This is a genomic window from Brevibacillus ruminantium, assembly GCF_023746555.1.
Lineage (GTDB): Bacteria > Bacillota > Bacilli > Brevibacillales > Brevibacillaceae > Brevibacillus > Brevibacillus ruminantium.
In genome coordinates this window covers 3,537,843-3,591,600 of record NZ_CP098755.1, presented here as the reverse complement: position 1 = coordinate 3,591,600, position 53,758 = coordinate 3,537,843, and the positions used below count along the sequence as shown (strand labels likewise).

The window sequence follows — 53,758 nt, the reverse complement described above, 5'->3', positions numbered from 1 at the left end:
GTCTACATGGTGAAACGAGGAGGGGAATAACGCTTGGTACTTCTGAGAAAGGCAATCATCCACAAGTTGGAACATGATTTCAAGGTTCATCAGATCGGGGGGAGGCCGCTGTCGGAAGTTTCGACCACCGAATTGCATGATCTATTGGGACGGTTGGAACTTGAAAGACAGACGGGACGCTCCGCATAAACCGAGCTAAAGCCAAGGAAAGCGGGAGGGAGTAGAGGGTTATGAATCGATTCAAGAGTCAAGTCAACGCAGACGATCAGCAGCCAAAGCGTTCCAAGTACAAGAATAAAAAGACGGTTGTTGACGGAATCACGTTTGATTCCAAGGCCGAGTCGGAATACTACCTTGTCCTGAAAGAAATGCTGGCTGCTGGAGAAATCAAAGACATGCGGCTGCAACCTGTGTATGTTCTCCAAGAAAAATGCGTCCGAAACGGCAAAAAACTGCAAGCCATTACCTATAAAGCCGACTTTGAAGTCCTCCATCTGAACGGGACGCTGGAAGTTATCGACATCAAGGGAGAAGAGACGGAAGCCTTTAAGATCAAGGCAAAGATGTTCCAGTACAAATACCCAAACATGAAGCTGACCTTGCTGAAAAAGGTTATGAAGTACGGCGGCTGGATCACCACGGATGAATGGAAAGAGAAAAAACGTGCCGAGAAAAAAGCAATTTAACAAGGGAGAGTGTGAAAGATGAGCTACATGGAATTCAAACCACTGGTGAAGAAAGTGAACATGAAACCAAAAGGTATCGTAGAAATCGTTTTGGAGACAAGCATCAGTGATCTGCAAGGAAAAATCGAACCACTGAGCAGTATGATCGACCGAAGGGCCGAAGCATCGCTGGACTCTCTCGTCGTAAATTACAACGTGACGATCAACACGAAAACTAATAAACCCGTAATCGAATACAAGGTGGATGACACCGGAATCGTTCAAGAAGTGAAATCCGAAGGAGAGCAGCTTGAGGCGGAGCTTGGATTGCCGAAAGAGAAGATTCCGACCAAAGAAGAGCAGGTAGAGGCCGATCGTTCCGTGATTGACGACTTTATTCGAGAAGGGTTCGCGCCCGAATTTTATGATACGCCTTATGACATCCGGAACATCATTCAACGAAAACTTGACGGAGAAACCTACATGAAGATTGCATCCGAGTTGGGTCTGTCAAGCGGAAGGATCGTTGAACTTGTAGATCGCTATTACACCCGAATCGCTCCTTTGGCAATGAAATGGGATGAATGGAGAAAAAGCAAGGCTGAGCTCAAAAAGACAGAAGAATCCAAGCCTGTTGACCAAAACGACGATGCAACCGAAGAACACGCCGAAAATCAAGATTCCGCAGAAGACGATAAGGCAGAGGGCTGCGATGATTCTGATGAGCAGGAAGCTTCCGCAGCTCCTACGGAACAGCCCGAAGAAGACCCGAAGGAAGGAACCGATGGTGGAGAAACACAAGATGTTGCTGCCGCAGCAATCGATAAAGAAAAGCTGGAAGCCTTTATTCTGAGCGGACAAGCTCCAGCGTTCGAGGGCATTACCTTTGACTTCCCTGATCTGCTGCGGCGGAAAAAGGACGGGGAGACGTGGATCGAGCTGGCGAAAGGCCTCGGGGTATCTTCCGGTAAGCTCCAGACGGAGTGGAGGGAATACAAAAAGCTGGTGACCGAACATCTGTCACAACTCAATAGCGATGGAGAACAGGGAGCGGCGTAAAGCTGCTCCTCTCCTAAAAGGTGGGTTCGTATGACAGCGATAAAGCCAAGATCAGACCATCCGTGGAGACAAGCCTTCCTGATCAGGAGGGAAGTGAACGAACATATCAAAAAATCTGGCATCAACCCTTCAATCAATAACTACAAGGTCGGCGGCGGGCGGCCAACCTGGAACGGACGAAAATAGCCTACTCTGGATACCGCTTTCCATGGCCTCCAAATAATTCTCGTACAGCATTGTAATCTCTTACATGCATGTCACTGAACACAATCGCTACCTCGCCTGGGGCCAACTCCAAGCGATCGGAAGGCTGCTCAATCCAGAACGGTAATTCCATTATGATCAAGGCTTCTCTCAAATAGCTTATGTCTCCCCAAGGGACAGGAAAATAAAAAGATTTCTGCACAAGAATCACTCCTTGTCTACATAGTAGCGCGGGAGTGAGGTGGGTACAAATTCTCAATTATGTTAAGTGGGGGATGAGGATATGAACTTACAACTGTCTATCACCAAGGGCGACACCAGCGCATCATTGATGCTGGAAAACACGAGTAGCGAATATGCAACGTCTGCTATAAACAAGATTTTCGGATTCTTCAGCAGCGGCCCTTTGGAAGTACCAAATATTGTGTCTAACGTGTCTGAAGACAAGCATAAGGGAATCCAGACGGCTGAAAAACCCATCTCTAAGACAATCGAGAAAATCAACAGCGAGCGGACGCTTATGCAACCGTTGGCAGAGAAGTTGTCAGCAGCGTTGGGCATTACAGCTCCGGATGATGCACCCAAAGAACAACCAGCAGAAGGAGTTGTGGAGAGCAGCAAAGAGGACATTAACGAGGCAGTTGAAGGTCGTTGGCCATACTCAAAGTATCGGGACGGGAAAGAATACTTCAAATGCCGTTACTACTGCCGGTGCGGACACAAGGCTAATCACTACATTGAGGAAGATAGAAAAACGGTGTCTTGCTTTGATTGCAAAACAACGCTGGCCGTTCGGGAAGCGAATGAGTATGAGCAGCAGAAACTCCAAACAAGGTTCATGGCAACGGAATTAGTCGAGCAGGTGGAACCGAGCGACGAGCCAGAACAACAGCAAAGCACTGAGGAACAGGCAAGTGATTGGAAACTCCGGAGGTGCCTGTCTGTAAAAACGTGCCGAGATTGTGGCGAAACGATAGCCCAAGGGGAGCGGTTTGATAGCTACTACCAGAAAGGGAAAAGCAGAATAATTGTCTGCCCCGAATGCTATGAGAATAACCATCCATCAAAAGAGCAATCTGCTTAACAAACGAAAAAATTATGTTAAGCAAGGGGGAGAAAAGCGTGGGGATCGGAAGAACGTGGACGTCAGAAGATATTGCTTACCTTGAAGATAGCTGGGGGACGGTGAGCATCCGACATATTGTAAAGAAGCTCGGTCGCAGCGTAAGCGCAGTCAAACAGAAAGCCCAACGAATTGGCCTAGGAGACCCAACCTTGCACTATGAAGGAATAACCATAAGCCAGCTTATGAAGGCGCTGGACAAGTCCTACAACACGGTCTACGTGTGGATACGCAAGTACGGAATGCCCGTTAAAGAAAAGCTATTCGTCCAGGAAATGAGGGTAAAAGTCATATCCTACGATGACTTCTGGAAGTGGGCAGAACAGCACAAGGAGCTTCTAAACTTCGCAAAAATGGAGCCGGGTATGCTTGGGGCTGAACCAGAATGGGTGAAAGTAAAGCGGTCAGCTGATCAACTACGATCACAGAAAACGTGGCAGTCCGTAGCCTGGTCAGCAGCGGAGGATCAGCAACTCCGACAGATGGTAAAGCTATCCGGAATGACGTATCCAAAGCTCGCAGCACACTTCAACCGGTCGGAGGCATCGATAAAGCGGCGTTTGTACGATCTGAACATTAAGTTCAGGCCAGAACGACTGAACAACCATATCAAGTACACTCCGGAAGAAATAAAACAGCTTGTAAAGATGGCTTGCCAGGGATACTCATATGAAACTATCGCTCAGAAGCTCGGGAAAAGCGCTCTTGGAGTGCGAGGTAAATTGGAACGAATGGGGTTTGACTTCAAAAAGCGTAAGTTTCCTGACGATCAGGCGGTTTAACTTAATGCTCAATTTGATAAACGAGGAGGAACGAGCATGGATGAAATCAAGACTCTAATGACAAACTGGCAGCGCCTTACATCTGAATGCCCTGAAATACACGAGGCGATAAAAGACGGGTACGAGGTGGGTGCTTACGACGAGGAGACGGGGTACATTATCTCCATGGAAAAAGTGGGCGACGAGCTGAAGGTGCGTGTAGTCATGGATGCGCACTTCATTCCGAAGAAATAAGAGCACTTACCACAATGTGTAGGGAAGAAAGGAGTTGAAAACATGGGATGCACCAACTGCGCAAACTATCATGAAGAATCAGAGTATGGTGACTATGGAACTTGTTACGGTACATGGTATGAATGTACTGCAAAACCGAACATGGGGAATTTAAAAGCGTTCCCCTTCAAAACAGTGCCGAAATCATGCCGTGGGGTTTTTAAAGTGGATAGGGAAAAGCTTACTGGCGGGCGCGGCTGGGAGGTTATGGCTGAACTTTGCGACTCCATATGCGGCCGATCAGAGGACCACGATTTGAAATACGACAAGGTAAATGGTTGCTCTTTAGGAACGTGCGAAGCGTTCAGGTATATCGAGGGGCGAACTGATTTGTGGGAACGGGATAATCCACTCGGCTACATGCATGTGACAGAGGAAAGAATCAGGGACGCTCTGAAGGGCAAGAAGCTTTTCTTTAGAGATCGCAAGGGAAGAAAGCATGAATTTAAGGTTGCGATTCGGGAAACATGCCCAGATTGCAAAGGAGATAGCTACAAGCTCGAAAGAGGAATTGCATCCTGGTTATGCCCAACCTGCAATGGCAGCAGCGTTGTTCTAACAGCGATAGCAAGCCCGTGATTTTACTAAATAGTTAGGGAAGAAAGGAGCAGCGACTATGTTTGAGTGGCAATTGGCAATCAAGGGGGAAGATACCTGGGGACGCCGGACGGTTGTAGCTGAGACAGCTGGCAAAGCAAAGTACGAGCATTTCCGGTACATGAGTGAGTTCTGGGATATTGAGTTTCGGGATTTTTTGAAGCATGTTAGCTGCCACAAGGTCGGTCCTGCATCAGCAAAGAGCTTCTTTGGTAACAAGGAACAATTTGAACGGAATTGCGAGTATCGAAACATACCATTCGCATATCAAGGGATGCGGATAGAAGTAGCCGGGAAGATGGGAACAATCGTAGGAAGCAACAGAAGTTGCAACCTGGACGTTGTATTCGATGGCAGATGGTATGCAGAGAACTGCCATCCTTGGTGGGAAACGCGGTACTTTGATGAAGCAGGCAACGTGATAAAGGATTATAGGGAGCAAAAAGTTGATAAGGTTCGGATGGAGCAAGAACAGGCTCGGCAAAACGTAGCGAGTTTTGTTGCTGAGCGAGAATACACTTACACAGTCGATCAGGTAGTTGATAACTATCTGAAATACTACAAAAACGGAAGCTATATCAGTCATTCGATGAAAGATTGTGTGAAGCATCTGGAAGCTGAACTTGAGGTATTAACACAACGGTAAGGGAGGGAAGACATGTCCAAAACGTGCAAATGCGGCAGGGTACTGTGCGATCTGTGCGGCAAAAACAGCGCTGCCGTACAGATGCGGAATAAGCTAAACGGCAACACATTGAAATGCTGCCGGGAATGTTACCAAGAAATCTGGGGAGGAAAAAACGATGAATAAACAAGCGGTTCTTGATGTACTGAACAGTCTGGAAGTGATCGAAATAAACGGGGGCGATAGCCCATACATCCTTGTCGAGAACAGCGTGGAGAACCGAAAGAAACTTAATGCTGTAGGAATTACGGATGAGGTAATTTACAGCTATGGCGACGATGAAACATTTTGCATCTTGGCGTTGGCTTACAACGAAGGATACGCAGACGAATGGAGGGACGGAAAACTGGTGCTGTGGGGGCCAATTGATGATGAGTTGCGCACAAGGGTTGTGAACGGTGAAGGCACGCCAGCGGACGCTGAACGATTGTTGCGAGAATTGGAACCTGAGTTATTCGCTTAACACACCGGTAGGGAGGAAAGGCATGGCGAGTAAAACAAATATTCGAGCGGACGAAATCAAACGAGCGCTGGCAAAACGCCATACCGACGATCTTTTCCTCACCGAGGTAAAGACCGGGCAGACATGGGGAAACAAGGAGTTGCTAAAGTTTGATGCGTTTGCGATCAAGAGGAGTTGGGCGAAACCACGCTTTACCGGATATGAGGTCAAAGTCAGCCGCGCCGATTTCCTTAACGATCAGAAGTGGCCGGGGTATTTGCCACATTGTCATTGCTTCAGTTTTGTTTGCCCGAAGGGGTTAATCCAGCCGGAAGAGTTGACCGATGAAGTCGGGTTGATTTGGTATTACCCTGACTCCGGCGCGTTGGTAACGAAGAGACCGGCCAAATATCGGTTAATAGAAGTGCCTGCTGACCTGCTATATTACATCCTGCTTTCCAGGATAGAATCAGACCGCCATCCATTTTTCAGCGATCGACGGGAGATGATTGAATCATACCTTTCGAATAAAGAAGCGCGTTTGCGTATCGGCCAGGAATTTAAAGGACGATTATTCGATGAAATCAGCGGGCTGAGGAAAAAGGTTAAGGAGCTGGAAGATGAGCTGAGATACGGCGGCAACAAGGAAGAACAACTGGCCATGATTAAGGATGCTGCCGAGAAGGCAGGCATTAATGTCCGGTATCGCTGGTGGACAAACGAAGTGGTGAAGATGTTAGAGAACAGCATCCACCCGGACATATTGCACGCGGTCGAGCGAATCAAAAGAGAGGCCGATGAGATACAGAAACTCGCGAAAGTAAGCGCAAATCAGGAGCAGCCAACCATGCTCCTTGATACACAACGGTAATTCTGGATATAGGGAGGGACGGAAATGTTTCAGAGTAGCAAGCAAAGGCAAAACGCCAACGAACAACATCTTTGCGCCACATGTAAAAAGTCCGGTGATTGTAACGTAAAGCCGTCTGTTGCCGAATGGAGATATGTTCTCCAGTACTGCCAGAGGTATGAGGGGTCAACAAAACACACGATGTGATAAATGGGGTGAGAGAGATGTTGGACAGACTCCATCGACTGGTTTGGAGGGCGATGGTTTGGGTGAGTCAAAAGAAAAAATCCCTGGCCCAAAAGATTGAGGATATCGACCGGGCTGAACGGATCGAAAGGATTAAGGACGATTACCAAGGGTCTTAAACAAAACAATCGATTTGTAAAGGTGGGAAGTCAAATGGGCAAATACCGCAAAAAGCCAGTTGTAGTTGACGCTATAAGATGGGATGGCAGTAACTATCACGAAGTGTGTGATTTCGTAGAAAAGCCATTGGCGATGGAGTATTCGAGTTTTCCGCCTTCTGAACGAATTCTCGTCATTGAGACACTGGAAGGTACGGTACGTGCAAGTGCGGGGGACATTATTATCCGCGGAGTAAAAGGGGAGTTTTACCCTTGTAAACCAGACATCTTTGAGGAGACGTATGAGCCTGTTGATTGATTCAACAAACCATTACGTGTGTACCCAGTGGAGGTGCAACATGACCCATAAAGACATCGAATGTTGGAAAAAATACAGCAATCCGAAAGGTCAGACGAGGATAGTCATTGGCATGAATCAGGATGAACGGGACTCAGAAATCCTTTATAGGGACCAAGACTATAGAGTGCGGGTGTGCCTCGGCTCAACATTTATTAGATGGTTGAAAGGGTGAATTGGATGAAAAAGCGCCAACGAAACAAGATTCTGAAGATCGTTGCTCGCCAGATTAACAGCGGTGATTTTACGAAGTTGAAGCCGGTTCACTTCCGGTGCGTTGACAAAACGTTTGGGGACTATATTGCAAAGAAATACATCACCGAGTTTCAGCCATGGTGGTACGACCAAATCAACAACTGGGGCAGCATGAGTCTCAGCGAGGAATATAAAAAGTTCTACGATAAATCGATCCAAGACCTGCAAGAATGGACAGGCATCGACATGGATAAATATCACCAATATTTTAAACTAAACCACAAAGACAAGCCAAAGAAGCGCGGAAATCGAAAACCAAGAAAGGAAAAAGAGCAGCCAATTAGGAGATTGAGAAATCCTCGTGAGTACAAAATCCATGTCAGGCTTGGTGACGGTACAACGGAATGGCAAACCATCATCGGTGAGCCTGCCTTCCAATATCGTGGATACGAGTTTTTCATTGCTCACTACTATGGGGCATGGGTAGTGTCTGACGTTGCTGCAGGTCGACGTATTGCAACTCATGATCGATACAAGATGGCAATAAAAATCGCCAAAGAACGGATCGAAAAGCACTTTGATTCATACGTTGCCCGAGTTAGTAAGTTTCGACAGGAGGAATCGGCATGATCAACGAAGCCCGCATTAAGCTTCAGAACGACAACACCCTGATCCGCACGGAGGAAGGTATTTACTTCCTCCAGGTCGGCGAAGCACCGGCTCTATTGTTAGATCCACACGAAGCTGCTGATGCCCTGTTGAAATTGGTTCAGAGCGACCTGGCGCGAATTGTTGCCAGAAACTTGGTTGCCTGGGATACATCGAAGGACAAGCGTGAGGGACTGCTGCCGGAGGTGTACCTGTCAAATAGAGTTTGGTACGAGAGATTAACAGGCGAAGAGTATTACCAGCACAAGGCAATCAAAAAATTCGGGATTGAATGACGTTAAGGGAGGGGAACGGGATGCAAGCAAGAGGTGAGATTAAGTTTCGGGCGTGGGACGGAAAAAAGCTAATTAGCACTGTGTATCCAAAAAGTAACCACAAATTCGAAGTCGACTGGGACGGGAAATTTAAGCTGCATACCTTCAGTGAACGCCAGGAGATCACGGATGAACACGGAGAGAGCTGGAAACAGCCAGTTTGGGAAGTTGTAGAGAATGCTGTAATCATGCAATTCACTGGCCTCCGGGACAAGCACGGCAAGGAGATTTATGAATCAGACATACTGCTTGAAAGTTTATCATTTGACGAGAAATACGCTCATGTAGTCGTATGGAGTCAAGATGATTGTGCGTGGATGTTTGAGTACGATGGCGACTTATTCACGGCATCAGAAATGAACTTTGAACAGTGTGAAATCGTCGGTAACGTTTACGAAAAACCTGAGCTGCTGGAGGCGGGCAAGTAATGGAGGCAGGACGTGAGTTGGATGCGAAAGTTGCGGAAGCGTTGGGGTGGGACATTACACCGACTGCGGCTAAATTCAACCCGGAAAATGACATTGAAGTTGATTATGTCATAGACGATGCTCCAGCAGAATGCCCAGAGGGATTGAAGTCGGTTACAGGACAAATTATCGTCCGGCGATTACCAGACTTTTCTACCACTTGGGAAGGCATGGGCGTTCTGGTTGAGGAGGCAAGGAAGCAGGGGATCTATATCGACATTTTGCCACGGGCAAACGGTTATCACATCGTTTGGGGTAAACGGTGGGCAGATAATTTGGTAATCTCAGATGCTCCGTATGGCGTGTGCATTGGCCTCCTTAAGGCAAAAGCTGTTGCAGCAGTTTAACAAAAGAGAAATTGTGATGAGGAGGAAGCGAGGATGAAAAGATATTTTAAAGTCCAACCAGGTACTCGTGAATGGGAGTTGTTCAATAAGTTGTGGACCTATCAAGATAAGTGGCTAAAACTCAAGCCCACAATGGACAAACTACTTGGCTGTGACGTAGACAAAAATTTAGCTACCAATAGCCGCGAACTATATATGGCGAGTCCTCCGAAGCACTTGCAGGATCAATTTACAAAAAATCCTGACAAGGAAGGGTTTTACAGAGCAAAAAGCAATTCAAACATACAAAAGCAGTGGAAGGAGTTCGTTAAAATATACGAACTTGAAGATTACAACATTACTATGTTGATTTGGGATCTAGGCATTTCGATAAGTGATATGAACGCTATTAAGGCAGCTTACCCTCTGATGAACGACGACTACTATTTTGAATTACGTGAAAAAAACCAATGGGAAGGATACACTTGGGCGATTGAAGTAGATGAACCTACATTTCTTCGGGTTAGAGCAGATTGGCTGGAGAGCCAACATAAGCATTCTGCTTAACATAATATTTCGGGAGTATATGGGAGGGCGAGATATGCAAGACCAGGTAACGAGTATGGCATACAGGCAGTCGATCATTGACCGTCTGGATCGGCAAACCGAAAAGGGTATAAAAAAATACGGCGAGACGATCGACAAATCAGGTCATCTTACAAATGTGGATCAAGCCTTTGAGTACCTTGCGGAAGAATTGACAGACGGACTCGTGTATAACGAGCACCTAAGACAGATGTTTCGGGAACGCGAACTTAAGTTGATCGAGGCACTACGGTGGTACGCAAACTACAGTCAATATGAGCGGCAGCGCGTCGAAGTCCACATTGATGTATTTAGGGATATGCTACCTGTCATTTGGGATGGTGGCCAACGCGCCCGAGATACCCTGAAAGAGTTAGGAGCCTTATAGAAAAAAGAAAAGCCCCCTTGCCGGGAGCGAATGGATGTTTGGCAACTCCATTATACCGCAAAGGCGAGGGGGAACGAAAGATGAGCACAAGAACTATAGAGAAAAGCAAGCTGATCGAAACCGTTTGCGAAAAGTGTCCCGCAACTTGCTGGGGTGACAAGGCAGTTTGTAGTGTGCATAACCTCCATGTCGGTAAAGTCGAAACCTGCCCAGAGTGGGACAAGCATACAATCAGTCAGCAAGGATTAAAGGATCACGATGGGCAGCTCTCTTTTGTAGACATGGAACCGGCCATGGAGTGGCTGCACCGCACCGAAGAGGAACTCAGGGATTATCACTTCATGCTGCGCGAAATAGACCGACTGCAGGGCTACCTGGAGGATGCAGGAGAGGGCACAGTAGGCGCATACGGGATTGATGCATCACAGCCAAAAGGAAAGGGCAAGAACGGCGATAAAACACACGCCGAGGTGGTCAGAAGGGAAAGAAAGTGGAAGCGTCTGGCGAAGCTGCAGGAGGCTGTGGAACGTATTGACCGGGCTGCGGAACGCATCTCAGACGAAAAGGAAAAAACGGTCCTAGATGCGATCATGGACGGAGAGAAAAACAACTTTATCGCTCGCCAGATCGGAGTCAGTCGCCAGCGCTATTACGAAATCAAACGATCTGTCATTATCAAGATGGCGTGGCTGATGTACGGTAACAATGAGGCAGCGTGAAAGGTTGACACTTTAGACAAAATGGACACTTTGGACAGATTTACCAGGCTGCGTAAGAGGCATGGTACAATCAAGACAGGGATCGGGGGTAGCCCGGTCGGCGGAGGTACCGCGAAGGTGTTGGCCTCTCGCTCAATCAGCAGCCACTCGGAAAACCGGGTGGCTTTTTGCATGGGGTGAAACCATGGGAATGAAACTCGTAAAGATCACGATGCCAACGACTGAAGACGGCAAGCTCGTGGACTGGGAAGAATGCGTGATTGCGCACCGCGAGAAAGAAAAGCGCAAGTGGCAGCGCAAATTGGAGGCGCAGCGCACGGGGATTAGCGCGAGGTTGAAGGCTGCAGGTCATTGAGCCTGGCCACTTCGCTCCCCGTTCGGTGTTTCTCATATTCGATTACGCCAATCCTGCCCCAAGTGTGCAGATCAGCGTACCATTGGCGACAAGCAGGGGCAAATGCTTGTCGGACTGCACTACCTCCTAATTACCGTGACCACAGCGGTTAAGGATTTGGATCGTGGCGGAGGCCCCTGCCGGAGGAAGTGGGGAAAATAGTAAAATAGTTACAGGAAACGACTTCCTTTTGCCGAATGATGTAGGAAGAAGGGAGGTGGTAATATGTCAACGTTCAAGGATGAAATTCTAGCTAGAATTAAAGACCACAAAGAGAAAAGAGTGCAATATACAACGGCATTAAATGGGCTATTGCAAGAATTAAAAGTTTCTCCTGACGCGATTGATGCTCATGTTCAGTTGGTTGACGATATTCAACTTGTTTGGAAAATTAAAATCCACGACGTCACGATTGAACTTAGTGCCAAAGATATTGATGAACAATTGCAATTCGAGCAAGCACATGCAGAAATGTCTGGAGAAGAGCCTAAGTCACTGAAAGAGGTTCTACAAGAGTTAATTGTTCATAGTTTCAAATATTATTAATCAACGAGCCTTCGGGCTCCTTTTTATTCCCAATTCAACCCAATGGGCTGGTGAGGTGGTGAGCATGTAGTGCGTCAATTCGTTGACCCGGACACGGGAGAGGTATTCTATGAAGAGCAAATCCTCCGGCGCCCTGACGAGATCGTCAAAGTGTTCCGGCCTGCCGGTCGCAGTGCAAAATTCGTGAAGATCAAAGCCAGCCAGAAGGCGAAGAGACGGCTCAGAAAGCTGACACTCGCCGAGGCTGGTTTTTTGTTGAAGATCGCGCCGTATGCCAGTGAGGGAACCAATCTCCTGCAGGGAGACAATGAGCGCGGACAGAAAGGAGTGCCGCTCACGATCAAGGATCTGGCCCGGATTGCTGACTGCTCATATTCGCAGGCGAGGAAGATCGTCAGGACGTTCATCGAGCAGCGAATTCTCCGGTGGACCGAAGTTGGAAATAGGGCGGCGTTGGCGATCAACCCGCTGTATTCGCTAAACGGAAAGGCCGCGGATACCAGCCTGCTGCAGTTGTTCAAACAGGAGACCACAGAAGCCGGCGAAGACCCGAATTCCGAATAGGGGGGGTGCCAGATGCCAACAGGTCAAGAAACCTTGTGGCTCTAGGGCTCAACCCCGTTTTTGGTAGCGATACGAAACGTATACTTTTTGGGGGAAAAAGTGATACGCTCGAAGCGCTCAAAAAATGGCCTTCAAGCCTTGCAGGGCAAGGGATTCAGCCGTTTTGGGTCTGGCAATATTCTTTATTCTTACATCTATCGCCACGGAGGGGAGGAAACAGCGTGGACATACGAAAAATCCCCGTTTCGATGATCAACCCGGCGCCGTACAATCCACGGATTGACCTTCAGCCGGGAGATCCCGATTACGAAAAGCTGAAACGCTCCATCGAAGACTTCGGGTATGTGGAGCCGATCGTTTGGAATGAGCGAACCGGGCACCTGGTGGGTGGTCATCAGCGGTTCAAAATCCTTGTCAACGAGCAGGGAGCTACCGAGGTTGAAGTTTCTGTCGTCGATCTGGACGAGACCAAGGAGAAGGTGCTCAATCTGGCTCTGAACAAAATCAGGGGGGATTGGGATGAGGAAAAGCTTGCTCACATCCTGGAAGAGCTACAGGGAGAGCTGGACATTGCACTGACTGGCTTTGACGCGGAGGAAGCAAACAAATTGATTGAGCAATTTACTTTCAAGAGCGATGCTGACGCGGAGTTCACCAATAAGGAGTTGGATTTGGCCGACTTCGCAGAGGATAAATTCGAATGTCAGTGCCCGCGGTGCGGCTTCGTCTTCAACCCCAAAGATCCAATTCCCCTTGAGGAAGGGCATGCGGAAGATGAAGCGTGAATGGGATTGGAGCTTGGCAGATTTGGCGCACGTTCCAAAGAACGGGCGAAAAGTGTTTTCATGTTTTTCATGCGGTGGAGGATCGACAATGGGGTACAAACTGGCGGGCTATGAAGTGCTAGGAAACGTAGAAATCGACCCTCAGATGATGGCTCTTTACAAGCGGAATCAAAATCCCCGTTTCTCATTTCAGATGCCGATTCAGCAGTTCAAAGAGATTCCTGATGATCAGCTGCCGGCGGAACTATTTGACCTGGATATTCTGGATGGCTCCCCGCCCTGTAGCGTTTTCTCGACAGCGGGTAAACGTGAGAAGAAATGGGGAAAAGAACATCATTTCAGGGAAGGGCAGGCAAAGCAAAAGCTGGATGATCTGTTCTTTGATTTTTTGGATGTCGTGGAGAAGCTTCGCCCGCGGGTAGTGGTAGCCGAAAACGTCAGGGGAATGATCATTGGGCTGGCAAAAGGATATGTCGCTTTGGTAAAGCGGAGATTCGAGCAGCTGGGCTATCGCGTTCAGCTTTTTTTGTTGAACTCAGCGACGATGGGCGTCCCTCAGAAGCGAGAACGTATTTTTTTCATTGCTCATCGAAAGGATCTCCAGCTGCCAAAGCTTGTTCTACAATTTCATGAACGGCCCGTGCTGTATAAAGAGGTTCGATCCGGAAGAGGGCGACCACTTGATCCAAACACCTTGACATACAAAAGGTGGTTAAATCGAAGACCTCGGGACGACAGTTTCGGGGATATTACGGAACGAATCAACGGTAAGGTCAGTAATTTCAACTCCATTTTGGTAAAGGATGACCGAGTACCAAACACGATTGCGAGCAATTCTTGCTTTATCAGATATGATGAACCTTATTACATCAGCGATATGGACATTATTCGCATTCAGACATTCCCACGTGACTACGATTTCATGGGTGCGGATGTTCAATATGTTTGCGGTATGTCTGTCCCTCCGTTGATGATGAAAGGGATTGCGTCTGCAATCTATGATCAGTGGCTTCCCATAGCATAATAGAAAAGGGAGGACGCTCCAACGCCCTCCCGTAGACCCCGGGACACCCCCGGCTGAGATAGCGAAACCCTGCGGCCGCAGATTCCTCTACTCGCTATCTCGTTTTCCATTTTACAGGAAAGCTGAGGGTGTCTCAATGAAAAATACAAACGAGTGTTCTCATTCTGTTTCTAATGACCTGTTGCTACAGCATGAGGTCGAAGTCGTCCAAGGTATCTTGGAATCCAAGGAGCAGTATAGGAAAGTCGTGAAAGCCGCAATCGGTAAGTGGATCAAAGACTTCCAATCCGGGCACATCGAAATTAAAACGGTGGATGATCTGAAGAAGCTGATTGAACTTGATATTGAGCTACAAAAGTGTGAGCTCTGATAGATACGAGAATGAACAAAAGAGAGAGCCGAGTTGGCCTCTTCTTTTTTTGAAAAACAACCCCATGGAGTGGTGAGGTGGTGGTCATGTAGATGGCGCGAAACCCGGAAAAACAAAGATGCAAAGCACGAAGTAAGCAACGGGGCGAGCAATGCAAAAACTGGGCAAAGTCAGGATGGGATGTGTGCCGTTTCCACGGTGCTGGCGGCGGTGCTCCCCAACGCAATACCAACGCGGTCAAAACGGGCGAATACCAGTCCATCTGGATGGACGCTCTGACTCCAGAACAAGCCGAGGTGCTTGATAGGATCAGTCTTGATCCAGTTCAACAGGCGGAAGAAGAAATTCGCTTGTTTTCGTGGCGTGAGCGTGAAATGATGCTCCGCATTCGTGACTTGAAGGAAGGATTGACGGAAAAGCAGCGCCGGGTCCTTCAGGAGAGGGTCACCATAAAGGAACCAGTGCAGGTTCACGACGACAAGACAGGCCAAACAAAAACGGTCGTCTTATCAAGAAATGAACTGGCCACAACCGAAATTGAAGAAACTGAGTTTCGGGCGATCGAAGATATTCTTGCGCTGGAGGAAGCTCTGACCAGAGTCCAGGATAAAAAGCTGAAGGCTATCCAGCTCAAAGCGCAGTTGTTGAGCAATGGTGGTGGCCCTCAACAGGATATCGTGGTGCGGAGGTGGTCGCGTGACAAACCTAGCTCTCGAACTTGATCCTTTCGATGGATGGACCCCGCACGATAAACAGATTGAGGTTATGGAGTGCGACGCTCGAAATGTCGTCATGAACTGCGGCCGCCGGGGCGGGAAGACGAATGTTGGTGCGCGGAAATTCTTCGATAACATCCTGGCCGATATTGAGGCGGGGAAAGGGTTGCCATATAAGCCCCCTCTCAATTTGAAGAAGGTAAAGAAGCCAAAGCCACGGCTGGAATACTGGTGTGTAGCCCCCGACTACAACATGTCCGAGATTCAACAGGAAGAGCTTTCACAGGTCATCCCGGAAGATATGATCGATACCTGGAACGCGTCCGGAAATTTTGTCTGGTTGAAGGGGTACGTCCTGATCCGATTCAAGTCCGCCGAGAATCCCAAGAAACTCGTAGGTCGTGGCCTCAATGGTGTTTGGCTCGATGAGGCATCGAAGATGAAGCCAGAGACATGGTCTGGTTACCTTGCCTATGCTCTGGCAGATAAGGGTGGGTGGTCAATTTGGACAACAACGCCCGAGGGAATCAACTGGTTTGCAGAGGAGATAGTGCTGCGCGGCCAGTTCATTGATGCTGGCTTGGAAGAGGATCGCTATCAGAATGACCCCGACTGGCGAAACTTCTACTGGACGTCGAAGGACAATCCCATCCCTGAATTGCAAAAGAACATCCAGAGGATGATCGAGACGTACCCTGAACGATACGTGAAGCGTGAAATTTATGCGAAGTTCAACGTCTTCCACGGCCAGGTTTATGAGGAGTTTGACCGGAGCATCCACTGTGTCGATATCCAACCGATCGATCTGGCACGCCGTTTGTTTCGTGTGACCTTCCCACGTGGAGAGGAAAGGGAAGTGACTTTTAAGCGGTACATCGGTGGGATGGACCATGGCTGGAATGACCCGGCTGTGCTTCTTGTCGTTGGATGTACTGACGAAGACTACTTTCTCATTGAGGAAAGCTACTGCCACCAGACGAACGTTTTGGTGGTTGACGATAAAGGGAACTTGGAGGATTGCTTGGTAAGGCGGTACTTGGAATTGAATAAGAAGTACCCCATGGAGGTAATTTGGGCGGATCCATCCGAGCCCGGGGATATTTCTACTTACCGCCGCTATAAATTGCCGGTGAAGCCAGCCGAGAATGCGATCGGCCCAGGGATTCGTCGAGTCTCCAGTTTGTACAAGGTGAAAGAGTCTTCCGGACGCCCCAACCTCTACGTTGCACGGTCACTCGTTCATACGATCAAGGAGACTGGCAACTACAAGTACAAGGAGCAAAAAGGGGTAACTCTTGAAGAGCCAGTTGACAAGGACAACCACACTCAGGACGCAAAACGATACGCTTTGTACAACGATTGGCTTATGGTGCAGCTTAGCCAGAAGAGGGAAGAGAGACGACAAAAGGCGAGAGGAGGATGGATATAATGAGTGACTTGGCAGCCGAGAGTGCAGGAAGCCGTGCACAATGGATACCCATTGGCAAAGCGGAAGAGGCACCAGCGAGTCAGCAGTTGCCCGCGGACAAGTTCAAAGGCGACTACGAGCAGCACGGCCTAATCGTACCGGAGGTCACCCCGGCAGCACTTTTTGCTGTTGTAAAGCAAAGCAGCATTATTCCCCAGTGCATCGAGGCGTACAAGACCAACGTAACCGGGTACGGCTGTGCTCTTGAATATATGCCGAACGAGAGCGATAAAACTGCTAAGGCTGAATGGGATATCGCGGAGCGGTTCCTTCAAACGGCTAACCTTGAAAAATCAATTGAGCAGTTGCTTGCCGAGCTGGTCGATGACTTGGAATCCTGTGGCGACGCCTATATAGAGGTTGCCCGCGGCGGCGGCCTGCCGGCACTTTACCGAATACCACCACAAAATATGCGGTGTACTGCGGAGCAGACGAAGGTAACCATGAAGTACAAGCGGCTGGTTCAAGGGAAAGTCGAAGAGTTCACTCAGGAGAAGTGGGTCCGACGTTATGCTCAAAAGCGCGGGAACAACATCGTTTGGTTCCGCGAGTTCGGCTCACCAGGGACTGAGAACGAAGTCATTCACCTGAAACTTGGGAACGGAGTATACGGCGAGCCTCGTTGGGCTGGAAACACTCCTGGTATCCTCGGCAGCCGTCGGGCAGAAGAATTGAATCTGAATTACTTTGAAGATGGCCGTATGCTTTCCATGTTGCTGTCGGTTATTAACGGTCAACTCACACCTCAATCAATTGAAGCAATACGAAATGCCAGAGGACAAAAATCTCAAGGCGGTATTCTGTATTTGGAAGTTGAGGGGTTTGAGAAGGGACTCACCGGCGACGAGAAGGAGAAAACCGAAGTAAAGCTGGACAAGCTCAACGACCTTCTTCAGCAAGATGCGCTGTTCAGTGAATACAACAAGGACAAACGTATAGAGATACGCTCTGCTTTCCGGCTGCCGCCGATCCTTACAGGGGAATCTGAAGATTACAACCGCGCAACGAGTGATAACGCGCGGCGAATCGCAGAGGAGCAGGTATTCATTCCTTACCGGGTCTGGCTCATGAATGAAATTTTCAACAAAAGGCTGTTTCCTTCCATCGGTGTCTACCGGGTAAAAGCTGTGCTTCGCGGGCCGAAGATTTCCGACCCAGATGAGCGAAAGGCGATGTTGGATTACCTGGCCGACAGGGGCATCTTGGTTGTTCGTGACCTGATCCCGATTGCAGAAGAAGTACTGGGAACAGTCCTTGACGAGGCTCGTTTCCCAGCTGGCTATCTGGATACGCCGATTGCTCAATTGACATCATCATTCACACCGTTTGCAACAGAAGAAGATCCGGAAGAACAACTGGCCACAATCGCAAAGCGCCTGCTCCGCGAAACGAGGGAGAAGCATCATGTGTGATCAATGCTTGCATCTTATCGCAAAGGCTGATGACGATGAGTTTTTGGACAGCCTGGACCTGAATCACGCCGAGCGAGCACTGCTGGAGAAGCTGTACAAGGACGGAGAGGAATCGATTGCTGATCTGCTGGAGTTGCAGGGAAAGGCACTCGACGAATCCATTCAGGAGTTAAGTGACGAACTGGTCGTCCACGCCGATGAGCTCTGGAAAGTGATTATGCAGGTTCAGTCAGGCGACTTTTTTCAGGAGAAGTTTGAGGAGGCTGTTTACAACGCCTTCATGCCGCTCTTTCAGCTTGCAGGAGAATCAGAAGCAGCCGGGATTAATACGGATGCCAAATGGGAGCAGGAAAACAAAGCTGCGGCCAAGTTTGCCAAAAGACTGAAAAAACTGGTTCCGGCCATGAATGGGACAACAGCCGATCACATGATCCGTTCTTTCAAGCGTGCTATCGAGACAGGAAAGACTCCTGCTGAGCGGGCTGTATTGGTTAAAGAGGTAAGCAAGCAGGCAGCCAGCGGGGAAGAAGGGCCGTTCAGCATGACGAGAGCCGTAACCGTCTCACGCACACTTTCTACGGCTGCGGCTAATGGCGGTAAGCTGGAAGGTTGGAAACAGTCCGGTCTCGTCAAGAAAAAGCGCTGGCGCTCCGCGAACAACAAGCGGACAAGAAAAGATCATCGAGAGGCAAACGGTCAGACTGTCGATATTGACAAGCCTTTTAAAGTGGGAGGTGAAAAGCTGATGTATCCAGGGGACCCGGCAGGAAGCGCGAAACAAATTGTGAAATGTCGCTGCACAATGCAGGCAGTTTTTTGATAGAAAGGGGGTGAAAAAAATGCCAAAGTATGCTTTGAAAGACGCAAAGATAACACACATCTCATTGGTTGATAAGGGGGCAAACGGACGGCCATTTGCGATTATCAAGGAAGAGGGCAAAGAGCCGGTGCAGAAGAGTATCACGATAGCCAAAGCTGACAAAGCGAAGCAGATCGTGTACGGTGTGGTTTATGAGCCGGAAGTCGTGGACGCACATGGCGACTTTATGACGGCCGAGGAAATCGAGAAAGCAGCCCACGCCTTCATGGAAAGCCAGCATACTCACAATATCGACAAGCAGCACGACCTTGATGCTGACAAGGGTTATGTTGTGGAGTCGTATATTGCTCCCATTAACATGGAACTTGGCGATCAGGAGATCAAAAAGGGGTCTTGGGTGGCTGGGGTGAAGGTAACGGATTCAGATACTTGGCAACAAATTGAAAAAGGCGAAATCACGGGTTTCTCCATGTGGGGAATCGGTAAGCGCGAGAAAGTGGAGGAAGCTCCTTCTGGTACCGAAGAGGAAACGGTAGAGAAGGGGCTTTTGCATGCAATCAAAAAGGCGTTGCAGGAAATGTTGCCGGGAATGAAACCCTCCCCGATTGCTAAAGCGGTGCAATCGTTTAAAAGTCGGATCGCGGCTAGGGATATCCAAGACAAGTGGTACGATTCGCAATGGGCCTTTACAGATACCATGCGTGAGATTTTAAACGATCCTGAAATCACAGATAAAGCTGAGGCCATCGGGAAGACCATTGACGAGTATAAGATAGTGGCTGTTGCCCTAGCAGCTCAGTGGCCGACTGACAGTGAGATTGTAAAGTCAGATGACTTCCCAGAGCGCTTGGAAGCTGTGAAAAAAGCTGGCAAGGTACTGTCTTCTGCCAATTTACAAGCAGTCGAGGAAGCAATTGCCGCACTCTCAACCCTACGTGAAAAAGCCCAACCAAAAGGAGAGGAAGAAGAAGTGAAACAAGAAGACATCGAAAAAGCGGTGACGGCGGCATTGGCCCCGATCACCAAGCAACTGCAGGATCTGCAAACCGAGGTTTCTGAGTTGAAGAAAGAGGAGGGAGGAGAGACGACTGCTACGGCCAATCTCGTGGATGACGCGCTCACGCAAGCCATTCAAAAGGCTCTGGAACCAATCACAAAACAGGTAGAGACTCTGTCTGCTGACCTGCAGCTTGTAAAAAATAGCCGCGGTGCAAGCGGCCAACCGCCAGCAGCTGGAGAGACGGTTGAAAAGAGTGAGGTACCCAGCTACATCCGACTCATGAATGGAGGTCAATAAGATGCCAACAAACAACCAACTGATTTCGAAAGAGCAGCAGCTCGCGACAATTCGCAAGTCGATCGATCTGCCCATGCCGAAAAAAGAAGCGGAAGCTTTCCTTGTGGACACCTTGAAAAAGGCGACCACGCTACCAAAACTGAATACCAAATTCACGGACACGCCTGCAGGTAAGCTGCAAAGATTGAAAGTGAAGTCCCGCCAGATTCGGGAGCATACCGGAACTGAGGAACCAACGGGTACTGGTAGCATCTCCACTCCAGAAGTACCGTACGCCGTGAAAAAGGTATTCTGGGATGAATGGTTGAAAGACGATGACGTATGGTACAACGACACTGCCCGCGGGGATGATGTCGAAACAAAGACGATCGATCTGGTACAAGGACAGTTCGGCGTTGACATGCAAGACCTACTCTTCAATGGTGATACAACGGCAAAATCGGCAGACGGGACTACCCCTGATCCGTTTTTGTCTGTTTTGGATGGCTTCGTGAAGAAGATGAAAGCGTCCACCCTGAAAACGGACCTGGGCACGAACGAACCAACGATTGATGATTTCGTCAACCACGTCCTCTTGTTGGATGAAAAGTATCTGAACATGACCGACCTGACATGGATCATGCCGCGCCGGACGTATCAAAAGCTGGTAGCGCTCATTCAAAAACGCCAAACCGCACTCGGTGACGTCACGCTGGTAAACGGCAAATTGACAGAGATAGCTGGCTACCCAATCGAAGTAGTGCAATCATTGCAAACTGGGTTCGTTGCCTTGACGCCATTGAGCAACCTAGTGCCGGTATTCACCCGGGACCTTCGCTATAAACGTACAGCAGACGGAGCCACGGCAGCCATTAAAGATGCGACTTATCATATTCTGTTCGGCTATGCTGATGCAGCGGTCTTGGAGCCGGAAGCAGTCGCTTGGATGACTGGATCAAAGCTGTAAGAGAGGGGTTATGAGCGGTGGCCAAAATAATCAAATACAAGCATGAAAAAGGCGCTTTGCATATCGGTGGCGGGCGCTTTTTCTATGCCGGTGAAACGTACGAGGTCCCTGAAGAAGAGGCAAAACAACTGACTACAGCTTATGACGACCTCGAAACCGTAGAGGAGAAGAAGGCCGGGCGGGGAGGCGGTAAACATGCTGACACCGGAGAAGGTAAAGCAGCAGAGTAGCACGAGGGCCGTTGAGGACATGACACCTGAGCGGCTTTCCTATCTCATCGACGAAGCTAAGGTCCGTATCGAATTGTTTACCACCCGACCTTTCGTAGACAACGACAGTCGCCTTGAGGTAGCTCATTTTCGTCTGGTTGAGGCCATGGCCCTGACAGACAATGACGAAACGCTGGGCGCGGAAGCCCGCGGAATCACAGCGGAGAGCGATCAGGGATATTCTTGGTCGATTGAAAGAGCTGCCGTCACCACGGGGAGCCCGCTGGTCGATTCTCTACTCCGGCAATGGATGTGTTTTACTGCGGAGCAAAGCCAAGGCGGCAACGTTACGGCGATGATACTATGAACCATCGAATGAATGATCTGATCGTTCTAAAACGAACGGAAACAGGGCGGGATGAGCGCAACAGGGTTACCTCGGTGGAATTGCCACCCCGTTCCATAATGGGCTGTATACGGGCCGTAGAGTCGTCTTGGCAACGTCCAGCAAACGCCGACCCAGTGGAATGGGAATACAAGGCGACTCTCGGGTTTCTTTTAGGCGAGGATGTTCGCAAGGATGATGTCCTGGAACTGTCCGGTCGTGGCGACTTTGTGGTGGTTGACGTGGTTCCCGGCCGTCGCTTTCTGGCTGTAGTGGCCCTACAGGAAAAGCGAGGTGCCGAATAGTGGACTTCCGAGAATTTCAAAAACGAATAGAGAAGCTGAATCGCAATGTCCCCCAAGCTCTTGAAAGAATTATGTACCAGCTTGGAGAAGAACTGCTGAATCACGTTGTTGACGAAATTCAACGTCAGGACCTGATCGATACTGGCGGGTTGTGGCAGTCTTTTACGCAGGGTGGCGAAGGGAACGTCTGGGAGTTTGATGCTGACAGAAACACACTTACCTTGGAAGTTGGCTCCAATCTGCCATACTCGGAATATCTGAACGATGGATATACGATCGATAAAAGCTATTTCGTGCCTGGCTACTGGAACGGAGTGGGCAAGTTCATCTATGATCCAGATGCAAAAGGCGGGTTTATGGTACGCCCGCGTTCGTTCATCGGGCGGAAGTATTTTGACATCGCTCTGAAAGACTTCCAGGGTGGCATGCAGGCACTACTGCAAAAACTGATACAAGCAGAACTAGAAAGGATGGTGAAGTGATGGAGAACCGTGAATTGTCTTGCATAATCGACCTGATCAATGAGGCGTATCCTGATCTGGCCATCCTGGACAGCTTGGACGTGTGGCTTTCAGCCAAATTCCAACCGCCGATCGCGTTCATTCAGACTCAGGAAGTAACGGAACGAGGCAACACTCTGACGTCGTACAAAATCATCTCCGACGCTGGGATCGTGTTGCATCATCGAAAGAAGAAGATCGGCGGACAAGAAGTATACGAGCCGATTTCCACCGAGCCTTTGCGTCAACTTTTTCGCAGGGAACGGTACAGCTACCGTGGCAAAACGGACGGCCTGTTTATTAACATTGACAATACAACTTTCCGGGTCCGGTCCGATAAGAAAGATCGAACGGAGATAACCTTCCGATTCGAGTACACCATACCCATCCCACGGCCGCAGGTGGAGAAAATCAACACATTTGAAATCGAGGAGGATTGGTCCTAGTGACTGTCCGAAAAGAGCGGAAGTCGGAGGCTCCCGAAGCAAAGCGAACAAAACAGAAGTGGATAGAGAGCGCAGCCAGTTTCAAAGCCGAAAGGTTCGAACTGGCAGGCGCTCTTTTTGATGTGAAAGACAATCAACTGGTAGCCGAGTCCGATGTAAAGCGCCGGCTTGCCAAATATAAAGTGGGTGAATAACGATGACGATTCAACGTGAGCGTCCAGGCGCAACCGTAGATTTGATCGCAAAAGCACAGGAGCGCGTACTGCCTAAGAGTGGCGTCGTCCTTGTTCCTTATCAAGCGGAGTGGGGAGCGCCGAACACTATGGTCAAGATGACCGGTTATGACGAGCGCATTGCGGAAACCTTCGGAGAAGTAGACACAATTGAGCTGGCAGCGGAGGGGGGCGCTACTATCATTGGCTACCGCATGACCAACGGGGCGGCTGCAAGAGCGTCTTATACGCAGCCCGACGCCATCAAAATTGAGGCGCTGTACCCGGGCCTACGCGGGAACGACATGAAAGTATCCATTGGAGCCTCCACGGCGGAGCCCGGGAAGAAGGAACTGCAGGTTAAGGGGCCGATCAAAACTGAGAAATTCTCCTTTGCAGGTACTGACGAGCTGGTGACAAAAACGGCTCAGTCGAGTTATGTCCGGGTAACAAAGCTCGGAACAACTGCGGTCGCTGACCAGGATGAAACTCAGTTGCAGGGCGGGGCCAGCGGGAATGCAACGTTGACCGCTGCCGACAGCACCGCGCTTTTCACGGCGGTATCCGGCGCTGACTTTGACTCCATGTACCTTCCGTTCGATGACCCTGCGATCCAAGCGGCGGCCAAGCAGTTTATGGGCGATCGCCGCACGAAAAACAAAAAGCTCAGCACGCTGGTCATCGGCGGAAACAGCAACGACGACGGAAACATGGAAAAGCACGTGGAGCGCTCCGTAGCACAAAACGCCCGGTATGTCGTCAACTGCGCGATTGCGGGCCAACACAACAACGGCAAGACGTATGGCAGTCTGCAATGGGCGGCGTGGGTGGCCGGAATGATCGCGGCGACGCCCGCGCATGAGTCGCTGACAGCCGTCGTGGTTCCATTGAAAAAAGCGCTGAAGGACTGGGGCTACACGGAAATCCTGAACGCGCTAAGTACCGGTACCCTGATCGCGACCCGGGACGGCGACGTGTACATCATCGAGAGTGCGGTCAATACGCTGTCGGTGCTCGGGTCGAATGACCGTGAGGATTACGGGAAAATCCGCGTAAGCATGACGCTGGATCAGATTGTGAACGACTTGATGAGCGTTGGGAAGAAGTACAAGGGCAAGCTGAGCAACAATGACTTGGGCGGCGCGGTTTTCGTAGGCGCGGGCCAGGCGTATATGCAGATCCGTGAACAGCAGGGGGCGATCGACACTGGGTGGACATTTACGGATCTCAAAAACGGCGTGGGTGATCGTAGGGGCTTCCTCCTGTCCGCCAAGCCGCTGGATGCCATCGAGTACTTCGACATTGATTGGGAGGTGCTGTAATTGGCTATCGCACGCGATATTAAGCTGAAAAACTGCCAAGTCTACGACGACAACGGCGACCCGATTTACGGCACCCTGGAGGGCAAGTTCATCCTCAAGGTGGAGTACGGGGATACCGTCCGGCTGCAAAAAGGGAAAATCCAAACCGTCAATGAATGGCACGTTGAAGTAACTTTGACCATCACGGCTACAAACGCAGCACTGAAATACTACTGCGTAAATCAGCTCACCAAAGGGAAAACGCCGGTACTGCCTTTCCTAATTGGGGAAACGCTCGACAAAGAGGGCGGCAATACCGAGCGCGTCCGCATTTCCAACATCGTGCTCAATCCGGAAGAATTGACTCTTTGGGAAGCGAAGGCGGACGGTAACGACAACGCGACGTACGAAATCAAAGGCATGTCGAACGAGAAGCCTGATTACCTCGACGAACTGCCTGACTACACCGAATAGGGGGAGTTTTCATGAGTAAGTTGGAGAAGTATTTGGCCAAGGCTCAGGAGCCGGTACAGCGCCGTACTGGCTCCGTTACAATCGATGGTGATGAGTGGCATGTCCGTGAGCTTACGCTTCCGGAAAATCGCGAATGCTTTAGACTGGCTGAAGATGCAAACGGTCGTTTTGACTCTTTCCGGTACAACGATGTTCGGATCGTAAAGGCGACGGAACACGAATTCCCATGGAATAACAAAGAACTGTTGACTGCCTACAGGGCAAAGGACAAATTTGACTTGGTAGTCAAACTGTTTGAACGGAATCCAGCGGGATACCAGGCGCTGCTTGAAAAGGTCAATGAGGTAAACGCCAAGATTAAGTCTGAACAAGAGGTCGTGGAAGACCTAAAAAACTCATCCGAACCGACGGAGAAGCAAGCCACCTCTGTCGGGCATTCCTCAACGGACGTGGAAGACCAGTCGATCTCGTAGAATACGAAGTTGATTTATATATGCAAAAGCTATTTATTATGGCATGCCAGGCAGTAGAGGCAGAAGAGATGGAGAAGGCAAGGCAGTAGCTTTCTCCATCATTAAATTTCCGTGAGAGGTGATAACGAATGTTCCTTACTGAACAACGAATTCGAGAAATCGTGCGAGAAGAGATTGCAAATCAGCGTGCAACCGACATCCACACAACCATTAAGGTGATGCAAGATCCAATTTTGTCTGAAAAGGTAAAGAAAAGCGTTATTCAGTCTCTGACCGAGTCGCTTGAAGCTGCTTGTGATACTCCATTACGGCATACGTAGCCAGTCGTGCTGCTAATTTTGTCATTGACACAGCAAATTCACTCTCTGGATTTTTGAGTGAGTTGATGTGTTTTTGTATGATCGCTTCTTCAATAGCTTGAAAATCGATCTCTTTCATTTGTCTCACCACCTTCCGTAGTTCCCATTCAACGGGAAAGGTGGATAATCCTGTCGGAGAAGGACGCTCCTTCTCCCTTCTCCCGAGCGGGTGACGGCTGGGGAAAAACACGAAAAGACGCTCTCGTTTAGGAGCGTCTTTTTAATACGGTGGATTTATTATTTTTGGATTATATATCATTTTAAAAACGAGCCTGAACTCGTTGTAGAAGAAATCTATTAGATGTGAATCTAGCTTTAGAAGGGTAAATCATCGTCATTTAATTCATCGATACGTTTTTCTCGTAGTTTGTGGCCACAATAAGCGCAAAATAATTGAATAGCTGAGTCAAGAGGGTTATTACATTCAGGACACTCATCGAGCAACTTTGATCCACACTGTATACAATATTTTGCGTGGTCTTTATGGAATTGGTAGTCACACCCGGGGCAGATTTTAATTGTTTTCAATACTTTATCGTTCCCAACCAATTCATTCAAATCGATCTCAAACAGTCGGGATAGATCGAGTAAAACGGGTGTTTCTGGTAAGCGATTACCAGTTTCGTATTGAGCTATGGATGCCTGAGATATTCCAATTTTATCTGCAAGAGCTGATTGGGTCAGGTTTGCCTTTTTCCTTAGTGTAACAAGCTTTTCTGCAAACTTTGCATATGGTTTTTCAGACATGAAGAAGCCTCCTTGAGCATATTGACAAATCAAGAAAATAGAAATATTATCTAATCAAGAAGTATTACCAAAGTAATAACACTGTAGTAATTGAAAATGGGTAATAATTCTGCTTAATTAAAGAAAGGTGGTGAGTTTATTATGCGATATTACGAACTCTTAAGTAAAGGATTAGCGAAAATTAGATTTGAAAAAGGTTGGAAGGATTGCGATGTAATTCAAAAACTTGGAGAACGCGGCATTAAGATTACTCCATCATACCTAAGTAAACTTAAAACAGGGAAAATGCCGCCGTCTCCAAATGATAAATTGAACCGAGAACTGGCTAACCTACTAAATATCGATGAATCCGAACTACTTGTGGCTGCTTACCAAGAAAAAGTACCATCAGAAATATTGCAAGAATTGGCTAGAAGGTACGCAGTAGCTAATTAAATTGCGGGAGGATGGAAGATGGGCACAGTTTTCAAAATTACGGGAACCACCAAGGTATGTGGAGTAATCGTACCCAAAATTTTTGGTGGATTTGGTGAAGGCAAGAAGGCAATGCTTGTTAAACATATTGCAGAAATTCATGAAAAGGAAACAAAGTTTGTTAATCAGGCCATAAACAATAATCGCAAGCGATTCACAGATGGTGTTGATATCCTCGATCTAAAGGGAAGTCAATTTGAGGTTGATTTGGTCAACCACGGAATCTTTAATCAAAATAGCTTAAATCGCGCAAACAACATTTATCTTTTGTCAGAGCGTGGTTATGCTAAATTACTCAAAATCTTTGATGATGAACTAGCATGGGATAAATACGAGGAAATTCTTGATGGCTATTTTCGAATGAGGGAGGAAATTGAGCAAGGCTTGAACATCCCCCGAGATCCTCAAAAATTTATTGCTTTGGCTTTAGTTGAAGCAAATAAGTTGCTTGAAGCAAAAGATATCCACATCGAAAAGTTGGAACAGAAGATCGAGCAGGATAAACCCAAACTAATTTTTGCAGAAGCTCTTGAAACGTCCGAAGATACAATTCTGATTGGTGATCTCGCAAAACTTTTAAAACAAAATGGGGTCAATATCGGACCGAATCGACTATTCGAACGTTTGCGTCAAGAAGGGTATCTAATGAAAACAAAGGGGGATCGCTGGAATACCCCGACTCAGCGTGCTATGGAGATGGGGCTGTTTGAAGTAAAAACGACCAGTATTACAGTTCCAGATGGTAGCGTTAAGGTCAGAAAGACAACAAAGGTTACAGGAAAGGGTCAAATTTACTTCATCAACAAATTCAAAGACGGGAATGTAGCGTAATAAGAAAAGTGAATTTGCGAGGAAAAAAGGTGGTGGGAAATGTGTTTTATACGAAGGTCAAAATCAGCGATGGCGTAGAAATTAAGGTTCAGTTTTATGAAAACTCACTTTTTACCCAGTGCACGAGTTGCAACAAAGAGTTGGTTGTTGATAATGAATTGCTTTTGAGTGTGTTGAATGAAGGGTGCTTCCACTCTACAAAAGTGATTTGCAGTACCTGCACAAAGTCTAATCGAGGAAGAGGGAATGGGAGCGAGCAAAACAAAAATAAAAAAGTCCATCTTCTTAGTTCTTGGCGGGACCAGAAGATGAACTCATAACAAACCCGGGCAACGCCCTTTACATAACAGTATAACACAGACAGCGCGGTTGTAAACGTGGTGTTGCCCCCAAAACTGGAGGTATAAGCATGAGGACAGATAAAGTTCGTGAAAAGTTTTGGAATAACTGGAACCACAAAACGCGTTGCTTTAATAACTTGATGGATAAATTGGATAGCCTACAACAAACCGATTTAGCAGAAGAGGTAAAGGATTTGAACAATGCCTGGAATGAACTTCTTTCTTCATATTTAGAAGTAGAGAGGGCAGGAATCACAATGTAGCAAGTAAATAAATGACAGAGCACACTCCGGCACGAGTGTGCTTTTGTCGTATCTTGTCGTTTGTTCCCGATTTGTTTGGACTGACGCGAAAAAGGAGGTGGGGTAGAATGTAGAACGAGGTGAATAAGAATGAATCGAAAAATTCTTCCGTTAATTTTTTTGCTACTTACAGCCTGTACGAATACTACCGAGACAATACAGCAAACACCAGCCGGCGTTGAAAAAGTTGAGGGGGTAACTCAAAGGCAAACGTTAGAGCAGGTGGACATAGAAAAGTTAAAAGGCAATATTAAAGGCTCGATTTTTATTAAGGATTTCTCAGTCTCTGATTCTTCAGTAAGGGTTCAATATGTAAAAGATTACAAGGAGTTCAAAATAATAGACCCCAATGGAAAAACAACCGAGGAAAATTACATAGGATACTGGAATTCAGGTGACCAAATCAATAAGGTTTTGATGGGAGAGCCTATCAGGATTCTTAAAGATTTACCAAGAGTAAACGATGTCGAGATGATCCTTCCGTTCCAATCCTCGGTGTACAAGGTGAAGTGGACCAAACGTGATGCTGAGAAATATTTCGATATTGATTTCGAAATGTTATCTAAAGACCAGACGGGTAACTTATTTGAAAAAGAATTTATCGACAAATATGTCTACGATAGGGTAGAGCGCGAAAAATTCGCTGCACTATATATTGTTAAGGAGCCAAAAGAAAAATTAGCACCTTTAAAGCTATCTGCTGATGAATATATTGAGGCATTCAACAAAGTATCAGGGAAATATCCAGAGGTATTCGGAAATGTAACCCCCAATATTATCACTGGACCGGAAACAAAAATTTTCTTTCTGAAAGTAACAGACTTAATCGGATTGATGGGGATTATAGATGGGCAAGAAAAATTAACAGAAATTCGGTTAGTCGGGATAACGAACGAGGATCAAACGTCGCTCAGTGAGGTTATAGTGGCTCAATTCTTTGCCATTTCAGCGCTAGACTCATCACTTTCTCAAGGCGATGTGGATCAACTGTTGATTGAACTTGGGATGAACGATGTTAAAAAATTACTGGAAGGCACTGATAAGACGGTGGAGAAAAATGGAGTAGCATATCACTTAGTCATAAATAGATCGGACGGAATTAAGTTAATAGCAAGGAAAGCGAATTAGCGCCTGTTGTATGGCGCTATTTTTATTGGAAAGGAGTGTTTTGATGGGAAGGGTTGTTGGCTTAACTGCATATTTACAAGCTAAAAATGAGTTATCGCCGCAACTTCGTAGTGTGGTGAAAATGACCAAGACCGCTGCGAAAGGAATGCTCCAGCTAGATGATGCCACTCAGGACATGCTGAAAGAAATGAGGAAGGTTAAGCAGGCTGCAGAGCGAGCAGAAAGTGGTTTCAAACGAGAAATAGATCAGATGCAGCGTGAAATCCAGGACTTGAGACGGCAGTTAGGCGGGCTAGACGCCACAAGGGCTACGCCAAAGATTACGGTTGATGATCAGGCCAGACGTGAGATTGCAGCGATTCGACAGGAAGTAAAAGCGCTTGACGGTGAGAAGGCAAGGGTACAAATTGAAGCGTCACAAGCTGGGGGGAGCGTAGATTTCGCGGCAGGTGGAGTTGCTGGTGGGATGGCAACTTACTTAGGAGCAGGATACTTGGACCAACTGACCCTGGAGACTCAAGCGAATGCAAGGCGAGCGTTGCTCGGAGATACACCGGAAGAGTTGGCGCGGTATCAGCAGCAAGCGCAGGACCTTTCGCTGATTAATCCAAACATTGATAGCACTTATGTTAAGGACTTGATGACACAGGCAACGCGATTTGGTGGTGCGAACGGTACAGAGTTAACGAAACAAGCACTTCAGCTTAGCGCGATTCGCCCAGACATGGGCGGTGCTGATGAGTTCCTCAATACACAAATGCTGATGAAAAGCGCTATGCCAGATGCAGATATCAATCGCATAGGTGATTCGCTGGGATATGTGGCACTAAAAGCCCGCGATATTCGAAAAGACACATTGGATTCGTTGCAAGAGTATTCGGCACAAATGACAAAGTTCATTGATGCTCCCGAAAAGCTTGCCATGCTCGTTGAAGCCATGAATGATGTTTGGAATACGGATACGGGTTTCGACACTCTGAAAGAAGTTGGGTTGAAACTGAACAACGTGGGCGACCTCGAAAATGTTCTAAAAACCGCGTATGGCGCACAAGGGATGAGTGACGAAAAGGCGTCAGAGCTAGCGAAGAAAGAAGCGGAGCAGATCGGGAAGTATCTTGCGTCTGGCAGCAAACAGGATCGGCAGTATGCAACTGGTGTACTCATGCAGACTTTCGCTTCGATCAAGGACGAGTTTGTGCGTCAAAACCTGTTGAATGAACTGGCGGCTGGTCCCGGAGAAAACGCTGGACAAGAAGAATTGGTCAAGCTATTGCAAAAAGCGGGAGAAATTGCGGTTGTTGATCCGATGGTCTATAGGGAGAAAATGAAGGGGCAACTTGATTCGTTATACCAGACCTACCAAAAGAATGACCCCCTGCATGACTTTATTAAAGCCAAAACCATGCTATCAAACGAACTGATTAACCTCGGTTTGATTATAGCGCAAGACCTGAGTCCTGTTATCAGCGGGCTCGGTCATGTAATAAGGGTAGTTAAAGATGGATTTGATGCACTACCAACCACACTTGCAGTTCCATCCCTTGTTGCGGCTATCGGCCTAGTAACATATGGACTTTGGAAATTCAAAGTAGCATTAGCTGCAGCAGAAGCGGCCGCCGTAAGAAAAAAGCTCGGCGGCGAGATGCCTGACATCGATCTGCCCGACGGCCCTGATAAGAAGGGAAAAGGCCGAGGAGGTGGCCGTGGCGGTAAGAGAAGCAAATGGAACCCGTTAAACTGGGGAAAAAAAGAGACTCCTGTCCCAGACCGAAAGTGGCTGACATCTGAGGAAGCAACAAGGAAAGCTTTGGGCGGCTCACTCCCAGATAAAACTCCCGATATTCCAAAGAAAGGCTTGGTGGAAAACCTGAAAAGCTTAGGCGGGCTACTACCAAAGAGCGATACAGTCCTTTCTGGTACAAAAAGTGCTTGGGAAGGAGTAAAATCTCTGGGCGGTGGGCTTGTAAAAAGATTGCCGATCATCGGTATGGCTGTTGGCGCCAGTGAAATCCTGACAGCTGAGGACAAGCTCGAAGCTGCCGGCAAAGTAGGAGCGGAAGCTCTTGGTGGTTGGGGAGGTGCTGCAGCGGGAGCGGCCATTGGCTCAGTTGTCCCCGGAATCGGAACAGCAATTGGTGGAATTGTGGGCGGTATCGCCGGAGCTTTTGGCGGGGGAGCACTCTTTGATAAAGTGATGTCTTGGTGGAATGATGCACCGTCAACACCACCGGAGACTCCACCGCATCCCCGAGGGATGATGAAAATTTCCAGAGAAGAAGTGAATCAGTTAAGGCCGACCCCGCCTGTCATGGGGCCGCCGATACCGCCTGTATCGCCGGTTGGAGGGAAGGTAACGGAGAAACCAAAAGTCGTTTCAGTCACCATACCCCAAGTGACCATTCCACTCCACGCTCAAGGCGTACTTCAGGATATACCGACTATGTTGAAGATGCTGAGTGATCCGTCTGTCGGACAGAAAATTAAGGACCTCATTGAGAAAGCGCTTATAGATGCACTGGAAACCCGGGGAGGTGTCGCTACATGATCCGTTTACAGGGCAAGTACAGACTCACGTTCCCGGTAACCCCAGGGGAAATCCAGCTAAACGGGTATGGGAACGATACGGAAAGTACGACAACCATTGACTTGCTGACACATAATCGGATTTCAGGGCGGCGCCCGAAATCAATCTCTTTCGAATTCTTTTTGCCCGGAAACCTTGAAGCAGACTTTATTGAGGTTGAAGGATATCAAGGACCGCGTGCGTGGCTGGACGGTCTGGACCGGCTGACCGGGGCAGAGGTGCTGATCACAATAGACGAGCTTAACCTGGCCTGGAATGTTCTCGTCGGACCGTGTGACGGCAAGTTTTCAGGAAAGAATGTGGACTATCACGGATCAATCGAACTGCCTTTATACGTAAAAGACGAGTTTGTGACTTGGAGCAACCAAACTCAACTTCTAAGCCCCGAAAAGGTGATAGCCAAGCAGCAGAAGGCAAGGCCAAATACAACAGGTAAGACTGCGAAGAAGAAAAGCGGTAGCCAGTCTCTGATTGATCCAGCTATGCAAAAAATCCAACGTGACAGGATTGACAGAAAATTAGCCAGTCTGAACCGGGCTATCGGAACATAGCGAGGTGGTACCATGCAGATCATCTATGGCAAAGAGTCAACCAGAATAAATCTAACACCAGCGACGAAGGAGTTGTCTTGGTCTTCCTCTCGCGGCCAAATCGCCCAAAACTGTGATATTCAAGTCCTGAATGCCCCGCCTATCGAATCGGCGGGCTTTTTAATGCTCTTCTCCGGTGATCTGCTCAAGGAGTCGCAGCAGTTTTTCCACGGGCCAATCGTGCGTTTTGAGCGTGACGATAAGAGCGGCGACACATCGGCAACCGCGTACGAGCTGAGTTGGTACCTACAGAAGAATGAAACGTCACGGATTAAGCTAAACGGCGATGCCGGGAAGGAGCTGGAGCGACTGATCCGGGCAACGGGAATCAACTTCAGCTGTCCGGCCTTTGGCTTTGAAGTAAAGGACCGGCTTGCTTCCCAATCTTTTGCTTCCTTATTCACGACTTTGACAGAGCAGGCTTATGACAAGACGGGCAAGAGGTATTTCGTCCAACATGAACGAGACAAGCTGACCGTTCTCCCAGAAGGCGGGAACAGCGTAGTCCCAATGTTCGCGGCAAGCTTGCTCGAAAGCAGCTCAACGGGCGAGTCGATCGAGGAAGTGTACACTGTCGTTACAGCGGAACGGTACAAAGATGACAAAGTAGCTGCCAGCGTGACGAAGGAAAACGCCAACCTGATCAAGCAGATCGGACGAATGAAAAAGGTGATCGATGCCGGTGAAGAAAAGGGACTGGATGCTCTCGCTTCAAAACAGCTAGCGAACCTGTCGAAAATACCCAAGACCCGACCCATAACCGTTAAGCACGAAGACAATCAGGCAGCCCGGATCCGCGCAGGCTGGCTTATCAAAATCTTGGAGAAGGATAACGTGACCATCACGGACTGGATCGTCACCAGCTGCAATGCACGTTGGAAGGGCGGTCAATACACAATGGATTTGCAATTGGAAAGGAGGGGATGACCCATGCAAGCAGCATTACAAAAGATATACCAAGGGGCCCGGGATGGGTTGACCGATACAAAAGCGGAACTGGGCAATCTTCTTTCGCTGTCTCCCCTGTCAGTCAAACTGGACGAGGATCCAGCACCACTTGAAGAGAACGAACTGGTGAGGCTGAACCCCACCGCATGGCGCCCGGAAGACGTGGGTAAGAAAGTGGCCGTGATTCGCTGTACGAACGGCCAATACCTTCTTCTCGGGGTGGTGGGATAGATGTTTCCTGAGCTGACTGGAGACGAATCGCGACTGCAGCAGTCGCCAGACAATCCCATCCCTTGGACCTACAAATTCGACTGGCACACAAAGCAGCTCATGCAGGGACCAGATGGCCGGTATTTGCGGACAAAGACGTACGCCGAATACCTGGAGGAAGCAGCAAAGAAGATTCTCAACACGCGCAGGTTCCGTTATGAGATTTACTCTGAACGTTACGGAGTAGATTTCTTGTACGAAATTGGACGGATGAGGTCTGGCATGTCTCTTCCGGTTATCAAAACACAGGCAGAAGAGGCGCTGGAGGCCCACAGTGAGATTGAACGGGCCGAGGTTACCGATATTCGTTTTGAAGGCAATCGGGTTATTTTCTCGCTTGAGATTGAGGGTGTACGAGGCACAACCAGAACGGAGGTGAGCGCATGGCGACGATGAACAAACCTGAGATGCCGATTCTGAGGGAAACGCCGGATCAGATTTACCAAAGGATTGCCAACCGCATGGCGGAGATTGCTCAGCAGCGCGGGGAAACACCACCGGCGACGGAAGAAGGCGAAATATTTTACGACTTTGAATACCCCTTGGCCGTTGAGATCAGCGAACAACAGCAGCTACTTGAATATGGTTTTCTACAGCACTTTTTGCCCTGGGCTGACGGCGAGTACTTGGACGCTTGCGGGGTATTTTTTGGTCTTCCCCGAAGTGCAGGGGAGGAAGACGAGCATTACCGGCAGCGTCTTATTGATCGAGCTCGCTCAGAGGAAGGAGACGGGCGTCGCCAGGATTATGAGCGCTGGGCTCGGAACGTGGAGGGTGTAGGCGGGGCTGTGGCAATTGAGAAGGCGCGGCATGATCTGTCCATCGACGTCTATATTACGGACCTGAACGGGCAGCCGGTCACAGCAGAATTGGTTAAGCAGGTCCGTGACAAGCTGGAAGACAAACGGCGAGCTCTGCACGATCTGCAGGTATTTCCGGCCAAAGTTTTCCCTGTCAACGTATCTGTGCGGCTGGTGCTCCGCCATGATGCTGAGATGGACAAGGTACAGGAGCTGATCGCCAACCAAATCAAAACCTACTTGAAAGGGCGTTCCCAGATCGTTTACCAGCAGATCGGGGCGCTCTTCTTCGTTGACGGCGTAGAAGACTTTGCCGATTACACTTTGAACGACGGGGAAGCCAACCTTACCGTACCGCTGGATGCTATCGCTTCCCTCAACTTGGCGGTGACAACATGATTCCAGAACGGTATCGACAGATGCTCCCGCCTTACTGGTATGAAAACACAGTGGCCGAGTACCACTTTGAGGGAGCAGGTAGAGAAGTAAATGTCTTTGACCAACAACGAGAGGACGTTTTGCAGCAGTTTAGTCCATGGTCGGCGACCTGGGGCCTGGACGTTTGGGACTGGATTTACTTCGGAAAAAAGCAGTCCCTGAGCATCGACGAAAGGCGAAAAAATATTCGAGCGCAGCACTGGGCAAGACTCCCGTTCACCTTGCCAGTCCTCCAATCATTAGGAAAAACGGTCGGGAACCTGCTGTCTGTGACGGAGGATTTCGCAGCAAAGGAAATCGTTTTTGAGTTTCAACAGGGCGGGCCAATCGATCTTCTAACCCTACACAACATGTTTGAAAGAATGCGCCCGGTTCATGTGAATAGAGAGAGGATAGTCATTCAGCAGAAGGGGAGTCTCGTCCTCACTTCAGGACCAATGCATGTCTACTACGATGATCCTCTCATGTGTGGCACATTCTACGCCGGAGGTGAAAACGATCTATGCTGACCGAACACGCATTGGAACGACAAGCAAACAGCCTTGAGTCACTTTTCGACAGCGCGGAGGTGGAAATAAACGGCGAACTGAAACCGGCCACTCTCCTGAAAATCAGACAAGGGCCGAATAAAGTGAATTTCCTTATTCGACTCCAGGACTCCGAAGTAGGCCATATCACAAAGCGGGTAATCAAGGATGAAAATGGCCAGATCGTCTGGCAGGACTCGGTGAATCTGTACAAGCCAGCCAGAGCTGTAGCCCTCAGCATCCCGATTGAACTGAAATGGAAAGTAGGTGAGTGACAGTGATAGAGAGGTATCAGAAACAGACTCACGTTAATAGGCTCGTGGATTTCCCGGGGGCCTATAGGGTTCAACCCCACCCCGACCCAGAGCTCGCTGCAAAAGGGGTTATGCTGATAGAACCAGCCTACCAGGTGCTGGCCGGAACGCCCGTAGACGAGATTCGCCTCAACCATATGGAAGGCGGGATTGAAGGCGCCCATTTGCGTATTGATCGGGTAGAGCGCCGTGTCACCCGGATTGAGGCCCATCTGGACGCAGACGATCGCGGCGTGATCGATGCACAGGCTCGCTTCGCTGACATCTACGACGGCTCAGACGACCCAGTGCTGAAACTCGATCAAACCAAGACGTATGCAACGACTGCCCTGTCTGCAAGTACGACAGCAGTAAGCATCCCCGTAGCATCTGTGACGGGGTTTAAGGTTGGCCAAGAAATCACCATCTGCGACGACACAGCGTTTGAAAATCAAAAGATTACGGCTGTAGGTACCAGCTCTATTACGGTAGCCAAGCTGACCAATGCCTATAAAAAAGGTGCGATAGTGGCTAGGTCTACGGTTGTCAGGGATGCAACAGCACAAAAAATGCGGATTGGCAGTTGGGGAACACATACGATCACGATTACACAGGCATAGGGGGGCGATCACATGGCAACATATGAAGGACTTATAAAAATGGGGACGTTGTATTACGACTCCACACCACTGCCAAGGCCAACAAAGCCATGGGTTCCTGACAGAATTCCAAATTCCAACATTGGTAAAGGCAACATGCCTTCGGCTTTCGGTGACGTTGCAACTCGGTGGAGCATCAGAGACACTGATCCAGTAGAAGAAAATCAGTTGTATTGGCACAAAATACGTGATGGAGATAAAACACTTCTGATTTGCGATCGGGCGATATTATGTTATTTCCGGCCTGCCGAAATGAACAATCTGGGAAGAATCACAGGAACCCGCGTTACAATTGATGGCAAAAGGTATACCCTGAGAGTTTTGACAGGGGGCATGACATATCCTGACGCGGAATCAGGAGATAACGAGTGGAACAGGTATGTACTGAATAAAGCAAACATACCTGGCCTTCCTATACCAAAAAGTTCTGATTTCAGAACCGATTACCTAGAATTGGACGCTTGGAATATTCAATTTAAGGGCGAACTCAATCGATTCTGGAACTGGATGTATATGTCTACAATGGTTCAGGAGAGTGATGAAGTTTCTGATACAAGGAGGCTCAGAGGAGAACTTTCTGCTGGACTGATTCAAACAATCAGAAACAACTCCAGTTCGAGTTCTGTAGGCTGGCGCCCCGTTCTTGAAGTTCTTAATTCTGTTCCAACGGTATCCCTGTCAACATCCAATAACCAGGTATTAACCGAAGGAAACACTTTCACAATTGCGGGTAGTGCGAAAGATGAAGACAGCGGAAACGTGGTTACGGTCAAGTACAAGATTAACAACGGATCTGAGCGGAATCTTGATGCAAAGGTTTCTGACGGAAGTAGCCCAATCCCTTTCTCAAAGGCACTTACTTACCGTGGCGGTAGACTTTACGATGGTTCAACAGACGTGTCCGGGCTGTTGGCGGAGGGTACGACCCATACTCTTTCTGTATGGGCTGTAGATGACCAGGGGGGGCAGTCGGCGGTCGTAACCAGGTCATTTACAGTCAAATACAACAAAGCACCAGCCCTTACTGTCAACACTTTCACACCAGTACAGTCGGGCCTGATTCCGCCTGATACGATCACGCTTTCCGGGACTGCTTCCGATCCAGACGGAAACACAGTCACGGTCAAAGGAAAGCTGAACACAGGCACAGAGAAAACACTATTGAGCGGTGTATCAAGTGGTAACTGGTCGTTCCCGTTCAAGGTGAGCGAATTGAAGACCGGCACAAACGCGGTCACGATCACCGCCACCGACCAGTTCGGAGCCTCAACGGTTAAGACATTCAACGTTAAAAACGAAGTAGTAGAAAAGCCAATGAAAAAAGCCGTTGCTCGGTACCGAATTCTCCCACCCCTCGGTTCAGCGAAGGAGATCCTCGCTTGGCTCAAGAGGGAAAAGGGTGACCTGGTTATCGATGCAGAGGCTTCTTTTGTTGATGCGGGACAGCCTGAGCAGTACATTCCGATGTCCAAAAGCAGTGCCGATATAAACGCCAAAATAACAGAGGACGAGTTGATCGGGACAGTAACAACGCCGAAAGCTGATGTCGTTTTTAAACAAACTTTGTCCCGGACCAACGCAAGCTCAACAGAGGCAGCAACCATGCTGGTGGGGGTGTTTAAGTAATGAGATACCGAAAGCGTAATCCAGACGGTACCCTTGGCGATTGGGTAGAGACACCCGGGCATACTGATGACCTTGCCCCGGAGGTACAGATTCTATTTGAAACAATCGCCTTTATGGACTTAGAAATGACAGCGATGCGTGAAGAGTATACAGCCAGGATTAAGGCGCTGGAAGAACAGGTGCAAGCTCTGAAAGGAGGTGGACAATGATGGTTAAGCAATACATGATTGCGCCGTATGCTGTTTTGGTTAAGTCTGGCGGCTGGCTAATCGAGCCGACTGGAGCTGATGGCGAAAAAGTTGTGCCGGAGGTATACCGTGTACCAGTAGCCTTATACTTAGCTGAACAGGATGCAGCGTAAGCGCCTTTTCTCTAAATGAGAGAGGCGTTTTTTCATGGGGAGCTGCGGCAGCGGCTCCCTTTAGCTTTTGCCCCGAGGTGGTGAGGAGGATGGTAGTGCATGCCCGATATGGAAGTGAGTCGAGTTTTAAGTGATATCCGAGAACGCATGGTTCGGGTCGAGACAAAAATTGATACGATGACGGACGTTCGTGCGACTGCCGAAGAAGCGAAAGAAATTGCGAATGAAGCTTTGCAGTATGGGAAATCGGCGCATCATCGGCTGAATGAAGTGGCCGACAACCAAAAATGGCTCTGGCGTACCGTGGTCGGCGCGGTTATCGCCGGGGCCATTGCACTTATGTGGAAGGGGATGAACTAAATGAACGAAACGGACTTGTTTGTACTGGCAAAGCAGTTTTTACTCGACCAGGCACTCATAGTTGTGGTGGCTCTGTTGGTACTGGGCGTGTTTTTGAAGAGAACGCCGGGCGTGGCCGACTGGCTGATTCCCTGGATACTGACCGGGGCCGGGATTGTGCTGGCATGCGGTGTGCTGAGGGAGGTGACCGTTCAGGCCACTATTCAGGGTATCCTCGCGGCGGCAGTCGCCAGCTTGGGGCATCAGTTGTGGAAGCAGACCGTTGAGAAACGAAAGGAAGATGGGGCATGAGAATCGCCATTGACGCGGGACACGGTCCGAACACTCCCGGAAAGCGAACGCCAGACGACAGCATGCGGGAATTCCACTTTAACAGTGTGGTCGCCCGTTGCGTCCGGGACGGATTGAAGCAATACGAGGGTGTAGAAGTCCTTTTCACCCATGCTGACGACAGGGACGTACCGTTGAAAGAACGCACAGACAAGGCGAACGCCTGGAAAGCAGATGCCTTTTTCTCCATTCACGCAAACGCCTTCGGCAGCGATTGGAACGACGCCAACGGCATCGAGACGTTTGTCTACACATCGCGGCCAACTGCAGCCGTAAAGCTGGCCGAAGCCGTGCAGCGTTCCTTGGTTCGCTCTACAGGCCGCCGGGATCGCGGGGTAAAGGCGGGCGACCTGCACGTCCTGCGCGAAACCAAGATGACCGCGATCCTCGCCGAGTGCGGGTTCATGACCAACCGAGAAGAGGCAGCTCTGCTCAAGAGCGACGAGTACCGCCGCAAGTGCGCGGCAGCTATTGTCCAGGCTATCGCCGAGGTATACGGCTTAAAGAAGGTCGGAGTAGCCACGTCAGGCACACCCATTGCCGGACAAGCCCAAGCGACCATCGGGCAGGCCCAGGAATGGGCAAGGCAAAAGAAAGCAGCCCAAGCCTTTATTGATGTTGCCCCGATCTATTGGCGCGTTGGTGCCGTGCTGGGAATCCGTCCGGAAGTAGGTTATGCCCAGGCGGCGAAGGAGACCGGGTTCGGGCGGTTCGGCGGGGTGGTCTCCCGAGATTTCCATAACTGGTGCGGGCTGAAAACGACCAAAGGTGGTAGCAATACCGATCCAACTGCGCACGCTCGTTTCCCAAGCGACGAAGTGGGAGTAAGAGCTCACCTGCAGCATCTGGCCCTGTATGCCGGTGTGGAAGTAAAAGGCGAGATCGTCGACCCAAGACACTTCCCATCAGTGCGCGGGACAGCCAAGACAGTGGAATCACTCGGCGGGAAGTGGGCGCCTGCAGCTGATTATGGGAAGGCGATCACGGAGCTGCTGGCAGGCTTGCTGACGACCAAAGTATCCACAACGCCTGTTGATAAATCTGTGGAGAAAGTGAACATTCAGATAAATGGCGTACGCATCCCAGCTCAAGGTTATCTCCGGAACGGCGTATCTGTACTTCCTATCCGGGTCGTATCGGAAGCCCTTGGCGTTACTCCGGAATGGCTGCCAGAGACAAAGCAGGTCCGAGTGAACGGAAAAGACCTGACAGAGACAATCGAAGCTGGCGTTTCCTATGCTCCAGCACGCGAGCTGGCGGCAGTACTCGGTCTGCAAGTGGACTGGGAGGGTACCTATAAAACCGTAACGTTGAAAGGAGAGACGTAGCATGGATTGGTCCGTATAAACAATGATGTTTCTTCAGGAGTGATGGTCGGTAATGGCCCTGCTCCTTTTGGTCGTTGCTGGCATGGCAGCCGATTTGATTCCGAAACTGGCCTCATCCATACGTGAGGTAGAACAGCGGCATCCAATGGCTATTGAGCATCTGAACGAACGCGAACAGTATGTGATCGACTGCTACGACAGGCTTCCGGCACGCATCAAAGCAAGCTTCGTAGTGATTGGGTTCCTACTAAGATCAACAGTCACTCTGGACTCATGCACCTGAAAATGGTGGTCGCTGATAAAAAGGTTGCGACAACCGGTTCTTTCAACTTCTCGAAGGCGGCCAGCACAACAAATGACGAAGTACTGATGGTATTAAGAGATGAAACTGTCGCCAAGTCATTTGCCGCAGAATTCGAAAGAATGTGGAATGATACAAAGGGATTCCAAACAGTTGAATATCGAATCGCGCAACCGGCATCTACTGCCCCTGCAGCTAATACATCAGGACAAGCACCTGCCAAACAAACTCCAAAGCCAGCGCCTGCAGCTTCAAAGGCATGTGATAAGCCCACAATCAAAGGGAACAAAAACTCAAAGATTTATCACGTTCCAGGTGGCCAGTCTTATGATAAGACCACGGCAAACGTTGAGATGTTCTGCACTGAAGCCGAGGCACAAACTGCCGGGTATAAAAAAGCACAAAAATAGTTCCTGAATACCCGTCAAAATGGCGGGTTTTTCTTTTCTTCCCATGGGTTATGATGGTGCTAGGAGGGATATCTATGTGCGGACGCTATACCTTCACAACAGAGCCTGACAAGATCACTGAACGATTCGATCTATCGGAGATACTCTTTGAATTACAACCACGCTTTAATATAGCCCCCGGCCAGCCAATTCCTGCAATTATTGAAGACCAGGGCAAACGTAGAATTGGGCAGATCCGTTGGGGCCTGGTTCCTTCGTGGGCCAAAGACGAGAAGATCGGCTATAAGATGATAAACGCGCGGGCTGAGACATTGACAGAGAAGCCAGCTTTCCGCAATCTGTTTGCCCGTAAACGCTGCCTTATCCCGGCAGATGGTTTTTATGAGTGGAAGCAAACAGCGAAGGGTAAGCAGCCAATGCGTATCATGATGAAAAATGAGGAGCCGTTTGCATTTGCTGGACTATTCGACACCTGGACACGGCCAGACGGTCAGAAGGTTCACACCTGTACGATCATCACAACACAGCCGAATGAGGTTGTTAAAGACATTCACGACCGTATGCCGGTTATCCTTCGGCAGGAGGATGAAGCGATCTGGTTGGACCGCGATAGCTTTGACGCTGAGCTGCTGCAAACCCTGCTTGTTCCCTACGACGCTGATCAAATGAGGGCTTATCCAGTTTCGGCAATGGTGGGTAGCCCCAAAAATGATTTGCCGGAGTGTATACAGGAATTTACTAACCCGCCTCTTCTGTTTTAGAGGCGGGTTATGCTTATCACAAGAGGCCACTTTATTTTACGAAAAGGTCTACTTTTGACAAGCTACATACGCATACCCTCTGACAAGGGGGGATGAACGGTGCATGTAAGAATAATGCCTGGCAATTCTACTGACAGTATTCGTTCTGCCTGCTATCATTATTTATTAGAGAAGTACAGGAAGGAGAAACTGTATGATCGGAATATATGCCAGGGTAAGTACCGAGGAACAAGCCAAGAGCGGATTCAGCATCGACTTCCAGATCAGAGAAGGAAAAAAGAAGGCAGCGACTAATGAGGTAAAATTGTATGTTGATGATGGACATTCGGGGGAATTTCTTGAGAGGCCAGCTTTGACACAATTACGGAATGATGTAAAGGGTGGACTCATCACCAAAATCATATGTTTAGACCCGGATCGCTTGGCAAGAAAACTGATGAATCAGCTAATAGTTACAGACGAATTCGAAAAGCGTGGGGCTGAACTTGTCTTTGTAAGTGGTGAATATGCAAAGACCCCTGAAGGCAACCTTTTCTACAGTATGCGCGGTGCCATCGCTGAGTTTGAGAAAGCAAAAATTAACGAACGTATGAGCCGAGGTAGACGAGAAAAAGCACGACAGGGACGGGTTCTCAGGGACTTCCAAATATACGGATACTCGTATGATAAAGATTCGGAGCAGTTTGTAATCAATGAATACGAGGCTGCTATTGTCAGACTTATTTTTGACTTATTTACCCAACCAAATGATCTTGTTCAGGGCATTAACGGGATTGCGAAATATTTGACGGATAAAGAAATACCAACAAAACGTGGTGCAAAGGTTTGGCATCGTCAGGTTGTACGCCAACTTTTAATGAACAGGGCATATATCGGCGAGTTTTATCAGAACCGTTGGAACACTGAAGGAATGCTTGGAAACAAACATAAGTCTCCAGATGAACGCGTTAAAATGAAAGAACGCCCTAAGGAAGATTGGATCAGAATAACCTGCCCGCCTATAATAGATGAAATAAGATTTGAACATGCTCAGCGTTTAATTGGTGAATCAAGGAGACGTTGGTCAGGTCGCAGCTTAAACAAATATCTGCTAAGTGGTTTACTCCGTTGTGGAGACTGTGGCAATACGATGACAGGAAGAAGAACAAATAATTGGGGAACGTATATTTTCGTCTACTCTGACGAAAAAAACACGGCTGGAGCAAAGAATCCGGGTTGCAGACGTAGAATAAAGTGCCAAGAAATCGATGACGAGGTTTGGGAAACAGTAAGAGCTTGGCTAAACAATCCGGATGAAATAGCTGCAGCTACAGAAGCCAAGGAAACAATTCCTTTTGAGTTGATTGAGATAGAGAGGATCGAAAAGGAGCTTGAGAAAACAAAGAATGGACGAAAACGTCTGTTGAGACTTTTTGCGGAAGGAGAAGAAGATTTCGGGGAGGAAGAGATTAGGCAACAGTTACGTGAGCTCAAAGAAAAAGAAGAAAAGCTTACCAACCAGATCAGAGAGCTTCGAAGCCAGCAGCAAATGTTTGCAGAAAACTCATATTCACGAAATCTAATCAAAGAAGCCGCTGAGTACTATTTATCGAAAGCTCCCGACGAACTAACTTTCGAAGACAAGCAAAATCTTATCAGGCATGTTGTGAAAGAGATCAGGGTATACGAAGATCATACAGAGATCTTTACATTTTAATGCGCCACTTCTGTCTTTAGAATCGAGATCCTGATGCATTTGCGAAGCTTGAAAAAAACCAAAAAAGATGTCTCGCTTCACGATCCGATCGGAACAGACAAAGAAGGGAATGAAATCACCCTCATCGACGTTCTCGGGACGGAGACGGATGAAGTGGTGGATGCTGTACAGTTGAAGCTGGAATCCAATAAGATCTACCAGCATATTCACATCCTGGACGATAGGGAAAAAGAAGTGATCATCGGACGGTTCGGCCTGGATCAGGACAAAGAAAAGACCCAAAGAGAAATTGCTCGTGAGCTCGGCATTTCCCGTTCGTACGTATCCCGCATCGAAAAACGTGCATTGATGAAGCTGTTTAACGAGTTTTACCGGACCAAGCAGGCGCAGAACCGCTAGCCTTCTATTGTCTGGTAAAGTTTGATGAAAATGAAGTGGAAAGAGTACCCACAAGAGGGCCTTTACAATGGGGCTGCTTCTTGAGGGTATTTCTTTTTGGTACAAGAATTAAAGAGTAAATGATAATATGTAAATATCTAACAAAAATTCTGATTTTCAAGGGGGGGTATTGTGGAAAAGAAATTGGTTAAAATAGCCCTTTATACTTTTGTGATTTCATTTTCTGTTTTTATAGTTTTCATAGAGCAAGATCGGACAGTAAAGACTGGGAACGGATTGTATACTGGTCTTCATTTAGAACTACCAGATTATATACTTATGCTGATCCGTTATTCAATCAAAACCACATTTGTTGTATTCGTAGTGGTTATTTTGATTGAGTATATCAAAAGAAAAAGGAAGTAAACATTTGTATAAAAGTTCTGATAGAGAAACCAAATCCAAATGCTAAAGCTTAGCAGGCGCAGAACCGCTGCTTGCCGTACTTTTTGACAAACAAAAGAAATGATACCCGCAGGATGGGCACTCTTCATATACGTGTCCCGTTTGCGGGTATTTCCGTTTTCTTGTCTTTTCGAGGACATATGTCCTACCGCGACCGCCGGGATGTATGATTGAATAATGACAAATCGAAATCGAGGAGAGAGTAAAATGAAAGGGAGTATCTACGCATTTTTAGGCGGAGCCTTTCTTACCCTGCAAGGGGTGGCCAATGCGCGGATCAGTCAAGATATCGGCACATGGCAAACGGCGACTCTCACCCAGTTCACCGGATTTGTTACCGCCTTGCTTATCCTGTTGTTCGTTCGAGACGGGAATTGGCGCGGGTTTACCCAAGTGAAACCGTTATACCTGACGGGGGGCTCCCTGGCGGCGTTCATCATTTTCGGCAATGTGACGGCCATTCAGCAGATCGGTGTGACGCTTAGCATATCTGCGCTGCTGATCGCTCAACTGGTGTTGACCTTTTTCATTGACAGTCACGGCTGGTTTGGCGTTGCAAAACAGAAGATGGGCCTTCCACAACTCATTGGCATCGGGATGATGATTGCGGGTGTGGTGATATTGAAATATTGAGCGCATGTATGCGCCAGATGTAAGAGGGAAAGCAGGAGGTGAGATCGGGTCATGAAAGAATGGAAAAACCGTGAGCAGCTGCTGAGTTTATTGCACCTGCACCAGCTCGATTCCGTGTTCAACGAATCGCTACTCCCCCATTTGTCGCTCTACAGCTTTGATCAAGGAGAGCTCATTTGTTCCCAGGGAGAGCGGTCAGAGTATCTGTATGTGCTGGTAGAGGGGAAGATTAAAATCTATACGACCTCGGCAGAAGGCAAAACGCTGATTCTCTCTTTTAAGAAACCGCTTGAGGTGATCGGGGATATCGAGTATGTACGGGGAATTGATTTTCTCAATACAGTGGAAGCTGTATCGCCCGTTAGTATGATCGGAGTCCATTATCGATGGATAAAAAAATACGCGAGTGATTATCCCCCGCTGCTGCAATTTTTGCTGGACATCATTACACAAAAGTTTTGTATCAAATCCAACTCGTTGAGCTTCAACCTGTTGTATCCGGTGGAGGTAAGATTGGCCAGTTATCTGTTGTCTGTCTCCATCGATGATACAGGCTCTCCTCTTTCCGGACAACAAAACGCAGTCAGTTTAAAAGATGCCGCCAACTTGATCGGAAGCAGTTATCGACATCTGAATCGGGTGATCCAACAGTTATGCGAGGAGGGGCTGGTGGAGCGCAGCAATGGGTTTATCCATGTAAAGGACAGGGAAGGATTGCGGGCACTGGCAGGTTACAATATCTACGAATAAATCGATGGATGATGGGAGTAGGCCAAAAGGATGGGCTTTCTTATTCCACAGATACATCGGTTGAAGAGGTGAATGATAGTATGATAATGGGATTGGCATTGGCGCTGCTTGCAGGTTCGCTGGTCAGCCTGCAAAATATTTTCAACAGTAAAGTGAATGAACGGGCGGGCTCCTGGACAACGACCACTTATGTGCTCGGGACAGGATTTCTGGCCTCCCTGATCTTTGGTCTGATTTTTGAGGGAAAACAATTGTTTAGCTGGCAACAGATGCAGCCCTGGTACTATTTCAGCGGTATGATCGGTGTATGCGTAGTGATTTGTCTGGTGAGAGGGATCAGGCTGCTGGGGCCGACGTATGCGATCTCCATCGTGCTTTCGGCACAGCTGGGATTTGCGCTGTTGTGGGATTCTTTGGGCTGGTTAGGTCTGACCAGGGTTCCATTCACTATGCAGCAGTTGGTCGGTGTGCTTGTGATCGTCGGGGGTGTTCTCGTATTTAAACTAGGCGGCGGGCAAAAGGCCCAGGAGCCTGCAAAAATGATGTAACTTTCAGCGGGTTTAGGGCCATCGGCAATTAAGCAAACTCAATCAAAAAGCAAACCAGTAAAGTAGGGAAGATCTTTGGCATCGCGCACGTTGACCTCTGTGAGAGCGATGCGAATTTGCATGCTTCCGATTTGACTTAATGGAATGTTAATGTTACTCTTTTTTATGTACATAGTATAAGAAGTTAGTTATATGGAAACAGATTTGATCTGATGTCGCTGATAAAAGGCGATGATCTCACAGGAGGACACAAACCAACGTCAAGAGACTTTTGCAGGAGGTGCATCCCTTATGATGAAAAAAAACAGCGCAAGATGCATCCCGCTTTTTCTACTGAGTATTCTCATTCTCTTGGCATTCGCGATTGCTCCTCTCCACAGTTTGAATGGTCAGCTTTTTCATGACAATACCCCCAAGATTGTGGCCCTGAAGCACGGAAAGCATGTCATCAAGTTCCGCCAGGCCACATCTGTTAAATTTTTCTTTTCTCCTCTACGGGAAGCATTGTTTGTGTTTGTCTTACCGCTGCTTCTCACTCTCTTGATTCAGATTCCACATCAGAACCTTCGGACTTTTATTCCCCAGAAATTGAAAAGTCTCTTTCTCATGCCCATCAAATTCAATTCGACGTTTTTCCCAGCGGTTGCGTAACGAAAAAAGGATGCAGCTTGTTTCCGTCTGCCTGAAAAAGCCTGCTCATTTCTGTTTGCTTCTGTAAAGGCAGTAAGCAATCTGGACGGTTTTTTCGAGGTGCGTACAGCATGTTTTCTATTAGCAAAAGGAATGTGAAATCAATCACAAGCAAAAGGCTTTTACTCATGACAAGTAACAGGTTGTCGTATCACTGCAGAATCGCTTTGAGCGGAAACAAAAGAATTGGATAAAGGGAAAAGTGCCCTTTCTTTCGCATGGAATCTATGCCCTTTTTCGTCAAAGTATGGGATTGTTTTGCGTGAATTCAAGGTGAATAGATCGGTTTTCTGGGATTGAAAAATTTGAAAAGACGGAGGTTTCTTTCATATGAACATTCGCGAAATCCATCTTCCAGGGATTGGCAAAAAATTTCAAATGGACACACAAAGCGGGGATAAGCTCGTCATTATCATCCATGATGGCGGTCGACGGGAGCTGTATCATTTTGAATCGGATGATCCGGAGACCAGCATTTCTATGGTCGCACTGGATGATGAAGAGGCGAGACAGGTAGCAGGGATCATCGGAGGGATGGCTTATAAGCCAAAGGCGCTCGAATCGATTGATATCAGCTTGGATGATCTGGTAATCGAGTGGCATAAAATTGAAGCCAATGCGAATTGTATCGGCAAAAAGATCGGAGAAATGGAGATCCGCCAGAAGACGGGAGCCTCTATTATCGCCGTCGTCGAAAAAGACCATAAAAAGCATATTAACCCGGGGCCAGACTATGTGTTTACCGCCCATTCGACGTTGATTGTTGCGGGAGAGCGACAGCAACTGAAGGCGTTAAAGGCATTTTTGCTCGGCGGACGGGAGTAGCAAACCTCCTTTCCCAAAGTGGGGATTAACCACAAAGTGATGCCATTTTGCACGCACATCATATGCGCATGGGAGTAGAATGCCGCATCGAAAGCGAAATGGGATCGATACTTCAGCCTTCTCAATAAGAGACTGAAAAGGAGGAACATATGGATACAGTCATATTTGAAATAGGGCTTGCCCTTGCATTAATATCAATCGTCGGATTGCTTTCCAACAAGCTTCGATTCTCCGTCATTCCCTTCTACATCTTGGTGGGGATGGCCGTAGGGCCGCATGCGCCGCATTTTGGAATCTTTGACTTGCGATTTATTGAAAGCTCCGTGTTTATTGAGTTCATGGGTCGTCTGGGCGTATTGTTTCTGCTGTTCTACCTGGGCCTGGAGTTTTCCGTAGGTCGCCTGATCAAATCGGGGAAATCCATCCTGGTCGGTGGTTCCTTTTACGTGGCGTTGAATTTTGTCTCTGGCTTGCTGCTTGGTTGGATGATGGGGATGCCTTTAAAGGAAACGCTGGTGATCTGCGGGATCATGACCAGTTCGTCGACCGCGATCGTGGCCAAGGTGCTGGTGGATCTGAAGCGGACCGCCAATCCGGAGACGGAGATTATCATGGGGATGATCATGTTCGATGATTTGTTCATCGCTGTACACATGTCCATCTTGTCTGGTCTGGTTTTGAGCGGGGCGACTTCATTTACAGGAGTTCTGCTCACGTCGCTTTCTGCACTGCTGTTCATCCTCGTCTTCCTCGCTGTTGGCAGATACGTGATTAAATATGTAGACAAATTGTTTAATGTCAAATCGACGGAGCTCTTCTTGATTCTCGTCGTGGCAGCACTGTTTTTGGTAGCAGGCTTTTCGGAAACCCTGCACGTCGCTGAAGCGATCGGAGCGCTGATGGTCGGGCTGGTCCTCGCCGATTCCAAGCATGTGAAACGGATCGAAAGTCTGGTGCTGCCGTTCCGTGATTTCTTCGGAGCGATCTTCTTCTTCGGTTTCGGATTGACCATCGATCCGACATCTTTGGGAGGGGCAGTGTGGATTACGATTGTAGCAGTCATTCTGACGCTTATCGGGAATATGCTCGCTGGATTTCTCAGTGGTCGGATGGCTGGCATTTCGAAGCGCGCGTCAGTTAATATCGGGTTTACGCTTGTGTCGCGCGGAGAATTTTCCATTATTATGGCCAACATCGGGAAGGCGGGCGGATTGCTTCCCGTCGTGCAGTCATTTGCTGTCCTGTATGTGCTGATTCTGGCCGTACTAGGGCCGCTGCTGACGAAAGAGTCCAAATCGATCTACAGTTTTTTTGAAAAGCTCGGCGAGAATTGGAGCAAAAGGAAAGAGGAACAAGACAAAAGTGTGTCATAATCGCTGCTGGCGAAAAGTTTACGGGGCAGGTATCCGTCGTGGTGCCTGCCCCATTTCAATCATGACCGTCAGAATCGAAGAACCCACCCGGGTAGGGTGGGCTTTTTTGCTTTCCGAATTTGGCGGAGGACAATCGTAAAGGATCAGCCGTTTTGCAGCAAGACTTTTAATGTTTTCAGGCTCTCCCGCTCACCTGCAACAACGAGCAGGGCATTTGCGATGAAAACATGGTCGGGACCCGGAGTGATCTGCTTTTTCTGATCAGGGTTAATCACAGCGATGATCGTGGCTCCGGTTTTCTGCCGCACATCGACTTCACCGATAGATTTACCGATACAGGCTGCTTGTGGGGAGATTTTGTACCACTCGATGACTAAATCATTCAGGGAAAGATTGACGGTATCCAGCGCTTTCGGCTTGTAGCTCATCCCTCCGAGAATGCCTGCGGCTTGCAGGGCTTCGTCATCTTCCAGTGTGACAGAGGAGGTACACTCTTCTGCGTTCTCCTGATCAAAGAAGTACAGTTCTCTTCTTCCACTGTCATGAATGACAACAACCAATTTTTCTCCCATTCGGGTCTCCATTTGAAATTTACGACCGATTCCTGGCAAATCGGATTCCCAAATGTTCAAAATGGCAACCTCCTTTGTTTGTGAAAAACGACACGACGTTTTTCCATGAAATAAGATGCGACCGTTTGCGGTCAGATTGTCCTTTATTATACAAGAGAAGGCCGCAAGATGCTAGAAATGCAGGAAATGGATTCCACCCTTGCTGTTCTCAGTCCTCTTCGTTCCACTTGTTTGACAGAACGGGACGCTTATAGGCTTCCATTTTGTCCAGCAATCGGTCTGGCTCCTGGTCAACCAGCAGCAGATCCCGGTGGGTAGCCGGCATAAAACCGGAAAAGATGGCTTGTTCGATAAGTTGCAGGAGCGGTGTATAGTAGTCGTCAATATTTAAAATTCCGACCGGTTTCTGATGGATTCCCAGTTGTGCCCAGCAGAGTATCTCAAACAATTCCTCAAACGTGCCATAGCCGCCGGGCAAAGCGATGAAGCCATCGGAGAGCTCAGCCATTTTAGCTTTCCGTCCGTGCATGTTCTCCGCTTCGTAGAATTCCGTCAATCCACTATGTCTCATTTCACCGCGGAATAGCCCGCGAGGCATGACACCAATCGCTTTTCCTCCGGCCTCGAGAACGGCGTTTGCGGTGCTTCCCATCAGACCCATGTTGGAGCCTCCGTATACCAACTCCCATCCACGATGGGCGATACCGGCACCAAGCTCTTTTGCTTTTTCGGTAAATGTAGGTGACGTACCGGGATTCGAGCCGGCGTATACACAAATTCGCTTCATAAGTAGGCCTCCTTGCTTCGATCATTCTTTAAGCGCTGATAAACCAATGTTTAGTATACAGGGGAAACTTGGAAGAAGAAAGGCGAATTCGGGATAACGAGAAAAAAGCAGGAGAAATGAATCTCCTGCATGCAGCCACATTATTGATAGGGAGTTACTTTCTTGTCGGCACCGCTGCCCCCGAGAATTTCTTCCGATAATATCTGTTCATTCCGGCGATGATCGGCGCAATCACTATAGCCGGGATAAACCAGATAATCGGGTTGACGCTATCCAGCTGCAGCAGCCTGGGGGCGCCAAAGACAGTAAAAGCCGTAATCGTTGCGATACAACAGCCCATCATGCCGGTCAAGTGTTCAAACCACCAGTGCATTTTGTTTACAGGGGGACGCAGCCAATATCGAAGCTGGGTACCGCCGAGAAAAATCCCGACAAGGGGAAACCATGTCAGCAAAGGAAAGGAAATCGCATAGCCGTATCCGCTGATCACCAGGCTGGAGAGAAAAAGCAGACCGGGGAAAAGCAAATCCCAGAGTTTGCGATGCGAGGCAGCACGCTTTTTAAAGCGAAGGACGCGCATCCCGTACCAAGCCGTAGCAGAACTAAGCAGCGAGATATAGATCAGGAACCAGGCAAATGCGGTTGAGTCAAGCGTTCGGTTCGGGTCAAAGCCAATGCGCCAGATCCCCATGTAGAGAGCCGACACGGCTACCGACGCCATCGCGATGACGTACACCCAGCCTACGCGGACATGGGCTTTGCCTCCTTTTTTGGTGACGATCGGAATCCAGAAAACCGTAAGAGCGAGAAAACCGGCAATAATGTGAATCAAACGAAAAATAGCGAAGCCGAGCATGGGAAAATCCCCCTTAGAAGTTGGATGATATCAGTATACAAACCTATGGTCGGTTTGTGAAGTAGGAAATTTTAAAAAATGGGTCAAATGAAAAAAATTTTTGTTTTTCGAATCATTTAGTACTATCGTCCTCCGTCGATGTAATCAATTCCGCTGTTGGAAAAATTTACAGCCTTATCTTCTCTTTCTGCTTTGCATTAAACTGGATGCGTACCCAATCTGTTGGGAATATTCAGCTCGGAGGAGAACGCAAATGATGAAACGAGATTGGATACAGAAAACGACTGTTGCCGTCATGCTAGGGACATCACTTTTGTTCCTGAGTAATGGTGGACAAGCCATCGCTGCTTCCAGCAGTTCACAGCCTGCAGCCACATCACAGCAAATTGTTTCGCTAGCCCAATCTCTTGTGGGGAAAAGCTATCAATTTGGAGCAGTGGGGCCCACGAAATTTGGATCAGCAGGGTTGGCAACATATGTATATGGTCAATTCCAGATGAAGTTGGGCGATACGATTGCCAAATTGTACGGGTCCGGAAAAAGTGTGAGCCCTGATCAGATGAAAGCTGGCGATCTGCTGTTCTTTTCCACGAACGGAAAAGGCGCCCCGTCCTTTATGGGCATCTATCTGGGGAACGGTAAGTTTGTCTATTCCTCGCAGGGGGAGAAAAAAGTCGTTGAAAAGAAACTCGCTGATTATACAAAAAAACTGGTAGGTGTTCGCAGCTTTCTGAATGAGAAAGAAATCACACCGCCGAAAACGGAAGCACCCGTAAAACAGCCTTCTGACAATAATATCGAGTCCAACGGGGACAAGGTGATTAAGGCAGGAAAAAAATACCTGGGTACCCCGTATGAATACGGCTCGTCGCGTTCAACGAAAGACACGATGGATTGCTCCGAGTTCACGATGTGGGCGTATAAGGAGGGTCTTGGCATTGACATGGGGCGTGGCGGGGCAAAATCTCAGGCCAATTTTGTCAAAGCCAACGGGCATTATACCTATGATAAAAGCCAGTTAAAAAAAGGGGATCTCGTCTTTTTCATGAGCTACCGAGGGTGGAAGCAGTCTGACTACAAGGGAGTGGACCCGCTAAAGCAGAGCATCACCCATGTCGGCATCTATATGGGGGATGACAAGCTGCTGCAGACGTATTCAAAAGAATCGGGAGGCGTGAAGATTACGGATTTTTCTAACACGCACTGGGAGTATCGCTTCGTGATGGGCGGGCGTCCCTATTAAGCGCGGCATGATGAATGCCATGCGGTAAAAGCGGAAAAATGGACGATTGAAAGGCGGCATTCGCACATGCCGTTTGCCCGGCTTCTGCATCTTTATATAGGGAGACTTGTAGGAGGTGTAGAGAACATGGGTTATCCGTACCCCCCCCGGCAGCAGTCCGTATCCGCCAGGGAGCAGTGCCTACCCGCCAGGGAGCAGTGCCTACCCGCCAGGGAGCAGCGCCTCCACGCCAAGGAGCAGCGCTTATCCGCCAGGAAGCAGCGCCTCCCCGCCCGGAGATTTTCCTCCTCCGCCATCGGGACCGCCGCCAAGCCGAGTACCTAGCGTACCACAAACATACGGCCGGCAATTTGCCGTAAATCCTGGTTCCCTGTATCCGTGTATGTATCGGTATACCTATGTATGGCTTCGCAATGGGAGTTCTTTCTGGTTTTATCCGGTCTTCGTCGGTCGTACGTCTGTATCCGGATACCGTTGGAATG

The 53,758-nt window shown here is 48.5% G+C and carries 78 protein-coding genes and 1 pseudogene (1 of these 79 running past the window's edge); 73 read left to right on the top strand and 6 right to left on the bottom strand.

The genetic code is table 11. The annotated features are described in order from the left end of the window. The 5 genes in view from NDK47_RS17895 to NDK47_RS17875 are tightly spaced (at most 41 nt apart) and all read left to right on the top strand, a layout consistent with a single transcriptional unit that may run on beyond the window. Positions 1-30, top strand: partial view of a hypothetical protein gene (locus NDK47_RS17895; RefSeq protein ID WP_251871111.1) — the 3' end only. The gene continues 174 nt to the left of window position 1, outside the view; only the last 30 of its 204 coding nucleotides appear in the window; its start codon lies beyond the left edge, outside the window; the stop codon is at positions 28-30. Positions 31-33: 3 nt separating this feature from the next. Next, complete coding sequence (locus NDK47_RS17890; protein WP_251871110.1) at positions 34-189, top strand: hypothetical protein; 156 nt, start codon at positions 34-36, stop codon at positions 187-189. A gap of 41 nt (positions 190-230) precedes the next feature. Further along, positions 231-686, top strand: a complete 456-nt coding sequence (locus NDK47_RS17885) for a DUF1064 domain-containing protein (RefSeq protein WP_251871109.1) — start codon at positions 231-233, stop codon at positions 684-686. A gap of 18 nt (positions 687-704) precedes the next feature. Continuing rightward, entirely contained in the window at positions 705-1,724 is a 1,020-nt protein-coding gene (locus NDK47_RS17880) for a helix-turn-helix domain-containing protein (protein WP_251871108.1), read from the top strand. Between the two features lie 30 nt (positions 1,725-1,754). Beyond that, positions 1,755-1,910, top strand: a complete 156-nt coding sequence (locus NDK47_RS17875) for a hypothetical protein (protein WP_251871106.1) — start codon at positions 1,755-1,757, stop codon at positions 1,908-1,910. Between the two features lies 1 nt (position 1,911). On the opposite strand, the gene NDK47_RS17870 is transcribed toward NDK47_RS17875, so the two are convergent. Then, on the bottom strand, positions 1,912-2,130 hold the full coding sequence (locus NDK47_RS17870) for a hypothetical protein (protein ID WP_251871105.1): 219 nt from the start codon (positions 2,128-2,130) through the stop codon (positions 1,912-1,914). Between the two features lie 81 nt (positions 2,131-2,211). Here NDK47_RS17870 and NDK47_RS17865 point away from each other — a divergent pair, with 81 nt between their 5' ends. From NDK47_RS17865 to NDK47_RS17685, 37 genes are all read left to right on the top strand, one after another. Beyond that, positions 2,212-3,012 carry a hypothetical protein gene (locus NDK47_RS17865; RefSeq protein ID WP_251871104.1) on the top strand — a complete coding sequence of 267 codons (801 nt, stop codon included), beginning with the start codon at positions 2,212-2,214 and terminating at the stop codon, positions 3,010-3,012. 38 nt (positions 3,013-3,050) lie between these two features. Further along, the gene (locus tag NDK47_RS17860) at positions 3,051-3,833 is read left to right on the top strand and encodes a hypothetical protein (RefSeq protein ID WP_251871103.1); all 783 of its coding nucleotides are present in this window, start codon (positions 3,051-3,053) and stop codon (positions 3,831-3,833) included. 36 nt (positions 3,834-3,869) lie between these two features. After that, positions 3,870-4,067 carry a hypothetical protein gene (locus NDK47_RS17855; RefSeq protein ID WP_251871102.1) on the top strand — a complete coding sequence of 66 codons (198 nt, stop codon included), beginning with the start codon at positions 3,870-3,872 and terminating at the stop codon, positions 4,065-4,067. Positions 4,068-4,109: 42 nt separating this feature from the next. After that, positions 4,110-4,685: a hypothetical protein gene (locus NDK47_RS17850; protein WP_251871101.1), complete on the top strand. Its 576-nt coding sequence runs from the start codon at positions 4,110-4,112 to the stop codon at positions 4,683-4,685. 37 nt (positions 4,686-4,722) lie between these two features. Further along, a complete protein-coding gene (locus NDK47_RS17845) occupies positions 4,723-5,349 on the top strand; it encodes a hypothetical protein (RefSeq protein WP_251871100.1) in 627 nt (208 codons plus the stop codon). A gap of 157 nt (positions 5,350-5,506) precedes the next feature. Next, complete coding sequence (locus tag NDK47_RS17840) at positions 5,507-5,851, top strand: hypothetical protein (protein ID WP_251871099.1); 345 nt, start codon at positions 5,507-5,509, stop codon at positions 5,849-5,851. Between the two features lie 22 nt (positions 5,852-5,873). After that, a complete protein-coding gene (locus NDK47_RS17835; protein WP_251871097.1) occupies positions 5,874-6,701 on the top strand; it encodes an MmcB family DNA repair protein in 828 nt (275 codons plus the stop codon). A gap of 203 nt (positions 6,702-6,904) precedes the next feature. Then, a complete protein-coding gene (locus tag NDK47_RS17830) occupies positions 6,905-7,045 on the top strand; it encodes a hypothetical protein (protein ID WP_251871096.1) in 141 nt (46 codons plus the stop codon). Between the two features lie 34 nt (positions 7,046-7,079). Continuing rightward, positions 7,080-7,343, top strand: coding sequence for a hypothetical protein (locus tag NDK47_RS17825; RefSeq protein WP_251871095.1), 264 nt, complete (start codon positions 7,080-7,082; stop codon positions 7,341-7,343). 219 nt (positions 7,344-7,562) lie between these two features. Next, on the top strand, positions 7,563-8,207 hold the full coding sequence (locus NDK47_RS17820; protein ID WP_251871094.1) for a hypothetical protein: 645 nt from the start codon (positions 7,563-7,565) through the stop codon (positions 8,205-8,207). Beyond that, positions 8,204-8,521, top strand: a complete 318-nt coding sequence (locus NDK47_RS17815; protein WP_251871092.1) for a hypothetical protein — start codon at positions 8,204-8,206, stop codon at positions 8,519-8,521. The genes NDK47_RS17820 and NDK47_RS17815 overlap by 4 nt, the downstream gene beginning before the upstream one ends. A gap of 20 nt (positions 8,522-8,541) precedes the next feature. Beyond that, positions 8,542-8,988, top strand: coding sequence for a YopX family protein (locus tag NDK47_RS17810; RefSeq protein ID WP_251871091.1), 447 nt, complete (start codon positions 8,542-8,544; stop codon positions 8,986-8,988). Next, a complete protein-coding gene (locus NDK47_RS17805; protein ID WP_251871090.1) occupies positions 8,988-9,374 on the top strand; it encodes a hypothetical protein in 387 nt (128 codons plus the stop codon). Before NDK47_RS17810 ends, NDK47_RS17805 begins: the two co-directional genes overlap by 1 nt. Before the next feature lie 33 nt (positions 9,375-9,407). Then, complete coding sequence (locus tag NDK47_RS17800) at positions 9,408-9,920, top strand: hypothetical protein (RefSeq protein ID WP_251871089.1); 513 nt, start codon at positions 9,408-9,410, stop codon at positions 9,918-9,920. 34 nt (positions 9,921-9,954) lie between these two features. Beyond that, positions 9,955-10,326 (top strand): hypothetical protein, encoded by a 372-nt coding sequence (locus NDK47_RS17795; protein ID WP_251871088.1) that lies wholly within the window; start codon positions 9,955-9,957, stop codon positions 10,324-10,326. Between the two features lie 80 nt (positions 10,327-10,406). Then, positions 10,407-11,045 (top strand): response regulator transcription factor FixJ, encoded by a 639-nt coding sequence (locus NDK47_RS17790; RefSeq protein ID WP_251871087.1) that lies wholly within the window; start codon positions 10,407-10,409, stop codon positions 11,043-11,045. 190 nt (positions 11,046-11,235) lie between these two features. Further along, entirely contained in the window at positions 11,236-11,400 is a 165-nt protein-coding gene (locus NDK47_RS17785; RefSeq protein ID WP_251871086.1) for a hypothetical protein, read from the top strand. A gap of 264 nt (positions 11,401-11,664) precedes the next feature. Continuing rightward, on the top strand, positions 11,665-11,985 hold the full coding sequence (locus NDK47_RS17780; protein ID WP_251871085.1) for a hypothetical protein: 321 nt from the start codon (positions 11,665-11,667) through the stop codon (positions 11,983-11,985). Between the two features lie 69 nt (positions 11,986-12,054). Beyond that, positions 12,055-12,549 carry a hypothetical protein gene (locus NDK47_RS17775; protein ID WP_251871084.1) on the top strand — a complete coding sequence of 165 codons (495 nt, stop codon included), beginning with the start codon at positions 12,055-12,057 and terminating at the stop codon, positions 12,547-12,549. Between the two features lie 221 nt (positions 12,550-12,770). Continuing rightward, entirely contained in the window at positions 12,771-13,334 is a 564-nt protein-coding gene (locus NDK47_RS17770) for a ParB N-terminal domain-containing protein (protein WP_251871082.1), read from the top strand. Positions 13,335-13,422: 88 nt separating this feature from the next. Further along, positions 13,423-14,358, top strand: coding sequence for a DNA cytosine methyltransferase (locus tag NDK47_RS17765; RefSeq protein ID WP_251871081.1), 936 nt, complete (start codon positions 13,423-13,425; stop codon positions 14,356-14,358). A gap of 136 nt (positions 14,359-14,494) precedes the next feature. After that, entirely contained in the window at positions 14,495-14,728 is a 234-nt protein-coding gene (locus tag NDK47_RS17760; protein ID WP_251871080.1) for a hypothetical protein, read from the top strand. Between the two features lie 92 nt (positions 14,729-14,820). Then, the gene (locus NDK47_RS17755; RefSeq protein ID WP_251871079.1) at positions 14,821-15,450 is read left to right on the top strand and encodes a hypothetical protein; all 630 of its coding nucleotides are present in this window, start codon (positions 14,821-14,823) and stop codon (positions 15,448-15,450) included. Then, positions 15,425-16,873 (top strand): terminase large subunit domain-containing protein, encoded by a 1,449-nt coding sequence (locus NDK47_RS17750; protein WP_251871078.1) that lies wholly within the window; start codon positions 15,425-15,427, stop codon positions 16,871-16,873. The genes NDK47_RS17755 and NDK47_RS17750 overlap by 26 nt, the downstream gene beginning before the upstream one ends. Next, on the top strand, positions 16,873-18,324 hold the full coding sequence (locus tag NDK47_RS17745) for a phage portal protein (RefSeq protein ID WP_251871077.1): 1,452 nt from the start codon (positions 16,873-16,875) through the stop codon (positions 18,322-18,324). Before NDK47_RS17750 ends, NDK47_RS17745 begins: the two co-directional genes overlap by 1 nt. Beyond that, entirely contained in the window at positions 18,317-19,144 is an 828-nt protein-coding gene (locus tag NDK47_RS17740; protein ID WP_251871076.1) for a phage minor head protein, read from the top strand. Before NDK47_RS17745 ends, NDK47_RS17740 begins: the two co-directional genes overlap by 8 nt. 19 nt (positions 19,145-19,163) lie before the next feature. Continuing rightward, positions 19,164-20,441 (top strand): XkdF-like putative serine protease domain-containing protein, encoded by a 1,278-nt coding sequence (locus tag NDK47_RS17735; protein ID WP_122958921.1) that lies wholly within the window; start codon positions 19,164-19,166, stop codon positions 20,439-20,441. Position 20,442: 1 nt separating this feature from the next. After that, positions 20,443-21,387, top strand: coding sequence for a phage major capsid protein (locus tag NDK47_RS17730; protein ID WP_122958922.1), 945 nt, complete (start codon positions 20,443-20,445; stop codon positions 21,385-21,387). 17 nt (positions 21,388-21,404) lie between these two features. Next, positions 21,405-21,617, top strand: a complete 213-nt coding sequence (locus tag NDK47_RS17725) for a hypothetical protein (RefSeq protein WP_251871075.1) — start codon at positions 21,405-21,407, stop codon at positions 21,615-21,617. Then, complete coding sequence (locus NDK47_RS17720; RefSeq protein ID WP_251871074.1) at positions 21,583-21,963, top strand: head-tail connector protein; 381 nt, start codon at positions 21,583-21,585, stop codon at positions 21,961-21,963. Before NDK47_RS17725 ends, NDK47_RS17720 begins: the two co-directional genes overlap by 35 nt. Beyond that, entirely contained in the window at positions 21,960-22,286 is a 327-nt protein-coding gene (locus NDK47_RS17715; protein WP_122958924.1) for a hypothetical protein, read from the top strand. The genes NDK47_RS17720 and NDK47_RS17715 overlap by 4 nt, the downstream gene beginning before the upstream one ends. Further along, complete coding sequence (locus NDK47_RS17710; protein ID WP_251871072.1) at positions 22,286-22,768, top strand: HK97 gp10 family phage protein; 483 nt, start codon at positions 22,286-22,288, stop codon at positions 22,766-22,768. Before NDK47_RS17715 ends, NDK47_RS17710 begins: the two co-directional genes overlap by 1 nt. Further along, a complete protein-coding gene (locus NDK47_RS17705) occupies positions 22,768-23,232 on the top strand; it encodes a hypothetical protein (RefSeq protein WP_251871071.1) in 465 nt (154 codons plus the stop codon). Before NDK47_RS17710 ends, NDK47_RS17705 begins: the two co-directional genes overlap by 1 nt. Further along, complete coding sequence (locus tag NDK47_RS17700; protein ID WP_251871070.1) at positions 23,232-23,426, top strand: hypothetical protein; 195 nt, start codon at positions 23,232-23,234, stop codon at positions 23,424-23,426. Before NDK47_RS17705 ends, NDK47_RS17700 begins: the two co-directional genes overlap by 1 nt. 2 nt (positions 23,427-23,428) lie before the next feature. Further along, positions 23,429-24,766: a phage tail sheath subtilisin-like domain-containing protein gene (locus NDK47_RS17695; RefSeq protein ID WP_251871069.1), complete on the top strand. Its 1,338-nt coding sequence runs from the start codon at positions 23,429-23,431 to the stop codon at positions 24,764-24,766. Beyond that, on the top strand, positions 24,767-25,219 hold the full coding sequence (locus NDK47_RS17690; protein WP_251871068.1) for a hypothetical protein: 453 nt from the start codon (positions 24,767-24,769) through the stop codon (positions 25,217-25,219). An 11-nt stretch (positions 25,220-25,230) separates the two neighbouring features. Then, positions 25,231-25,692, top strand: a complete 462-nt coding sequence (locus tag NDK47_RS17685) for a phage tail assembly chaperone (protein ID WP_251871067.1) — start codon at positions 25,231-25,233, stop codon at positions 25,690-25,692. Between the two features lie 258 nt (positions 25,693-25,950). Here NDK47_RS17685 and NDK47_RS17680 read toward each other — a convergent pair whose 3' ends face one another. Then, positions 25,951-26,130 (bottom strand): hypothetical protein, encoded by a 180-nt coding sequence (locus NDK47_RS17680; protein WP_122958930.1) that lies wholly within the window; start codon positions 26,128-26,130, stop codon positions 25,951-25,953. A gap of 236 nt (positions 26,131-26,366) precedes the next feature. Further along, complete coding sequence (locus NDK47_RS17675) at positions 26,367-26,798, bottom strand: helix-turn-helix domain-containing protein (protein ID WP_251871066.1); 432 nt, start codon at positions 26,796-26,798, stop codon at positions 26,367-26,369. 141 nt (positions 26,799-26,939) lie between these two features. Between NDK47_RS17675 and NDK47_RS17670 the strand changes: the two genes are divergently transcribed. From NDK47_RS17670 to NDK47_RS17525, 30 genes and pseudogenes are all read left to right on the top strand, one after another. Then, positions 26,940-27,233 (top strand): helix-turn-helix domain-containing protein, encoded by a 294-nt coding sequence (locus NDK47_RS17670; protein WP_251871065.1) that lies wholly within the window; start codon positions 26,940-26,942, stop codon positions 27,231-27,233. 18 nt (positions 27,234-27,251) lie between these two features. Further along, a complete protein-coding gene (locus NDK47_RS17665; protein ID WP_251871064.1) occupies positions 27,252-28,103 on the top strand; it encodes a phage antirepressor KilAC domain-containing protein in 852 nt (283 codons plus the stop codon). Between the two features lie 409 nt (positions 28,104-28,512). Continuing rightward, positions 28,513-28,707, top strand: a complete 195-nt coding sequence (locus NDK47_RS17660; protein WP_251871062.1) for a pre-mRNA-splicing factor SPF27 family protein — start codon at positions 28,513-28,515, stop codon at positions 28,705-28,707. A gap of 129 nt (positions 28,708-28,836) precedes the next feature. Beyond that, positions 28,837-29,874 (top strand): hypothetical protein, encoded by a 1,038-nt coding sequence (locus NDK47_RS17655; protein ID WP_251871061.1) that lies wholly within the window; start codon positions 28,837-28,839, stop codon positions 29,872-29,874. Positions 29,875-29,917: 43 nt separating this feature from the next. Next, positions 29,918-32,419: a phage tail tape measure protein gene (locus NDK47_RS17650; protein WP_251871060.1), complete on the top strand. Its 2,502-nt coding sequence runs from the start codon at positions 29,918-29,920 to the stop codon at positions 32,417-32,419. After that, entirely contained in the window at positions 32,416-33,009 is a 594-nt protein-coding gene (locus NDK47_RS17645) for a hypothetical protein (RefSeq protein ID WP_251871059.1), read from the top strand. Before NDK47_RS17650 ends, NDK47_RS17645 begins: the two co-directional genes overlap by 4 nt. A 12-nt stretch (positions 33,010-33,021) precedes the next feature. Beyond that, complete coding sequence (locus NDK47_RS17640; RefSeq protein WP_251871058.1) at positions 33,022-33,975, top strand: XkdQ/YqbQ family protein; 954 nt, start codon at positions 33,022-33,024, stop codon at positions 33,973-33,975. A 3-nt stretch (positions 33,976-33,978) separates the two neighbouring features. Then, positions 33,979-34,227: a hypothetical protein gene (locus NDK47_RS17635; protein WP_251871057.1), complete on the top strand. Its 249-nt coding sequence runs from the start codon at positions 33,979-33,981 to the stop codon at positions 34,225-34,227. Then, the gene (locus NDK47_RS17630) at positions 34,228-34,662 is read left to right on the top strand and encodes a DUF2634 domain-containing protein (RefSeq protein ID WP_122957654.1); all 435 of its coding nucleotides are present in this window, start codon (positions 34,228-34,230) and stop codon (positions 34,660-34,662) included. Then, complete coding sequence (locus NDK47_RS17625) at positions 34,650-35,465, top strand: baseplate J/gp47 family protein (RefSeq protein WP_251871056.1); 816 nt, start codon at positions 34,650-34,652, stop codon at positions 35,463-35,465. The genes NDK47_RS17630 and NDK47_RS17625 overlap by 13 nt, the downstream gene beginning before the upstream one ends. After that, on the top strand, positions 35,462-36,013 hold the full coding sequence (locus NDK47_RS17620; protein ID WP_251871055.1) for a putative phage tail protein: 552 nt from the start codon (positions 35,462-35,464) through the stop codon (positions 36,011-36,013). Before NDK47_RS17625 ends, NDK47_RS17620 begins: the two co-directional genes overlap by 4 nt. Continuing rightward, complete coding sequence (locus NDK47_RS17615; RefSeq protein WP_251871054.1) at positions 36,007-36,306, top strand: hypothetical protein; 300 nt, start codon at positions 36,007-36,009, stop codon at positions 36,304-36,306. The genes NDK47_RS17620 and NDK47_RS17615 overlap by 7 nt, the downstream gene beginning before the upstream one ends. A gap of 110 nt (positions 36,307-36,416) precedes the next feature. Continuing rightward, on the top strand, positions 36,417-36,944 hold the full coding sequence (locus NDK47_RS17610; protein ID WP_251871053.1) for an integrase: 528 nt from the start codon (positions 36,417-36,419) through the stop codon (positions 36,942-36,944). Between the two features lie 12 nt (positions 36,945-36,956). Then, complete coding sequence (locus tag NDK47_RS17605) at positions 36,957-38,609, top strand: hypothetical protein (protein ID WP_251871052.1); 1,653 nt, start codon at positions 36,957-36,959, stop codon at positions 38,607-38,609. Continuing rightward, on the top strand, positions 38,609-38,818 hold the full coding sequence (locus NDK47_RS17600) for a hypothetical protein (RefSeq protein ID WP_251871051.1): 210 nt from the start codon (positions 38,609-38,611) through the stop codon (positions 38,816-38,818). The genes NDK47_RS17605 and NDK47_RS17600 overlap by 1 nt, the downstream gene beginning before the upstream one ends. Continuing rightward, positions 38,815-38,970 carry a CD1375 family protein gene (locus tag NDK47_RS17595; RefSeq protein ID WP_251871050.1) on the top strand — a complete coding sequence of 52 codons (156 nt, stop codon included), beginning with the start codon at positions 38,815-38,817 and terminating at the stop codon, positions 38,968-38,970. The genes NDK47_RS17600 and NDK47_RS17595 overlap by 4 nt, the downstream gene beginning before the upstream one ends. Before the next feature lie 99 nt (positions 38,971-39,069). Further along, entirely contained in the window at positions 39,070-39,330 is a 261-nt protein-coding gene (locus NDK47_RS17590) for a hemolysin XhlA family protein (protein WP_251871049.1), read from the top strand. Continuing rightward, the gene (locus NDK47_RS17585) at positions 39,331-39,621 is read left to right on the top strand and encodes a phage holin family protein (protein ID WP_251871048.1); all 291 of its coding nucleotides are present in this window, start codon (positions 39,331-39,333) and stop codon (positions 39,619-39,621) included. It begins immediately after the preceding gene. Next, positions 39,618-40,988 (top strand): N-acetylmuramoyl-L-alanine amidase, encoded by a 1,371-nt coding sequence (locus NDK47_RS17580; RefSeq protein ID WP_251871047.1) that lies wholly within the window; start codon positions 39,618-39,620, stop codon positions 40,986-40,988. Before NDK47_RS17585 ends, NDK47_RS17580 begins: the two co-directional genes overlap by 4 nt. Positions 40,989-41,040: 52 nt before the next feature. Next, positions 41,041-41,271, top strand: a complete 231-nt coding sequence (locus NDK47_RS17575) for a hypothetical protein (RefSeq protein WP_251871046.1) — start codon at positions 41,041-41,043, stop codon at positions 41,269-41,271. Continuing rightward, positions 41,178-41,699: a sunset domain-containing protein gene (locus NDK47_RS17570; RefSeq protein ID WP_322112104.1), complete on the top strand. Its 522-nt coding sequence runs from the start codon at positions 41,178-41,180 to the stop codon at positions 41,697-41,699. The genes NDK47_RS17575 and NDK47_RS17570 overlap by 94 nt, the downstream gene beginning before the upstream one ends. A 74-nt stretch (positions 41,700-41,773) precedes the next feature. Next, positions 41,774-42,460 carry an SOS response-associated peptidase gene (locus NDK47_RS17565; protein ID WP_251871045.1) on the top strand — a complete coding sequence of 229 codons (687 nt, stop codon included), beginning with the start codon at positions 41,774-41,776 and terminating at the stop codon, positions 42,458-42,460. Between the two features lie 193 nt (positions 42,461-42,653). Next, positions 42,654-44,156, top strand: coding sequence for a recombinase family protein (locus NDK47_RS17560; protein WP_251871044.1), 1,503 nt, complete (start codon positions 42,654-42,656; stop codon positions 44,154-44,156). Between the two features lie 24 nt (positions 44,157-44,180). Next, positions 44,181-44,555 (top strand): annotated as a pseudogene (locus NDK47_RS17555) (sigma-70 family RNA polymerase sigma factor); the annotation flags it as partial. A 171-nt stretch (positions 44,556-44,726) separates the two neighbouring features. Continuing rightward, positions 44,727-44,960 (top strand): hypothetical protein, encoded by a 234-nt coding sequence (locus NDK47_RS17550; RefSeq protein ID WP_251871043.1) that lies wholly within the window; start codon positions 44,727-44,729, stop codon positions 44,958-44,960. A 246-nt stretch (positions 44,961-45,206) separates the two neighbouring features. Beyond that, on the top strand, positions 45,207-45,632 hold the full coding sequence (locus NDK47_RS17545; protein ID WP_251871042.1) for a DMT family transporter: 426 nt from the start codon (positions 45,207-45,209) through the stop codon (positions 45,630-45,632). Between the two features lie 51 nt (positions 45,633-45,683). Further along, positions 45,684-46,382: a Crp/Fnr family transcriptional regulator gene (locus tag NDK47_RS17540; RefSeq protein WP_251871040.1), complete on the top strand. Its 699-nt coding sequence runs from the start codon at positions 45,684-45,686 to the stop codon at positions 46,380-46,382. 80 nt (positions 46,383-46,462) lie between these two features. Then, on the top strand, positions 46,463-46,930 hold the full coding sequence (locus tag NDK47_RS17535) for a DMT family transporter (RefSeq protein WP_251871039.1): 468 nt from the start codon (positions 46,463-46,465) through the stop codon (positions 46,928-46,930). Positions 46,931-47,950: 1,020 nt separating this feature from the next. Then, positions 47,951-48,445 (top strand): cation:proton antiporter regulatory subunit, encoded by a 495-nt coding sequence (locus tag NDK47_RS17530; protein ID WP_251871038.1) that lies wholly within the window; start codon positions 47,951-47,953, stop codon positions 48,443-48,445. Positions 48,446-48,594: 149 nt separating this feature from the next. Further along, the gene (locus tag NDK47_RS17525) at positions 48,595-49,818 is read left to right on the top strand and encodes a cation:proton antiporter (RefSeq protein WP_251871037.1); all 1,224 of its coding nucleotides are present in this window, start codon (positions 48,595-48,597) and stop codon (positions 49,816-49,818) included. Between the two features lie 143 nt (positions 49,819-49,961). Here NDK47_RS17525 and NDK47_RS17520 read toward each other — a convergent pair whose 3' ends face one another. The 3 genes from NDK47_RS17520 to NDK47_RS17510 all read right to left on the bottom strand — a co-directional run bounded on the left by NDK47_RS17520 (position 49,962) and on the right by NDK47_RS17510 (position 52,033). Further along, positions 49,962-50,450, bottom strand: coding sequence for a cation:proton antiporter regulatory subunit (locus NDK47_RS17520; protein ID WP_251871036.1), 489 nt, complete (start codon positions 50,448-50,450; stop codon positions 49,962-49,964). A gap of 148 nt (positions 50,451-50,598) precedes the next feature. Continuing rightward, positions 50,599-51,177 carry an LOG family protein gene (locus NDK47_RS17515; protein ID WP_251871035.1) on the bottom strand — a complete coding sequence of 193 codons (579 nt, stop codon included), beginning with the start codon at positions 51,175-51,177 and terminating at the stop codon, positions 50,599-50,601. Positions 51,178-51,331: 154 nt separating this feature from the next. Further along, on the bottom strand, positions 51,332-52,033 hold the full coding sequence (locus NDK47_RS17510) for a DUF2306 domain-containing protein (RefSeq protein ID WP_251871034.1): 702 nt from the start codon (positions 52,031-52,033) through the stop codon (positions 51,332-51,334). 253 nt (positions 52,034-52,286) lie between these two features. Here NDK47_RS17510 and NDK47_RS17505 point away from each other — a divergent pair, with 253 nt between their 5' ends. Then, complete coding sequence (locus tag NDK47_RS17505) at positions 52,287-53,276, top strand: C40 family peptidase (protein ID WP_251871033.1); 990 nt, start codon at positions 52,287-52,289, stop codon at positions 53,274-53,276. Positions 53,277-53,758: the final 482 nt, after the last annotated feature.

What these genes read in the sequence shown, in the direction of transcription:
- NDK47_RS17885 (WP_251871109.1), top strand. Translation starts at nt 231, where the DNA reads ATGAATCGATTCAAGAGTCAAGTCAACGCAGACGATCAGCAGCCAAAG.
- NDK47_RS17880 (WP_251871108.1), top strand. Translation starts at nt 705, where the DNA reads ATGAGCTACATGGAATTCAAACCACTGGTGAAGAAAGTGAACATGAAA.
- NDK47_RS17875 (WP_251871106.1), top strand. Translation starts at nt 1,755, where the DNA reads ATGACAGCGATAAAGCCAAGATCAGACCATCCGTGGAGACAAGCCTTC.
- NDK47_RS17865 (WP_251871104.1), top strand. Translation starts at nt 2,212, where the DNA reads ATGAACTTACAACTGTCTATCACCAAGGGCGACACCAGCGCATCATTG.
- NDK47_RS17855 (WP_251871102.1), top strand. Translation starts at nt 3,870, where the DNA reads ATGGATGAAATCAAGACTCTAATGACAAACTGGCAGCGCCTTACATCT.
- NDK47_RS17850 (WP_251871101.1), top strand. Translation starts at nt 4,110, where the DNA reads ATGGGATGCACCAACTGCGCAAACTATCATGAAGAATCAGAGTATGGT.
- NDK47_RS17845 (WP_251871100.1), top strand. Translation starts at nt 4,723, where the DNA reads ATGTTTGAGTGGCAATTGGCAATCAAGGGGGAAGATACCTGGGGACGC.
- NDK47_RS17840 (WP_251871099.1), top strand. Translation starts at nt 5,507, where the DNA reads ATGAATAAACAAGCGGTTCTTGATGTACTGAACAGTCTGGAAGTGATC.
- NDK47_RS17835 (WP_251871097.1), top strand. Translation starts at nt 5,874, where the DNA reads ATGGCGAGTAAAACAAATATTCGAGCGGACGAAATCAAACGAGCGCTG.
- NDK47_RS17830 (WP_251871096.1), top strand. Translation starts at nt 6,905, where the DNA reads ATGTTGGACAGACTCCATCGACTGGTTTGGAGGGCGATGGTTTGGGTG.
- NDK47_RS17825 (WP_251871095.1), top strand. Translation starts at nt 7,080, where the DNA reads ATGGGCAAATACCGCAAAAAGCCAGTTGTAGTTGACGCTATAAGATGG.
- NDK47_RS17820 (WP_251871094.1), top strand. Translation starts at nt 7,563, where the DNA reads ATGAAAAAGCGCCAACGAAACAAGATTCTGAAGATCGTTGCTCGCCAG.
- NDK47_RS17815 (WP_251871092.1), top strand. Translation starts at nt 8,204, where the DNA reads ATGATCAACGAAGCCCGCATTAAGCTTCAGAACGACAACACCCTGATC.
- NDK47_RS17810 (WP_251871091.1), top strand. Translation starts at nt 8,542, where the DNA reads ATGCAAGCAAGAGGTGAGATTAAGTTTCGGGCGTGGGACGGAAAAAAG.
- NDK47_RS17805 (WP_251871090.1), top strand. Translation starts at nt 8,988, where the DNA reads ATGGAGGCAGGACGTGAGTTGGATGCGAAAGTTGCGGAAGCGTTGGGG.
- NDK47_RS17800 (WP_251871089.1), top strand. Translation starts at nt 9,408, where the DNA reads ATGAAAAGATATTTTAAAGTCCAACCAGGTACTCGTGAATGGGAGTTG.
- NDK47_RS17795 (WP_251871088.1), top strand. Translation starts at nt 9,955, where the DNA reads ATGCAAGACCAGGTAACGAGTATGGCATACAGGCAGTCGATCATTGAC.
- NDK47_RS17790 (WP_251871087.1), top strand. Translation starts at nt 10,407, where the DNA reads ATGAGCACAAGAACTATAGAGAAAAGCAAGCTGATCGAAACCGTTTGC.
- NDK47_RS17785 (WP_251871086.1), top strand. Translation starts at nt 11,236, where the DNA reads ATGAAACTCGTAAAGATCACGATGCCAACGACTGAAGACGGCAAGCTC.
- NDK47_RS17780 (WP_251871085.1), top strand. Translation starts at nt 11,665, where the DNA reads ATGTCAACGTTCAAGGATGAAATTCTAGCTAGAATTAAAGACCACAAA.
- NDK47_RS17765 (WP_251871081.1), top strand. Translation starts at nt 13,423, where the DNA reads ATGGGGTACAAACTGGCGGGCTATGAAGTGCTAGGAAACGTAGAAATC.
- NDK47_RS17760 (WP_251871080.1), top strand. Translation starts at nt 14,495, where the DNA reads ATGAAAAATACAAACGAGTGTTCTCATTCTGTTTCTAATGACCTGTTG.
- NDK47_RS17755 (WP_251871079.1), top strand. Translation starts at nt 14,821, where the DNA reads ATGGCGCGAAACCCGGAAAAACAAAGATGCAAAGCACGAAGTAAGCAA.
- NDK47_RS17745 (WP_251871077.1), top strand. Translation starts at nt 16,873, where the DNA reads ATGAGTGACTTGGCAGCCGAGAGTGCAGGAAGCCGTGCACAATGGATA.
- NDK47_RS17740 (WP_251871076.1), top strand. Translation starts at nt 18,317, where the DNA reads ATGTGTGATCAATGCTTGCATCTTATCGCAAAGGCTGATGACGATGAG.
- NDK47_RS17735 (WP_122958921.1), top strand. Translation starts at nt 19,164, where the DNA reads ATGCCAAAGTATGCTTTGAAAGACGCAAAGATAACACACATCTCATTG.
- NDK47_RS17730 (WP_122958922.1), top strand. Translation starts at nt 20,443, where the DNA reads ATGCCAACAAACAACCAACTGATTTCGAAAGAGCAGCAGCTCGCGACA.
- NDK47_RS17720 (WP_251871074.1), top strand. Translation starts at nt 21,583, where the DNA reads ATGCTGACACCGGAGAAGGTAAAGCAGCAGAGTAGCACGAGGGCCGTT.
- NDK47_RS17715 (WP_122958924.1), top strand. Translation starts at nt 21,960, where the DNA reads ATGAACCATCGAATGAATGATCTGATCGTTCTAAAACGAACGGAAACA.
- NDK47_RS17705 (WP_251871071.1), top strand. Translation starts at nt 22,768, where the DNA reads ATGGAGAACCGTGAATTGTCTTGCATAATCGACCTGATCAATGAGGCG.
- NDK47_RS17695 (WP_251871069.1), top strand. Translation starts at nt 23,429, where the DNA reads ATGACGATTCAACGTGAGCGTCCAGGCGCAACCGTAGATTTGATCGCA.
- NDK47_RS17685 (WP_251871067.1), top strand. Translation starts at nt 25,231, where the DNA reads ATGAGTAAGTTGGAGAAGTATTTGGCCAAGGCTCAGGAGCCGGTACAG.
- NDK47_RS17680 (WP_122958930.1), bottom strand. Translation starts at nt 26,130, where the DNA reads ATGAAAGAGATCGATTTTCAAGCTATTGAAGAAGCGATCATACAAAAA.
- NDK47_RS17675 (WP_251871066.1), bottom strand. Translation starts at nt 26,798, where the DNA reads ATGTCTGAAAAACCATATGCAAAGTTTGCAGAAAAGCTTGTTACACTA.
- NDK47_RS17670 (WP_251871065.1), top strand. Translation starts at nt 26,940, where the DNA reads ATGCGATATTACGAACTCTTAAGTAAAGGATTAGCGAAAATTAGATTT.
- NDK47_RS17665 (WP_251871064.1), top strand. Translation starts at nt 27,252, where the DNA reads ATGGGCACAGTTTTCAAAATTACGGGAACCACCAAGGTATGTGGAGTA.
- NDK47_RS17660 (WP_251871062.1), top strand. Translation starts at nt 28,513, where the DNA reads ATGAGGACAGATAAAGTTCGTGAAAAGTTTTGGAATAACTGGAACCAC.
- NDK47_RS17655 (WP_251871061.1), top strand. Translation starts at nt 28,837, where the DNA reads ATGAATCGAAAAATTCTTCCGTTAATTTTTTTGCTACTTACAGCCTGT.
- NDK47_RS17650 (WP_251871060.1), top strand. Translation starts at nt 29,918, where the DNA reads ATGGGAAGGGTTGTTGGCTTAACTGCATATTTACAAGCTAAAAATGAG.
- NDK47_RS17645 (WP_251871059.1), top strand. Translation starts at nt 32,416, where the DNA reads ATGATCCGTTTACAGGGCAAGTACAGACTCACGTTCCCGGTAACCCCA.
- NDK47_RS17640 (WP_251871058.1), top strand. Translation starts at nt 33,022, where the DNA reads ATGCAGATCATCTATGGCAAAGAGTCAACCAGAATAAATCTAACACCA.
- NDK47_RS17635 (WP_251871057.1), top strand. Translation starts at nt 33,979, where the DNA reads ATGCAAGCAGCATTACAAAAGATATACCAAGGGGCCCGGGATGGGTTG.
- NDK47_RS17630 (WP_122957654.1), top strand. Translation starts at nt 34,228, where the DNA reads ATGTTTCCTGAGCTGACTGGAGACGAATCGCGACTGCAGCAGTCGCCA.
- NDK47_RS17625 (WP_251871056.1), top strand. Translation starts at nt 34,650, where the DNA reads ATGGCGACGATGAACAAACCTGAGATGCCGATTCTGAGGGAAACGCCG.
- NDK47_RS17620 (WP_251871055.1), top strand. Translation starts at nt 35,462, where the DNA reads ATGATTCCAGAACGGTATCGACAGATGCTCCCGCCTTACTGGTATGAA.
- NDK47_RS17615 (WP_251871054.1), top strand. Translation starts at nt 36,007, where the DNA reads ATGCTGACCGAACACGCATTGGAACGACAAGCAAACAGCCTTGAGTCA.
- NDK47_RS17610 (WP_251871053.1), top strand. Translation starts at nt 36,417, where the DNA reads ATGCTGATAGAACCAGCCTACCAGGTGCTGGCCGGAACGCCCGTAGAC.
- NDK47_RS17605 (WP_251871052.1), top strand. Translation starts at nt 36,957, where the DNA reads ATGGCAACATATGAAGGACTTATAAAAATGGGGACGTTGTATTACGAC.
- NDK47_RS17600 (WP_251871051.1), top strand. Translation starts at nt 38,609, where the DNA reads ATGAGATACCGAAAGCGTAATCCAGACGGTACCCTTGGCGATTGGGTA.
- NDK47_RS17595 (WP_251871050.1), top strand. Translation starts at nt 38,815, where the DNA reads ATGATGGTTAAGCAATACATGATTGCGCCGTATGCTGTTTTGGTTAAG.
- NDK47_RS17590 (WP_251871049.1), top strand. Translation starts at nt 39,070, where the DNA reads ATGCCCGATATGGAAGTGAGTCGAGTTTTAAGTGATATCCGAGAACGC.
- NDK47_RS17585 (WP_251871048.1), top strand. Translation starts at nt 39,331, where the DNA reads ATGAACGAAACGGACTTGTTTGTACTGGCAAAGCAGTTTTTACTCGAC.
- NDK47_RS17580 (WP_251871047.1), top strand. Translation starts at nt 39,618, where the DNA reads ATGAGAATCGCCATTGACGCGGGACACGGTCCGAACACTCCCGGAAAG.
- NDK47_RS17575 (WP_251871046.1), top strand. Translation starts at nt 41,041, where the DNA reads ATGGCCCTGCTCCTTTTGGTCGTTGCTGGCATGGCAGCCGATTTGATT.
- NDK47_RS17565 (WP_251871045.1), top strand. Translation starts at nt 41,774, where the DNA reads ATGTGCGGACGCTATACCTTCACAACAGAGCCTGACAAGATCACTGAA.
- NDK47_RS17560 (WP_251871044.1), top strand. Translation starts at nt 42,654, where the DNA reads ATGATCGGAATATATGCCAGGGTAAGTACCGAGGAACAAGCCAAGAGC.
- NDK47_RS17545 (WP_251871042.1), top strand. Translation starts at nt 45,207, where the DNA reads ATGAAAGGGAGTATCTACGCATTTTTAGGCGGAGCCTTTCTTACCCTG.
- NDK47_RS17540 (WP_251871040.1), top strand. Translation starts at nt 45,684, where the DNA reads ATGAAAGAATGGAAAAACCGTGAGCAGCTGCTGAGTTTATTGCACCTG.
- NDK47_RS17535 (WP_251871039.1), top strand. Translation starts at nt 46,463, where the DNA reads ATGATAATGGGATTGGCATTGGCGCTGCTTGCAGGTTCGCTGGTCAGC.
- NDK47_RS17530 (WP_251871038.1), top strand. Translation starts at nt 47,951, where the DNA reads ATGAACATTCGCGAAATCCATCTTCCAGGGATTGGCAAAAAATTTCAA.
- NDK47_RS17525 (WP_251871037.1), top strand. Translation starts at nt 48,595, where the DNA reads ATGGATACAGTCATATTTGAAATAGGGCTTGCCCTTGCATTAATATCA.
- NDK47_RS17515 (WP_251871035.1), bottom strand. Translation starts at nt 51,177, where the DNA reads ATGAAGCGAATTTGTGTATACGCCGGCTCGAATCCCGGTACGTCACCT.
- NDK47_RS17510 (WP_251871034.1), bottom strand. Translation starts at nt 52,033, where the DNA reads ATGCTCGGCTTCGCTATTTTTCGTTTGATTCACATTATTGCCGGTTTT.
- NDK47_RS17505 (WP_251871033.1), top strand. Translation starts at nt 52,287, where the DNA reads ATGATGAAACGAGATTGGATACAGAAAACGACTGTTGCCGTCATGCTA.